The 57671-nt window shown below is 57.6% G+C and carries 50 protein-coding genes, 8 tRNA genes and 1 pseudogene (2 of these 59 cut by a window edge); 19 read left to right on the forward strand and 40 right to left on the reverse strand.

Going from position 1 to position 57671, the window contains the following annotated elements; genetic code table 11:
• The 3 genes in view from pcp to ODQ19_RS13420 are tightly spaced (at most 7 nt apart) and all read right to left on the reverse strand, a layout consistent with a single transcriptional unit that may run on beyond the window.
• Positions 1–199: the beginning of a pyroglutamyl-peptidase I gene (gene pcp / locus ODQ19_RS13410; RefSeq protein WP_330210282.1), read on the reverse strand. 431 nt of this gene lie to the left of the window's left edge; the window shows 199 of its 630 coding nt (coding positions 1–199); it begins with the start codon at positions 197–199; its stop codon lies beyond the left edge, outside the window.
• Between the two features lie 7 nt (positions 200–206).
• A complete protein-coding gene (locus ODQ19_RS13415) occupies positions 207–1157 on the reverse strand; it encodes a DUF979 domain-containing protein (protein ID WP_116666569.1) in 951 nt (316 codons plus the stop codon).
• A complete protein-coding gene (locus tag ODQ19_RS13420; protein WP_116666568.1) occupies positions 1154–1870 on the reverse strand; it encodes a DUF969 domain-containing protein in 717 nt (238 codons plus the stop codon). Before ODQ19_RS13420 ends, ODQ19_RS13415 begins: the two co-directional genes overlap by 4 nt.
• A 749-nt stretch (positions 1871–2619) precedes the next feature.
• Here ODQ19_RS13420 and ODQ19_RS13425 point away from each other — a divergent pair.
• The 6 genes and pseudogenes from ODQ19_RS13425 to ODQ19_RS13450 all read left to right on the forward strand — a co-directional run bounded on the left by ODQ19_RS13425 (position 2620) and on the right by ODQ19_RS13450 (position 6735).
• On the forward strand, positions 2620–3576 hold the full coding sequence (locus tag ODQ19_RS13425; protein WP_028236708.1) for a tyrosine-type recombinase/integrase: 957 nt from the start codon (positions 2620–2622) through the stop codon (positions 3574–3576).
• A gap of 44 nt (positions 3577–3620) precedes the next feature.
• Positions 3621–3861 (forward strand): annotated as a pseudogene (locus ODQ19_RS13430) (site-specific integrase); the annotation flags it as partial.
• 672 nt (positions 3862–4533) lie between these two features.
• The gene (locus ODQ19_RS13435; protein ID WP_330210283.1) at positions 4534–4722 is read left to right on the forward strand and encodes a hypothetical protein; all 189 of its coding nucleotides are present in this window, start codon (positions 4534–4536) and stop codon (positions 4720–4722) included.
• A 17-nt stretch (positions 4723–4739) separates the two neighbouring features.
• The gene (locus ODQ19_RS13440; RefSeq protein ID WP_330210284.1) at positions 4740–4994 is read left to right on the forward strand and encodes a hypothetical protein; all 255 of its coding nucleotides are present in this window, start codon (positions 4740–4742) and stop codon (positions 4992–4994) included.
• Complete coding sequence (locus ODQ19_RS13445) at positions 4994–5470, forward strand: hypothetical protein (protein ID WP_330210285.1); 477 nt, start codon at positions 4994–4996, stop codon at positions 5468–5470. The genes ODQ19_RS13440 and ODQ19_RS13445 overlap by 1 nt, the downstream gene beginning before the upstream one ends.
• 407 nt (positions 5471–5877) lie before the next feature.
• Positions 5878–6735, forward strand: coding sequence for a helix-turn-helix domain-containing protein (locus ODQ19_RS13450; protein ID WP_330210286.1), 858 nt, complete (start codon positions 5878–5880; stop codon positions 6733–6735).
• A 674-nt stretch (positions 6736–7409) separates the two neighbouring features.
• Here ODQ19_RS13450 and ODQ19_RS13455 read toward each other — a convergent pair.
• Positions 7410–7781, reverse strand: coding sequence for a hypothetical protein (locus tag ODQ19_RS13455; protein WP_330210287.1), 372 nt, complete (start codon positions 7779–7781; stop codon positions 7410–7412).
• 398 nt (positions 7782–8179) lie between these two features.
• Entirely contained in the window at positions 8180–8761 is a 582-nt protein-coding gene (locus ODQ19_RS13460; protein ID WP_330210288.1) for a hypothetical protein, read from the reverse strand.
• A 105-nt stretch (positions 8762–8866) separates the two neighbouring features.
• On the opposite strand from ODQ19_RS13460, the gene ODQ19_RS13465 reads away from it, so the two are divergent.
• The 7 genes from ODQ19_RS13465 (at position 8867) to ODQ19_RS13495 (ending at position 15108) form a co-directional block, all read left to right on the forward strand.
• Positions 8867–9088 (forward strand): helix-turn-helix domain-containing protein, encoded by a 222-nt coding sequence (locus ODQ19_RS13465; protein WP_330210289.1) that lies wholly within the window; start codon positions 8867–8869, stop codon positions 9086–9088.
• A 33-nt stretch (positions 9089–9121) separates the two neighbouring features.
• A complete protein-coding gene (locus ODQ19_RS13470; protein ID WP_330210290.1) occupies positions 9122–9325 on the forward strand; it encodes a hypothetical protein in 204 nt (67 codons plus the stop codon).
• 142 nt (positions 9326–9467) lie between these two features.
• Positions 9468–10127: a recombinase family protein gene (locus tag ODQ19_RS13475; protein ID WP_330210291.1), complete on the forward strand. Its 660-nt coding sequence runs from the start codon at positions 9468–9470 to the stop codon at positions 10125–10127.
• A gap of 258 nt (positions 10128–10385) precedes the next feature.
• Positions 10386–11138 carry a hypothetical protein gene (locus ODQ19_RS13480; RefSeq protein WP_330210292.1) on the forward strand — a complete coding sequence of 251 codons (753 nt, stop codon included), beginning with the start codon at positions 10386–10388 and terminating at the stop codon, positions 11136–11138.
• A 361-nt stretch (positions 11139–11499) separates the two neighbouring features.
• A complete protein-coding gene (locus ODQ19_RS13485) occupies positions 11500–12933 on the forward strand; it encodes a hypothetical protein (RefSeq protein WP_330210293.1) in 1434 nt (477 codons plus the stop codon).
• 412 nt (positions 12934–13345) lie between these two features.
• Entirely contained in the window at positions 13346–14185 is an 840-nt protein-coding gene (locus tag ODQ19_RS13490) for a hypothetical protein (RefSeq protein WP_330210294.1), read from the forward strand.
• On the forward strand, positions 14182–15108 hold the full coding sequence (locus ODQ19_RS13495) for a hypothetical protein (RefSeq protein WP_330210295.1): 927 nt from the start codon (positions 14182–14184) through the stop codon (positions 15106–15108). Before ODQ19_RS13490 ends, ODQ19_RS13495 begins: the two co-directional genes overlap by 4 nt.
• Before the next feature lie 659 nt (positions 15109–15767).
• On the opposite strand, the gene ODQ19_RS13500 is transcribed toward ODQ19_RS13495, so the two are convergent.
• Positions 15768–15844 (reverse strand) — tRNA-Val (locus ODQ19_RS13500).
• Positions 15845–16028: 184 nt separating this feature from the next.
• On the opposite strand from ODQ19_RS13500, the gene ODQ19_RS13505 reads away from it, so the two are divergent.
• Positions 16029–17312, forward strand: a complete 1284-nt coding sequence (locus ODQ19_RS13505) for an NAD(P)/FAD-dependent oxidoreductase (RefSeq protein WP_116666556.1) — start codon at positions 16029–16031, stop codon at positions 17310–17312.
• Positions 17313–17426: 114 nt separating this feature from the next.
• Here ODQ19_RS13505 and ODQ19_RS13510 read toward each other — a convergent pair whose 3' ends face one another.
• The 23 genes from ODQ19_RS13510 to leuC form a co-directional block, all read right to left on the reverse strand.
• Entirely contained in the window at positions 17427–18398 is a 972-nt protein-coding gene (locus tag ODQ19_RS13510) for an XdhC family protein (protein WP_330210296.1), read from the reverse strand.
• Between the two features lies 1 nt (position 18399).
• Positions 18400–19635, reverse strand: coding sequence for a c-type cytochrome (locus ODQ19_RS13515; RefSeq protein WP_330210297.1), 1236 nt, complete (start codon positions 19633–19635; stop codon positions 18400–18402).
• Between the two features lie 2 nt (positions 19636–19637).
• A complete protein-coding gene (locus tag ODQ19_RS13520) occupies positions 19638–20177 on the reverse strand; it encodes a (2Fe-2S)-binding protein (protein ID WP_032903798.1) in 540 nt (179 codons plus the stop codon).
• Positions 20170–23001: a xanthine dehydrogenase family protein molybdopterin-binding subunit gene (locus tag ODQ19_RS13525; RefSeq protein WP_330210298.1), complete on the reverse strand. Its 2832-nt coding sequence runs from the start codon at positions 22999–23001 to the stop codon at positions 20170–20172. The genes ODQ19_RS13520 and ODQ19_RS13525 overlap by 8 nt, the downstream gene beginning before the upstream one ends.
• 387 nt (positions 23002–23388) lie before the next feature.
• Positions 23389–23465 (reverse strand) — tRNA-Asp (locus ODQ19_RS13530).
• A 106-nt stretch (positions 23466–23571) separates the two neighbouring features.
• A tRNA-Asp gene (locus ODQ19_RS13535) sits at positions 23572–23648 on the reverse strand.
• Positions 23649–23703: 55 nt separating this feature from the next.
• Positions 23704–23779 (reverse strand) — tRNA-Val (locus ODQ19_RS13540).
• A gap of 107 nt (positions 23780–23886) precedes the next feature.
• Complete coding sequence (locus tag ODQ19_RS13545) at positions 23887–24651, reverse strand: SDR family oxidoreductase (protein ID WP_003192533.1); 765 nt, start codon at positions 24649–24651, stop codon at positions 23887–23889.
• Positions 24652–24662: 11 nt separating this feature from the next.
• On the reverse strand, positions 24663–25874 hold the full coding sequence (locus ODQ19_RS13550; protein WP_057977625.1) for an O-succinylhomoserine sulfhydrylase: 1212 nt from the start codon (positions 25872–25874) through the stop codon (positions 24663–24665).
• A gap of 65 nt (positions 25875–25939) precedes the next feature.
• Positions 25940–27445, reverse strand: coding sequence for an amidophosphoribosyltransferase (gene purF, locus ODQ19_RS13555; protein WP_003192537.1), 1506 nt, complete (start codon positions 27443–27445; stop codon positions 25940–25942).
• A gap of 41 nt (positions 27446–27486) precedes the next feature.
• Positions 27487–28044 carry a CvpA family protein gene (locus tag ODQ19_RS13560; protein WP_005789751.1) on the reverse strand — a complete coding sequence of 186 codons (558 nt, stop codon included), beginning with the start codon at positions 28042–28044 and terminating at the stop codon, positions 27487–27489.
• 242 nt (positions 28045–28286) lie between these two features.
• Positions 28287–28955 carry an SPOR domain-containing protein gene (locus ODQ19_RS13565; RefSeq protein ID WP_116666549.1) on the reverse strand — a complete coding sequence of 223 codons (669 nt, stop codon included), beginning with the start codon at positions 28953–28955 and terminating at the stop codon, positions 28287–28289.
• Complete coding sequence (gene folC, locus ODQ19_RS13570) at positions 28939–30246, reverse strand: bifunctional tetrahydrofolate synthase/dihydrofolate synthase (RefSeq protein ID WP_330210299.1); 1308 nt, start codon at positions 30244–30246, stop codon at positions 28939–28941. Before folC ends, ODQ19_RS13565 begins: the two co-directional genes overlap by 17 nt.
• Positions 30243–31163, reverse strand: coding sequence for an acetyl-CoA carboxylase, carboxyltransferase subunit beta (accD, locus tag ODQ19_RS13575; protein WP_003192545.1), 921 nt, complete (start codon positions 31161–31163; stop codon positions 30243–30245). The genes folC and accD overlap by 4 nt, the downstream gene beginning before the upstream one ends.
• A gap of 245 nt (positions 31164–31408) precedes the next feature.
• The gene (locus ODQ19_RS13580; protein ID WP_330210300.1) at positions 31409–32041 is read right to left on the reverse strand and encodes a phosphoribosylanthranilate isomerase; all 633 of its coding nucleotides are present in this window, start codon (positions 32039–32041) and stop codon (positions 31409–31411) included.
• A gap of 63 nt (positions 32042–32104) precedes the next feature.
• Positions 32105–32929 (reverse strand): tRNA pseudouridine(38-40) synthase TruA, encoded by an 825-nt coding sequence (gene truA / locus ODQ19_RS13585; protein WP_003192549.1) that lies wholly within the window; start codon positions 32927–32929, stop codon positions 32105–32107.
• Between the two features lie 243 nt (positions 32930–33172).
• Complete coding sequence (locus ODQ19_RS13590; protein ID WP_330210301.1) at positions 33173–35686, reverse strand: FimV/HubP family polar landmark protein; 2514 nt, start codon at positions 35684–35686, stop codon at positions 33173–33175.
• A gap of 161 nt (positions 35687–35847) precedes the next feature.
• Positions 35848–36858 carry an aspartate-semialdehyde dehydrogenase gene (locus ODQ19_RS13595; RefSeq protein WP_330210302.1) on the reverse strand — a complete coding sequence of 337 codons (1011 nt, stop codon included), beginning with the start codon at positions 36856–36858 and terminating at the stop codon, positions 35848–35850.
• Positions 36859–37107: 249 nt separating this feature from the next.
• Positions 37108–38220 carry an aspartate-semialdehyde dehydrogenase gene (gene asd / locus ODQ19_RS13600; protein ID WP_003192554.1) on the reverse strand — a complete coding sequence of 371 codons (1113 nt, stop codon included), beginning with the start codon at positions 38218–38220 and terminating at the stop codon, positions 37108–37110.
• Positions 38221–38284: 64 nt separating this feature from the next.
• A complete protein-coding gene (gene leuB / locus ODQ19_RS13605; protein WP_003192555.1) occupies positions 38285–39367 on the reverse strand; it encodes a 3-isopropylmalate dehydrogenase in 1083 nt (360 codons plus the stop codon).
• A gap of 53 nt (positions 39368–39420) precedes the next feature.
• Positions 39421–40185, reverse strand: a complete 765-nt coding sequence (locus ODQ19_RS13610) for a class I SAM-dependent methyltransferase (RefSeq protein WP_330210303.1) — start codon at positions 40183–40185, stop codon at positions 39421–39423.
• A gap of 146 nt (positions 40186–40331) precedes the next feature.
• The gene (leuD, locus tag ODQ19_RS13615) at positions 40332–40976 is read right to left on the reverse strand and encodes a 3-isopropylmalate dehydratase small subunit (RefSeq protein ID WP_014719160.1); all 645 of its coding nucleotides are present in this window, start codon (positions 40974–40976) and stop codon (positions 40332–40334) included.
• 10 nt (positions 40977–40986) lie between these two features.
• On the reverse strand, positions 40987–42405 hold the full coding sequence (leuC, locus tag ODQ19_RS13620; RefSeq protein WP_330210304.1) for a 3-isopropylmalate dehydratase large subunit: 1419 nt from the start codon (positions 42403–42405) through the stop codon (positions 40987–40989).
• A gap of 140 nt (positions 42406–42545) precedes the next feature.
• Between leuC and ODQ19_RS13625 the strand changes: the two genes are divergently transcribed.
• Positions 42546–43436 carry a LysR family transcriptional regulator gene (locus ODQ19_RS13625; RefSeq protein ID WP_116666541.1) on the forward strand — a complete coding sequence of 297 codons (891 nt, stop codon included), beginning with the start codon at positions 42546–42548 and terminating at the stop codon, positions 43434–43436.
• Positions 43437–43502: 66 nt separating this feature from the next.
• The gene (locus ODQ19_RS13630; protein WP_330210305.1) at positions 43503–46802 is read left to right on the forward strand and encodes an EAL domain-containing protein; all 3300 of its coding nucleotides are present in this window, start codon (positions 43503–43505) and stop codon (positions 46800–46802) included.
• Here ODQ19_RS13630 and ODQ19_RS13635 read toward each other — a convergent pair.
• The 10 genes from ODQ19_RS13635 to uvrB form a co-directional block, all read right to left on the reverse strand.
• Positions 46762–47721 (reverse strand): tRNA dihydrouridine synthase, encoded by a 960-nt coding sequence (locus tag ODQ19_RS13635; protein ID WP_003192567.1) that lies wholly within the window; start codon positions 47719–47721, stop codon positions 46762–46764. The two genes, ODQ19_RS13630 and ODQ19_RS13635, sit on opposite strands and share 41 nt — an antisense overlap.
• Positions 47722–47776: 55 nt before the next feature.
• Positions 47777–48211, reverse strand: coding sequence for an acyl-CoA thioesterase (locus ODQ19_RS13640; RefSeq protein ID WP_020300953.1), 435 nt, complete (start codon positions 48209–48211; stop codon positions 47777–47779).
• A 38-nt stretch (positions 48212–48249) separates the two neighbouring features.
• The gene (locus ODQ19_RS13645) at positions 48250–49083 is read right to left on the reverse strand and encodes an alpha/beta hydrolase (RefSeq protein ID WP_330210306.1); all 834 of its coding nucleotides are present in this window, start codon (positions 49081–49083) and stop codon (positions 48250–48252) included.
• Between the two features lie 15 nt (positions 49084–49098).
• Entirely contained in the window at positions 49099–49638 is a 540-nt protein-coding gene (locus ODQ19_RS13650) for a TetR/AcrR family transcriptional regulator (protein WP_330210307.1), read from the reverse strand.
• A gap of 183 nt (positions 49639–49821) precedes the next feature.
• Positions 49822–49897 (reverse strand) — tRNA-Glu (locus tag ODQ19_RS13655).
• An 80-nt stretch (positions 49898–49977) separates the two neighbouring features.
• Positions 49978–50053, reverse strand: a tRNA-Ala gene (locus ODQ19_RS13660).
• A gap of 50 nt (positions 50054–50103) precedes the next feature.
• Positions 50104–50179, reverse strand: a tRNA-Glu gene (locus ODQ19_RS13665).
• A 79-nt stretch (positions 50180–50258) separates the two neighbouring features.
• Positions 50259–50334: transfer RNA gene (locus ODQ19_RS13670), tRNA-Ala, on the reverse strand.
• A 147-nt stretch (positions 50335–50481) separates the two neighbouring features.
• Positions 50482–51963 (reverse strand): glutamate--tRNA ligase, encoded by a 1482-nt coding sequence (gene gltX / locus ODQ19_RS13675; RefSeq protein ID WP_198707908.1) that lies wholly within the window; start codon positions 51961–51963, stop codon positions 50482–50484.
• 186 nt (positions 51964–52149) lie between these two features.
• Entirely contained in the window at positions 52150–54165 is a 2016-nt protein-coding gene (uvrB, locus tag ODQ19_RS13680; protein WP_005789781.1) for an excinuclease ABC subunit UvrB, read from the reverse strand.
• 343 nt (positions 54166–54508) lie between these two features.
• Here uvrB and ODQ19_RS13685 point away from each other — a divergent pair, with 343 nt between their 5' ends.
• Entirely contained in the window at positions 54509–55705 is a 1197-nt protein-coding gene (locus ODQ19_RS13685; protein WP_116666536.1) for an amino acid aminotransferase, read from the forward strand.
• Between the two features lie 101 nt (positions 55706–55806).
• Positions 55807–56016: a hypothetical protein gene (locus tag ODQ19_RS13690; protein ID WP_005789784.1), complete on the forward strand. Its 210-nt coding sequence runs from the start codon at positions 55807–55809 to the stop codon at positions 56014–56016.
• Positions 56017–56095: 79 nt separating this feature from the next.
• Here the strand turns inward: ODQ19_RS13690 and ptrR are convergent, their stop codons facing one another.
• Positions 56096–56989, reverse strand: a complete 894-nt coding sequence (ptrR, locus tag ODQ19_RS13695; protein WP_330210350.1) for a putrescine utilization regulator PtrR — start codon at positions 56987–56989, stop codon at positions 56096–56098.
• A gap of 103 nt (positions 56990–57092) precedes the next feature.
• Here ptrR and ODQ19_RS13700 point away from each other — a divergent pair, with 103 nt between their 5' ends.
• Positions 57093–57671 carry the beginning of an aldehyde dehydrogenase family protein gene (locus tag ODQ19_RS13700; RefSeq protein ID WP_330210308.1) on the forward strand. Its footprint extends 816 nt past the window's final position, so 579 of the gene's 1395 nt are visible here — the first part of the coding sequence; the start codon lies at positions 57093–57095; its stop codon lies off the right edge, out of view.

Below are 57671 nucleotides of genomic sequence, written 5' to 3' on the forward strand. Positions count from 1 at the left end.
TGACCATTGCCGGCCGCAGTTCGTTGATCAACTGCAGCAAGGTTTCGGCAGCAGTGGCAAATGCGCAGGGCAAGCAACGCGCAACCATCTGCACCCCCTCGCACAACTGCACACCGTCCAACTGGCGCACGGCCTCCCAAGAGGGGTTCACCGCCGCCTTATCAAAGGGCTCGAAGCCCGTCAGCAGTACGCTTTGCATAGTTGCCTCACATCAACAGGTAAAGCAGCACGATATTGACCACCAGCATCATCAGCGCCGTGGGTATCTGGGCCTTGATCACCGCGTTTTTGTCCGGCAGTTCCAGTAGCGCCGCCGGTACGATATTGAAGTTGGCCGCCATCGGCGTCATCAACGTACCGCAATAGCCGGAGAACATACCAATCGCCGCCATCACCGCAGGGTTGCCGCCGTAAATCCCCACCAGCACCGGCACGCCGACGCCACCGGTCATGACCGGAAAGGCCGCAAAACCATTGCCCATGATCACGGTAAACAAGGCCATGCCCAACACATAGACCATCACCGCCACCAACTTGTAGTCCAGGTTGATGTAAGTGGTAGTGACATGGGCGACCGCCGTCCCCACCCCAGCTTCATTGAACAACAGCCCGAGCATCGCCAGCATTTGCGGGAGCACCATGGCCCAACCCAGGGCTTCGGTCAGGCGACGGGATTCGCGTAACGCCTGTACCGGCGTATCACGGGTCAGCCAGCAGGCCAGGCCAAGGGCGATCAGGCAACCGATGCCCAGGGAGACAAAGGTGGTGTTCTTCGGGTCCAGCAGCGGTACGCCGCCGATTTCGGTGTGTTTGAGCAACACCGAACCAATCACCGTGGTCAGCGGAATCGCCAACGCCGGGATGAACAATTTGTGGCCCAGGCGCCCGGCACTGGCGCGGGACGCCTTGTCATGCAATTCGGCATGCTGGCCACGACCAACGCCCCCCAAGCCTGCAATCAATGCCATCACCACCACACCCCCTCCGATGACCACCGAAGGCAGGCGCTCACCTATAAGGAACGGCACCGCAAACAATAACCAGAACAGCGCACTGGACCAGCGCTTGGGGTGGGAACGGTCGAACAGGATCATGCCGGCGGTGATCAGCAACAGCACACCCGCCAGCCAGTACAGGTATTGAATGGAAATAATCATTGAGCAGCCTCCACCGGGGTGGTGGCCGAGCTCATTTCGCGGGTTAAGCGCCGATCGAAACGATGCAGCCGGATAGCGTGAATGATGAAGGCACAGATCGCCGTCGGGATGCCCCACACCGCAATGTGCAGCGGCTCCACATCAATCCCCGAGCCGAGTAGGAAAGTGTGCATCAACGCAATCGCACCAAAGGCCACGAAGATGTCCTCACCAAAAAACAACCCGACATTGTCGGTGGCAGCGCACATGGCCAGTACCTTGTGGCGCAGCTTGTCAGGCAGCTTGCCATAGCGTTTTTCCGCCGCGCCCTCGGCCATCGGCGCCAGCAGCGGCCGCACCATCTGCGGATGCCCACCCAGGCTGGTCAACCCCATGGCAGCCGTGGACTCACGCACAAACAGATAAATGATCAGCAAGCGCCCGACCGTGGCGCGTTCGAAGCGTGCGATCCAGTTCTGCGCATGCAGGCGCAGGCCATGACGCTCCAACAGGCCAATCACCGCCAGCGGCAATAACAGAATCAGTTGCAAGGCACGGGTCTGAAGGAAGCCATCGCCCATGGTGGCGAGAATTTTTTCCAGCGGGAACTGGGCGGCAAGCCCCGTGGCGACGGCGGCCGCGGTGACCACCAACAGCGGATTGAAGCGCAATACAAAGCCAACCACGATGACAAGTACGCCGATCAACGGCCATAAGTTCACAACAGTTTGCATGGCGAGGAGGTCCTTTAGTGCGCGCTGCGGCGCCATTACAGCAGGATGTGGGCAAAGGGCTCACAGCTTGAAAGTGGCGTGCAGTCGGCTCGGTTTTTTTATTGTTGACCTGGCAGGTCGAGCGTCAGTGGCGGCAACTTTGCTGCCTTGGGCCGGGGGTGTCCAACAAGAAAAATTGTTGCTGCAAACCAATAATTTTTGTGGGGGGATGGCATCGGGCGGTACGGTGCCTGGAAGGAATCGAGCCCAGTATTTTTGGACAAGCCGTATGGATGAGCTTGCTATGGCGTCAGAAGTGAAAAATCCTGATCAGCACCTATACTCCACAATGCAGCTGTGTGTACTTGCAGTCCATTCACGGCGTCATGCCGACAATGAGGGGTTCCCGCTATGTATGCCGGACAAATGAGTAATATGGCGACCACGCTTGGCGAGATACGCTGCCAACTTTTCGCTCAGGTGATCTGCCTTCTGGCGGTGGCGACGCTGTTCGCCTGATCGAACACTCCAGCCCTGAAAGGACGCCGCCCGGCGCCTTGACTTTCTTTTGCCCAAATTTCAGGCAACAAAAAAGGGCCCACCTTTCGGTGAGCCCTTCTAGACCGCCCAGCAGAGCGGATTTTGTTTGGTAGGCGCGATTGGACTCGAACCAACGACCCCCACCATGTCAAGGTCTGCTAGGAGCAAGCTCCCAGCCCTGCTGCTCTTGGATTTCACAGAACGCCCATTCACATTATGAGGCGTCAAAAATGGCCAATATTCGCTTACTTCCGTCCGGCAACTGGAACGCTCAGGTACGGGTAAAGGGTAAATCTGCGCAGTCAAAAACCTTCACTACCAAAGCCGAAGCTCAGTCATGGGCCAATCAGCTTGAAGCCGTGACGATGGATCACAAGCACCACACCATCTACACGCTGGGCATGACCTATTGCGAAACCATGCTCAAGGGGAAAGGTAGCTACGACCACGCGCTGAAAATCGTCGAACACCTAGGTAGGCACTTCACTCAGCCCATTCACGAAATCACGCCGCAAATGATCAACGACTTCAAGATCATGCGATTGAGGAAGGTCAAGCCTTCCACGTGCAGAACTCAGCTCGCATTCATGTCGCGGTTCTACCGGTTTGCCAAACGCGGCCTGCTGATCGACATTCATAATCCTGTGAGTGATATCGCACTTCCAAAGCCAGACCGGTCTTCGGACAAGGTGATCAGGGCAAGTGAGCTTGAGCGTTTGCTGGAAAAGCTCTCTCCCACCATGAAACTCATCGTAGAACTAGCATACGAAACTGCGATGCGACGCTCTGAAATCCTGAAGCTAACGAAAGACTGCCTGCACCTCAGTGATCGCATTGCAGATGTGATCGACGGGAAGAACGGCACACGGTCTGTCCCCCTCACCCGTCGCGCTGTTGAAATTCTCCACCTCGCCCAACTTTGGGCCACTGTGGGACGTCACCCGAACGGTCAAGTGTTCACCGTCACACCGCACGCCGTAACTCAGGCTGTGCGCTTAGCACGCGTAAAGGCAGGTTTAGATAGTAGCGTCAGGCTGCATCAACTCAGGCACACCAGAATCACGAACGTCGCGAAAAAGGGATTCAACAACGCTCAGATCATGATCGTATCTGGGCATAGAGATACACGATCCGTAGCGCGCTACTCCCACCTGAATGTCAGGGACGTACTGCACCTGATCGACTGATCAAACCGGGCGGGCAGCCATGATGAATTGGGGTTGGCTGCCTCTCCCCATCCAAATGGTTCGGCAAGTACAAGACGAAATGGGGATCACCACCCCAAGAAAACCTTCCACAGTTTCGTCACACACTGATCGACGACCTGCGTGACGCGGGCATAGGACTCCCTGATCAAGCGTATCGCTGGGCACGAAGACTCTGCCGTCACCTTCGGTGTATACGGTAGCCGCACGGCTATTAAAGCGATGTTCGAAGCAATCAAAAACCTCAACTTCGACCTAGCAAAATAGCTGAAGAAAAAGTTGACAAACCCGTCCAACATATTGACAAAAGTGCGCTTACTAGTATATAATATTCACATATAAGGAGAAACTATTACCACTCCTAGCGACTTGCTTTTCTTCTACCGTCAGTGACGTGTTAGTTACCTTCTCCCTTAATTATTAGGCCACTCCTTCAGCGGGTGGCCTTTTTATTGCGCAACGCTCAACACACACTCCAACTTTTTATTACCAACTCTAAACGGAGCGATTTTTTATGCCTATAGAAAAACAATGCATTGTCTGTAACAAATCACTAGCCGGTAAACGTAGTCACGCGGTCACTTGCTCATCTACCTGTCGCGGAATTCGCTATAGGGCAAACAAAACACGATTGTTGTCTCTGAAGCTAGCATTCCGCGCCACTCACTTTGAAGCAATCAAAGACGCTGCTGAGGCATCTGGCGTATCTATTAACAAGTACGTGCATGGCCGTCTAACTAAAGACTTGGAGCTTTCACAATGAAGGTATTCCTCAATGAACAAGCTGTTTTCCAACTGGAAGCGCTAATGCGTCGAGCTGGGCATAAGAATCATCAGCACTGTCTACAGGTTTTGATCAGTACCGCCACCAATAACCTTAGACGTGCAGACGAGAAGAAAGCTGCACGTACATGATAAAACCAACCCAAAGGATAAATAATGAATACTTATACTGGTAAAGTTTTTACCACACCAATGCTTAAACGTCACTTAGCAGTCAAGCAAATTCAGCACTACCAGCATCTCCAACAGTCGGCATTATCAACTAGTGACAAGCAAGAGTTCAGACGTACTACTAACATTATTGACAAGCTTTCGACAGAGTATGGCGCTTCATTACTTCATTAAGCCCGAGCGCAATCCAAATGAGTACCAGCTTACATCACGTCCACAGGGGACTTGTAAGGGCATTTGAACGGCAGCGTGCAAAAGGAAAGGCACAGCAACAAACCACACAATTTGTACAGAAGGCCGACGACAGTAATGATGCAATCATCACGAACCATGTAAAAACCAGTGATGTATTCAGCACCAGTACAGAGCTCAGCGATAAGCAATACAGGACCGCAATCATCGAAGCAGCGGTAACTCACATCAGACAGAAAAAGGAAAAACTATAATGACCACTAAAGTATCCATCAAAGGCTCCGCTCCGAAGTTTGACGAGCAAGTTTTGAAGCAACGTCAAGCAGCACGACATATTGTTTATGATCAAACTGATGAGTGCACTGCTCTCGTCCGTGGTGAGATCCCGGTTCAATTCCTGACCAATATAATTGATCATCATGTTAAGGGTTACACGCTAAGCATGAAGTATCCACCTTCTTTTGGCTCTGGTAGTTACTGGTGTCGTATGGAGAAGCCTGACACCATAAAGATTGGTGAACGCCAAGCGCTTGATGCCCAAGTGAAGCTTGAGTACATCGCTTGGCTTGAAAGCGAGCATGATAGGTATAAAAAAATGCTCACTGAGCAACTGCTTCAAATAGCAGAGGCTAAAGAGAAAAAGAAAGAAGACGACAAGCGAGCTAAGTTTCTTTCAGAGATTGAAAAAGAAGTACTCGAAACATTTGGTGATTTGGGTATCCCTGAGTAACCCAGCAACACACGCTACAAGCGACAGCAGCCAGAAGCTCCCACAAAGGCTTTACAGAGCGTTCCCAATGCAACCCTACCCAATGTGGCCCCGACAGCTAACCATGCTGTTCGGGGCTTTTTGCTTGCTGGGATTTACCATAGCGGTTTCACCACACACCCATTGACGTCCCCATGTAAAAAAATGTTTTAGAAAAGTCCGCCTTGTCAAGTTTTAATTGACGAGCGGCATGGGTGCCTGTATAATAGCTCGCTCAAAACAGACCCGATCAAAACCTCATGGTGATCATTAGTCGATTCCGACCTAGTGCATCATGCGGAGTTTTTACGTCTCTGATTTACCCACACCATCTGGCACCTACCGAGAGGGATTGCCTATGAGATGAACTGAAAAAAGGAGAGTCACCCATGTCGCACCCGCTCGCCATTAATTCGCCTACCACCAGTAAGCACCTCACCCTTTCCCAGTTGCTATCAGCAGCAGGGTTGGAAGCATTGAATGCACGTATTTCAGCAAATGCTGATGCATTGATTGCAAGCAAGATAAAAGAGAACAATTACAATCGAGAACCAAAAGGGGCTAGTGGCTCCAAGCCAAATGTCGTGATGAATCCATTCGTTGGTCATATGTGGTCTGTTAATGACGACAATGGTGGTCAAGCATATCCTGAGTTTGCTATGGACATCATTGAAGGTGTTTGTCGTCTTGATTGGCATGGCCGCCCTATTGGTGTTGGCGGCATTTCCAAACCATTGAGTGTAAAGAAGCTCATCAATATTCTTGAGTGGTTTCCTGAGATTACTAACGAAAAGATTGAAGATTTCCTCAATCTTAAAGAACGACATGCACGACGTTATGTGAAAGCTGCTGAACTCGTCATTCCTCATATGATGAAATGTCGCCCTGCGCACCTTAGAATGGTGATGGATGATGTACCTGCATCCCCTGAGTCATGTGTAGGGAATGTGATGGATGATGTATGTGTGCCAACTGCGGAGGAACTGGCTAAGCTACACCATGATCTGCGCACCCTGACCCAATTCAAGAGTGCGGAAGAGTACGACCGAAATCACAAAGATGAGCTGTCAGGTGCTCGTGTCACCAACGTGATTGCATTCCCAGTTCGCAAGCAGCACCCCAAGAAGCACGAAGTAATGGGTATGCGGGCACAGGGGCTATCTCTATCGGAGATCGAACGATTGACAGGCGTACCACGGAAGACCGTCCGCAGGTGGCAAGCCGAAGCATTGGAATTGGCAGCTTAGCAGGGGTGGGTCATAATACGGCCGCATGTATAATAGAGTGAAGCGAAGCGAAACGATGCTTCTTTCTTCTTTGGAGATTGTCCAAAGTATAGGTCCATTAAAGATTTCATTTAAGGGGAACACCCCTTAAGTATTTTTTAGAGAAAATAAAGAGAAGTGAGGGAGAAGATCCCTCAAATCAAAGAACATGATCTTAGAGAACAAACTGTTCTGTCGTAACGACAGGAGGCACCTGTTCTGTATTCACAGAAGAAAGATCAATAGCGGTGGACTTCGTTATTCCACCTATTGAAGAGCACTTCACTTCGTTCAGCTTGCGAACATATCTTTATATCGATATTTATTAAACGCTAGAGAGCCAATCCTGATTATCAATCAGATGCCTGCATCTCCTGTGTGAGACACACAGAGCAATTAGATATCTTGTGCATCGCACAGAAAGAAGATCAAGAGCGGGAGGGGTTTATCACCCTTTTCTCCCTAAGAGCATTCACTCCTTCGTCGCTCACTGCTGACACGTTCTGTATTGAAGAGTTAAAACTCTATAAGCCATTCCTGATTGTCAATCAAGGATGTTTGCAATCTTCTGTGTGTACACAGAACAATTAGATGTTGCTGTGCATCGCACAGAAGACGACACTACGGATTCCTATCCTTTAAACAAGTCTGAATAGCTAGGCATCAAGGTCTAATTTACTACCACAATGCTTGCACTTAATAGCCTCCGCTCTTACCGGCTCAGCACAAAACTGGCACTTTTTCATACCACCATAACTTCCAGTATCAGCAGCCATTTGCTCTTTGTTCTTAGCCATTATCGCCCAGAAAAAACCAACAACCGGGCAGAGGAAAGCAACAAACCACATTGCAATAGGCTTAGCATCCATGTTATTTCCTAGAGAATAGGAAGCTATCATCATCAGCGGTACCGCAGGGGCAACCATAGAGAAGAAGAGAAGTAAACCTGAGCGTCCTTTTTTATTTGCAATAAACGAGATAAGAACGCAAAGAATGATAAATACAACAAGCCAGTGTATAGGTTCCATTTCATTTTCCTAAATTAAAAAAATCTGTGTGACTCGTAACACTTTGTTTGACCGAACTAAGAATCCCTAGCTTTGCTGAGAACTTATTTTCGCTTTGTAATAGTGGACTGCCAGAATTTTGTTTACCTGTGTAGGGTTCTAGGGAGCGTCCCGCGCATCACTATCTGCGATTGATCCATGCCTGCCTCAAGTACGCAGATACTGGGCAACGGTGAATAACGTGATCATCCAAGGCTTTATCAGGTGCTTTATCAGGGGTAATAACTGAGCCAATACACCGACATCCTTGAGACAGAGCGGCTGTGCACCTGATTGTACGCAGCCTTTAGCCACTCCTTACTAAGCAGCGGTCATGCTCTCTACGAAATCGTAGAATTTAAACAACTCAGCACAGGCTTTCAAAGTTTTGATGCATTTTCGCTTACTTTCCCATGCTCATCTCTCAAAGCTTCTACAGCGACAGATTTATTTATTACTGATATGGAGCTAGTATCAATATTATCGCTATACTTTCTCAAGATAATTTGTACTTTCTTACCTTCCCAATATGATTTTTCATTCTGGAACGTGGCACCAACCTTCGTCTTCACCATCTCCGTCTTTTGACTTTGTGGATGCCCATATTTTTGGGTGAGCAAAGCGACCACCGCATCGTAATCATCTATCTTCGTGTTGAGTACAATTTCTCGGATCAAGGAGTCATGCGTCAACACGCCAGCTGTATAGCCATGCAACCCTAGAGAAGGCACGGCAAATAGAGGGTAGTAACTTTGAAATGGACGTTGATAACAGATTTCGGCAGGAACACTGTAGTCCGCTGGGCACTGCTTCATCTGATAAATAAGTTTCTCATCAAACTTAATGCCTAAAAATGTGGTGGGCTCTTGAACCCATGGCGTAGGTTCAGCATTTTTCTTAGCCCCATACGCCGAAGTTGCCAAACAAAGAATTGCCAATGCCGTTGATAGCTTCGCGCTCATTACAAACATCCCTTTGCAAGCCTTCATAAACCGTCCTCATGTATCACTTGGTGTGTCATCATTTGGTGTGTTCACGATTAGAGCACAGACGCCCATCATTCGGGAATGCAGACAAACCAAAATCTCAGAAAGACCTTCGGGCAACGCGTTCGTGAGCTACGCAGCAGTCAGGGCTTCAGCCAAGAAGCATTTGCTGATAGGTGCGGCTTTGTACGAACGTACATGTCGCGCATCGAGACAGGTACAGCGAACCCCAGCCTTGAGGCCACCAAAGTGCTTGCAGACGGTCTGGGTCTCTCCCTATCGGAGCTGTTACAAGGACTCTGAAGCTCAATCACACATGGTTTACGGATGACAGCCATGCAAGACAACATAGCCACAGCAGACGTACTAACCCTTTTGTGGGAAGGCCAGCTCGCTCTAGCTGCGAGTATCGAGGAACTCGCCCTATGGGTAAGGACAAATGGTTCGCCTGATACGCATGAAAATGTGATCGATGCCCTCAGCACCCTCGATAGAAATGCCGCAGCCATTACCAAAGGCATCCTCAAGCTGAGGCGATAGCTTCTATCAAAGATCTCTAGCACTCCGATAGTCAGCAGACCGTCCGTCGCATCCAGCACTTATCTATCAATAATCTATTTTAGATAGACAAATGATATTTTATCATTGACCTATTAACTCAATAGACCAAAGGATAGTCAGCATGAATGCTCACCTGTATCTCAGAGCATCAACCAAAGACCAAGATGCCAATCGTGCAAAAGTCGCCCTTGAGTTGTTCGCTGCCGAGAACGGATTGAGCATCGCTGGCATCTATGCGGAGAACATCAGCGGAACGAAGCTTAATCGTCCTCAACTGCTTGCTCTGCTCGATAGAGCCGAGAGTGGAGACGTGCTATTGGTTGAATCTGTAGACCGCCTCAGTCGGCTCTCACAAGCTGATTGGGACATGCTTAAGGGCACAATCAAAGCGAAGGGGTTGCGCCTTGTTGTAGCTGACTTACCTACCAGTCACATGTTGGTTGAAGAGAAGGGAATCACTGGGCAAATCATGGATGTGATCAACAACATGCTGATCGATCTTATGGCGACCATGGCACGGCTGGATCAAGACAAGCGCGTGGAACGAATCAAGCAAGGGCTTGAAAACAAGAAAGCGGCTGATCCCGACTGGAAACCATCAGGTAAAGGCAGAAACGTAGCGTTATGGAAAAAGGTAACGACGCTGATAACGAAACACCCGACTATGCATACAGAGGATATTGCCAAGCTGGCCGAGTGTGGTGTCGCCACTGTGTACAGAATTAAGCGCGAGCTTACGATGGCCCAGCAAGCACAGACAGGTAGTAACTCATTGTATTGAATAGTATTTTTTCGCTAGCAGGAGCCGACAGTGGAGCACTGTGCTGTATCGGATTTGGCTAAACATTGAGCAACCGTCCTCGTGGGAAGGTTCATACGGTTAAACTGAAGTGACCGATATCTGCTTTAAGAGGATATCGCACCAAACCTCACAGATTCTCACCAACCGCCCCCCTCTGCCGAACACCGATACTCAACTTTACTTCTGGAGAGTGCGGGCGCCTTGCTATCATGCGAGCTCAGACTGATGAGGTGCGAAATGGGTGACACGGACACACCAGACTTCAACAAAGCTAGAGGATTTCTAATCGGTTATTCCGTTGTGGTGATTCTACTTTGGTTTTTCGGAGCAGATCTCAGCCAATTTAAGCTGATGGGCAATGAAATATCTCTACGACAAAACATCCAGCACGTCTGGATTGTTATCGCCGTGATTAACATCTATCTCTGGTTTAGATTTTTTCAGCGATTACCAAAAGGCGGATTGCGGTTTGATGAAAACATGCATAATACGTTGGATAACGCTCTGATTAACGTATGCCGCACCATACATAAAGGTCGAGCGTTCAAGCGCGTTGCTGCTGAAGCAGCTGAAGAAAACGACGGTAAGCTGATCAGTATGCGAATGAGCGGCACGCTTTCCTATCGAGATGACTTAAGAGAATTGGGTGGAAGAGAGTTTGGCCCTACCGGACCATGGGATTATTCATATCCTCACCGCGCTAAGGTGTGGTTCAGCTTGACAAAAATTTATGAGAGAGGTCGCGAGCGTGTCACCTCCCACGGTGGCCGAGGCTATGAAGCTATTCCGAGCAAGATGCTGTATATGGCGGTTGTTACATATGTATTTGTGAAAGGTGCTATTGGACTGTCTTGGTTTACCGATAATATTTGGCCACTCGCACTTGGCTGTTTTAGTATCGGTGTAGCTCTGCACAAATGGTGGCAAATAAATCATGCCGCTCATATATTATATAAAAACGCCTTTAATCAGATGCTAATTTTCATATGACTTCGTGACGGATTGGCAAGTCTATATATTACTCAAGACCGGCAAAAAAGATAGCTGCGGCAATATTGCACCTTCAGATGCACTCCAGAGAGGCACCATAGCGCTCCAATAGGAACCACGCCTCCAACTCCAAAAGCTATGTATCCGCACCCAATATCGAGTTTACCTTTCATAATAACTCCAATTTTTCGTATCCCCCCAAGGAGCAGCAAAGGTGGAGAGATCGAAGCGAAACAGAATGACACTGATCAAAAAACCAACACCTTTCTGGCTCAGAAACGATTCATCACAAGATCATAGTAGATTTTTTGTCGCGCTCAGGATATATCGAGGATGAAATAATAATCAACAGGAGGTTGCAATGGCCAAGATCACCAGCTTAGAAACTATATCTAGCGAGTTCGGCATCAATCCAAAGGAGCTTGAAAAGTTAGACATCATCGACACCCAGCTTACCGTAGATACAAATTTATTCATTGACCCTTTACTCCTACCAGAGAGCAAACACGAAGAAATAAATACGGGGGCCGCTACAGCATATGAACAAAGATTCGAATTTATAATCAAGCTACTTGCTGCGTCTAAAGAAAAAGGCGATATCACTTGGCGAAAAGCAGAAAAACTTTTCAACTTTTCTGAAGTTAGTTGGACTTGCCTCGGTTATAGCGCATCTGTAAGAGGATCTGGATTTGGACCTGAACTCACCTCTAGTACTCTAGAAACCGCAGCTCAGATAGTAGCCTTAGGAATTACCGATATCGATTTTTTCATGGGACTGTCACTATTCGAAGAAGGGATTGGCCCTGACAGAATAAGCGACATGACTACCAACATAATACTTTCCAACCTAATAGACTTCACCATAAGACAAAACGATCAGTTAAAACTCCCAACAAAGCAATTCAAAATCAAAGATGAAATATTCTGCCTTCCTGAAAACCCTCACTCCAAAGATCCTTTGATATTCGTGCCTAGAGATATTGTTAGAGACTTACCAATAGCCAGTGACTGGAGTGATATTTCTCGCATCGCGAGAGAAAACGAAGAGTATCGTGAAAAGGTTAGTAGTGGCGTTGGCAAAGTCTGGGCCACCATGTCGAAAAAAAGAAAACAGGCACTCAGGGATAGCGCACTTCAAAGCAAAGAAGCATTCGAGCAAATACTGGACTTACTCAAAGACATTCCCAAAACACCTTATAACTTTGAAGGAGACCGCAATGGAGAGGCATTCTGGACACGCCTGAAAAACATTGCTGAGCATTATCCGCTAACTATAAGCGAAACAACCAAAAACATAACCAATATAGAGGAGGCAAAGAAGCTGGTCGACACAATCATCTTACAATTTCAAGATCTCATTGAGAACAAAGGAATTTGGAAAGAGCTTTGGTCTGACGAGAAGAAACCTCGCCGTGAAAAAGCCGCACAGCGGTTATTTTTTGTTATCGCTTACTCATACTGTCAAGCTAATAATTTAGATGTAACACCAGAAGCAGATACCGGAAATGGTCCTGTCGACTTTAAATTCTCGTTCGGCTTCAACACTAGAGTCGTAGTAGAAATCAAACTCTCTACAAATGACTTGGTGAGTGGTTATACAAAACAGCTCGAAATTTATAAAAAGGCCGAAGATACCAAATCAGGCATATACCTAGTCATTGACGTTGGAAACATTGGACAAAAATACAATGAAGTACAACGCATGAGACGTGAGGCAATTGATGTAGGCAAAAAAACGTCAACTATATATTTAGTGGATGGCAACAGAAGAGAGTCTGCGAGCAAGCGTAAATAGACAGCCATCACTAATAGTTATGCCAGTAAGCCTGAGATTCCCAATTTTAGTTTTACTGGCGACCATCGCCCTCCTCAAGAAAAAATTACTGGCGAAAACCCCCAGCAATACTATGCTACTAATTGCGCGCGGATAATACGCATTCTTATTGTGATTACTCATATCCATTTCTATTTTACTGGCGCTACTTTTGTTATATGTAAACGATTATCCTCCCAGCGAAGGATGGTCTGGCTGACCTTTACGAAACCCTAACGACTCAGCGCTTTCTACAAGAGGTGATGAATTGTAAGGCGAGTCGGGGCAATGGTGAAAATCGCCCTAAATAGCGATTTCGGATGGAAAAAAGCATCAAAATGATAGCACAAGGACACCGCCACCAGCTAGGATAGGTCTAGCAACGACGACACGCATGGATCAGGGTGAACAAATGCTAAACACGGATAAAGAGCTCTCAGCCCCCCAAACCCGGGGCTCGGTAAGTGAGACATATTTTAGGTCTGTTATAGAAAAAGTGACTGAACTACCACCAATACTACCTTTAGTTCATACATGTGACTGTTATACACTCCGAGAAATAATTAGCTCAAAGAAAATAAAGCCCACTCTCTGCCCAGTTTTCAAAGAGGAATTAGTATATTATTTCTATGGACGACCTTCATATCGTATAAGTGACAAAGGGTTAACATTTAACAATTCAAGCGTATACCCTGCATGCCTCATCATTCAACCTGAGGAAGTAAAGAGCATCACCAGAATATTTCCATTTGACAGCGGGGCATACGCGGCAGGGCTCTACAGTAACCATCTGCATAAAAACTCCAAGCAAGAAGACTACCTCCTAGGCTCAAACTATCCACTCGTTCAAAAGTTTGTTAAATTCTTCTACGACAACAATCAAAATTATTTTGACGGAAAACCGACACTTGAGACAAGCTCACTTCAGCCGTGCGCATATGAGCTGCAGAGCATTTACTCGCTTATAAATGTTACACACGGAGAAACCTTTGATAATCGCTGCTACACTATAGAATTACAATCTAGCGTTTCTATTGATGTAAATAGTAGCGCCCTTAAAGCCATCGTTATTCCTGACTCCATTGCAAACGATAGTGAGTTGGTGGCTTATTTATACGAAAATGATATAGAAGCAATAACATATTCGACATCCCGAGTGGCTCCAAGTCATCTGACGCCTTTAGTAATATCCAAGGTAAGAGAATTCTACATCGACCAAGGTGTAATTCAATGAGCACTACTTTCATTTTGCTTGGCTTCTCCACGCCAGCCGATAGCGGACCGTCCTTCTCAACGCCAGTTTTCAAAAGAAACCAGACTCTATACCTTCAAGTCATTAGCGAAGACGAATACATTAGCGATTTTGAAGAAATCAAAAACATCAACTTTGACACATTTGAAAACCTTAATAACAAAGAATATAAAGTAGGTGATAAGGCTGTATATGCTATAAAGGACTTTAGAAAACGACTAATCCAGCGTAGCAAGCACGAAATGGATGAATACCTGAGGGCCAACATCAGAGCAATTGTCGCCTACCCTTATTTTTATAAATCCGCCTGTGAATTTAGTAACTTAAAATTAGACCTACCAGAGTTTTTAGGATGTAAAAACAATAAGGACTTCCTTCTTTGGCAGGTTCTATCTAACACCGCAAAAGAATTCACTCTTCCTATCGCCACTAAAAACCGCTTGAGCCTTGCTCACAAGAAAAATATCCATAATTCTTCTCCTCCCGAGCCCTCTGCAAACCAGAGCGCTTTGGTACGAAAAAGCAAACACGACGATTTCCAAGAAAATTATTTTGAGCGCTTCATTTCGTTCGCTCAAAATAAACATCAAAGATTGGCAAAAGAAAAAACCGTATTAGAATCTCTCGTTCTTAGTGAATACTTCTCCCATATGTTACCTGAAGCGGCTGAGAACCTAGAAAACGTGAGAGCCTCATTGGTAAAAATTCTTGAATATTCCAAGCAGGATTCAAGCTCCTCACCCTTGCAGAAAATAAAGATAATGCAAATAAATAAAAAACCAAAATACGCCAAAAATTACAAACTTATTCCTCGACATGTGATTGACGAAAATACAGACGGCTTATCCTTAATAATCTACGTAACGGCAGCCATTAGTCACTTCCAAATAAAACAAGAGTCGTAAATAGAATAAAACAACCTTAACTAATCGCATACGCTAGAGATGACCGTTGCGTTGATTCTTCAAGCACTGAGTACATCTCTAGCAAAATACACATCTCTATAATTTCCGTAACTTTGACATGAAAAACTACACCAGAACGAGACCACCTTTAAGACCTATCGATTTTAGGAACTATCTACTTGCAGGAGCTTAAGAATAGCGCCCAAAAACATCATTACAGGTACGCACTCCCAAGCACTATTGCAAAGCTTTCGCCGCGAAACTCAGGACGCTAGGCCACCTCTCACCGGAGCATACGCAGCTGGTCGTAAGCCATTGTCAATACGTAGATAGCTTTGTACAGGATCTACCTTCGGGCGAATCATCTATGAGGGGACAAATGATCCAGAAACTCTCACGTAAGCTGCCAATATCTTGAAATTTGCGCTAGACGCAGCACAGCAATTATTTAAGAACTATGCAAAAAATTCCTCGCCCCTTTCTTCCACACCATCATTCCAAACAAAATCCCATACGATTACGAGCTGCTATCGGCATTCACATTGCTCAGTGTGAATGAACAGGATATTTTGTGAACGTTCTGCTTGAATCCAAGGCAACAAAAAAGGGCCCACCTTTCGGTGGGCCCTTCCAGACCGCCCAGCAGAGCGGATTTTGTTTGGTAGGCGCGATTGGACTCGAACCAACGACCCCCACCATGTCAAGGTGGTGCTCTAACCAACTGAGCTACGTGCCTGCTGTGAGGCGGCATTCTACGGAATTCCGAAGGGGTGTCAACATCTTTTTTGCAGCTAACCCTATGAATATGCGAATTTTTTATTTGCGACGGGTACACCTGTGATTTTCGGGTGGCTGGCAGGCAATTTTCAACTCAGGTAGGATCGGCGCACTCGTAAAAAATATAAAACAGAGGTTCCAGGATGGCGAACACCCCCTACCCCCAGTCGTATTACGCCGCTTCTGCGAATGCAGTTCCGCCCCGTCCTGTGTTGCAAGGTGAAGTCGAGACCGATGTGTGTGTGATCGGGGCTGGCTATACCGGGCTTTCCAGTGCGCTGTTTTTGCTGGAGAACGGCTTTCGCGTCACGGTGCTGGAAGCCGCCAAGGTGGGTTTTGGTGCCTCGGGTCGTAACGGTGGGCAGATCGTCAACAGTTACAGCCGCGATATCGACGTGATCGAGCGCAGCGTTGGGCCCCAGCAGGCGCAGTTGTTGGGGCAGATGGCGTTTGAAGGTGGCAGGATCATCCGTGAGCGCGTGGCCAAGTATCAGATCCAGTGTGACTTGAAGGACGGAGGCGTGTTCGCCGCCCTCAACAGCAAGCACATGGGCCACTTGGAATCGCAGAAGCGGCTGTGGGAGCGCTACGGCCATACGCAACTGGAGTTGCTGGACGAGCGCCGCATCCGCGAAGTGGTGGCCTGTGACAACTATGTGGGGGGGTTGCTGGACATGAGCGGTGGCCATATCCACCCGCTCAACCTGGCGCTCGGTGAAGCCGCGGCCGTGGAATCCCTGGGCGGCACGATCTATGAGCAATCGGCAGCGGTGCGCATTGAGCGCGGTGCCAATCCGGTGGTACACACCGCCGAGGGCAGGGTCAGGGCCAAATTCATTATCGTCGCGGGGAACGCTTACCTGGGCAATCTGGTGCCGGAGCTGGCGGCCAAGTCGATGCCGTGTGGCACCCAAGTGATCACCACGGCGCCACTGGGCGATGAAGTAGCCAAGACTTTATTGCCACAAGATTACTGTGTCGAGGACTGCAACTACCTGCTCGACTACTACCGCCTCACCAGCGACAAGCGCCTGATCTTCGGCGGCGGCGTGGTGTATGGCGCGCGGGACCCGGCCAATATCGAAGCGATCATCCGGCCGAAAATGCTCAAGGCATTTCCGCAACTGAAGAACGTGAAGATCGACTACGCCTGGACCGGCAATTTCCTGCTGACCCTGTCGCGCTTGCCACAGGTCGGCCGCCTTGGCGACAACATCTATTACTCCCAGGGCTGTAGCGGCCATGGCGTGACGTACACGCACTTGGCAGGCAAAGTACTGGCGGAGGCCTTGCGAGGTCAGGCTGAGCGTTTTGATGCGTTTGCGGGCTTGCCGCATTACCCGTTCCCGGGTGGGCAAATGTTGCGCACGCCGTTTGCGGCACTGGGGGCTTGGTACTACGGGCTGCGAGATAAATTCGGGATGTAGACACTGTAGGAGCGAGCTTGCTCGCGAAAAACTTCAACGATAACGCGCTTGTTCTGAATGAACGCGGCGGCGGTGAGTTTTTCGCGAGCAAGCTCGCTCCTACAGGGCTGCGCTTCAGAGCTGGTCGCGAGCAATCCCGCTACGAATCCGCACGATATCAGCCAATACCGCCAACGCAATTTCCGACGGCGTCCTGCTCCCCAGGTTAAGCCCGATGGGCGCGTGTATCCGCGCCAGTTCAGGCTCCCCCAACCCACCGATGCGACGCAGTCGCTCAAGGCGCTTCTGCGAGGTCTGCAACGACCCCATCACGCCAATGTAGAACGCGTCGGTACGCACCGCTTCCATCATCGCCAGATCGTCGATACGCGGGTCATGCGTCAGCGCAACCACCGCCGTATCACGGTGACAGCCGCCGTCGGCAATAAACACCGACGGCAACTGGCGACGAATCTCCACGCCATTGAGCACCACGCCTTCGAGCACTTCATCGCGTGGGTCGCAGAGAATCACTTCGAACCCAAGGCCGACTGCAAACTCGGCACACGCCTGCGCCACGCTGGAGTACCCGGCCAGCAACAGACGCTGAGCCGCACCGACGCGAATGCGCACTCGCTCACTGTCACGCTCGATGCGAGCCCCCTGTTCGCGATCAACGAACAGGCTGCGCGCCCCGCTGGCCAGGCCCACCTGGCGAATCAAGCGGCGCTGCCCGAGCAGCGCCGACTCCATTTCACGCAGGTGCGCTTGCACCTCGCAGTCAGGCTCGAACGCCTCAACCAATACATCGAGAATGCCGCCACAGGGCAGGCTGACCCGCGATCGCGGATCGTCCCCTGCGCCGTAGCGCACCACGTTGACCGCATCGAGAAACGCACCTTCGGCGACGCGTTCGAGAAAGTCTTCCTCGACGCAACCACCCGACAACGACCCAATCCACTGCCCAGCGGCGTTCACCGCCAGCAGCGAACCCGGCGCACGCGGAGCCGAGCCGTAGGTGGCCAGCACCGTACAGAGCCAGATGCGCTGCCCCGCCACCGACCACGCCAGCGCCCGTCGTATCACCTGCAGATCCAGATGCTGCATGTCAGTGCGCCCTGTGCTCGATGGACGGCGCCTCAGCCTGCAGCTTCTGCACGTCGCTCACCACCAGCTCCGCCGATTGCCCGCCCCAGCCTTGGCGCAGGTAATTGATCAGGTCGGTGAGTTGCGCCGGGCTGAGTTTTCCAGCGAAGCCCGGCATCGGTTGCATGTGCTCGAACCCGGAGAACTTCTGCTCACCGATCCCGTCCTCGATCACCCGCACCAGGTTGCGCGGGTCTTCCAGACGCAGCGTGGTGTTGCCGCGCATCGCCACCGCGATGTGCGGCTTGCCTTCACCACCGGCGGCATGGCAACCGGCACAGACGTTCAGGTATTCCTGGCGGCCGCGCTGAGCGCTCGGGCCGAGCTGGTCCACCGGCACTTCGACCAACGCCTTGGCTGCCGGCGGTTTATCGCCGAGCAGGAAGGTCGCCATCGCAGCCAGGTCCGCATCGCTCAGGCCCTGGGTGCTGTTGTGGAACACCGGGAACATCTCGTTGAACATCGTGCCTTGGGCGCTCATGCCGTGCTTGAGGAACGTGGCCAGGTCCTGCTCATTCCAACCGCGCGCGGCCAGGTCCGTGGCGAGCAGGCTGGGCGCCAGATAGCCATTGAGGATGCCGCCGGTCAGGCGCTTGTCCAGTTCCATCGCACCGGGCAGACCACGTGGTGTGTGACATTCGCCGCAGTGGCCGAGCACTTCGACCATGTACTGGCCGCGCGTCCAGGCTTCGCTCTTGCCTTGGGCCGGTTCAAGTTTCAGCGCTTTGCCGTACAGCACGTTCCAGCCCATCAGACCTAGGCGCACGTTGAACGGAAAGCTCAGGCTCGTCACCGGCGCTGCGCGCTCGATCGGCTCGATGGTTTTGAGGTACGCATGAATCGCGTCCGAGTCTTCACGCGGCATCAGGTGGTACGAGGTGTAGGGCATCGCCGGGTACAAGTACGCACCGTCGCGACGCTTGCCTTCAGTCAACGCGGCGAAGAACTCGTCATCGTTGTACAAGCCAATGCCGTGCTCTTTGCTTGGCGTGATATTGGTGCCGTAGATGGTGCCGAACGGCGAGAGAATCGGCAGGCCGCCCGCAAACGGCGCGCCGCCCGGTGCAGTGTGGCACGCCATGCAGTCAGCGGCGCGGGCAAGGTATTCGCCGCGCCTGGCTTGATCATCAGCGTGGGCAAACAATACCGGCGCGGCCAGGCCGACCGCCAAGGCCAGGCGGGTCAGAAAAAGCTTCATGCTTAACCCTCCTTGACCAGGCCGAGATCGGTCAGCACGTTGCGGGTGGCGTTGTAATAACGCACGTACCCGGTACAACGGCAGACGTGATGACCGAGACTGTCCTCGATGACTTGTTCCAGCTTGCTGTGCACGGTCGGCTGGCGCTGCAGTTTCTCCACCAACACGGTGGCCGCATTGACGAAGCCCGGCGCGCAATAGCTGCACTGAAAGGCGAACTCGTCCACGAAGCGCTGCTGGATCGGGTTCAGCTCGGTAACCTGGCCCGACTCATCGCGCTTGGCGTGGCCTTCGATGGTGCGCACTTGCTTGCCTTCGAAGTAATGCGCACCGGTGATGCAGGTGCGCACTTCTTCGCTGGTACCGTCCGGGTTGTCGACGATCACCACGCAGGCGTGGCAAATGCCCTGGCCACAGCCCAGCCGCGAGCCGGTGAGGTTCTTGTACTCGTGCAGGTAGTCGATCATCGGCAGGTCATCAGGGATGTCCACCGGGCCGACGGATTGACCATTGAGGGTCAGTTGAAGCGGACGGTTAGCCATTGAGGGCCTCCTTGATGCGGGCAGCCGTGATTGGCAGGTCGCGAACACGTTTACCGATGGCGTGTGCCACCGCATTACCAATGGCCCCGACAATCGGGATCATCACCACTTCAGCGATACCTTTGGACGGGTCGCTTGGCGACAGCGCCGGCAGAATCTCTGAGGTCTGTTTCCACACGGCAACGTGACGCGCCATCGGCAGACGGTAGCGGTTGAAGTTCCAGTCGCCCTCCCCCGGCCCGCCTTCGTACAACGGCATTTCTTCCATCAAGGCGTGGCCGATGCCCATGGCCACACCGCCTTCGAGCTGGCCCTTGACCAACTCTTCAACCAGCACACGCCCGCACTCGACCCACGAGTGATGATTGAGCACTTCGACCTGCGCTGAACCCTTGTTGACCTTCAACTCGACCAACGTGGCGACGGGGCTGTAGTACGTCACCGCAGCGTTATTCAACTGGGTGGCGGGATAGCTGACGTTCTGGCGATCGAGCAGGTGGAAACCGGCAGCGCTCATCAGCGCCTGCTTGGTTTTCGGTGCGCCGTCGCCGTATTTCACCGCCAGACCGTCGAGCGGCAGGCGCTCGCGCACGCCGTCGATGCTGTACTCAGCCTCGGCCCAGCTCCAGCGGTTAAACCCGTGGACCGTGGCAGCGGTGACCAGGCCGCGCTCGTGAGCACGCTTGGCCAGCTCTTCAAAGCTCAACGGCTGCATGCCGTTGGCGGTGAGTTTGCCGTCCACCCAATGCGCGTCTTCGCGGCGCACCACATAGGGGTTGGCCTGACCGCCGAACGGGCCCTGGCGCCAGATCTCCAGCGCCGCTGGCCACAGGCCGTGGTTGAACAGCACACGCGCCGCTTCACGGGTGGCGTGGCTGAAGTAGTACGCCGAGTTGGTCGCGGACGACGCCGAAGCGAGCTTGCCCACCCAACGCGGGTTGCGCAGCAGGTTGTCCTGCTCGGACTGGCTCATGGTGTAAGGGTTGCCGCTGGTGATCAGTTGCATTTCCTTCCACTCTGTTTCGCCTGTCTTCACTTCGTGTGCCGGGCTGCCAAGGAAATCGGCAACGACCAGCGATTGCGAGGTAGACATACCGGTACCGATTTCGATCCCGATGTGGCGCAGGCTGATGCGACCCTCAGCGTTGAATTCAACACTGGCCATCGGCGCTTCGGAACCGGTGCCGAAGTCTTTCTGGCAGATGGCGAAACCAACGCCATACCAGTTATCCGGGTCCGCAGCTTCGCGTTGTTGCTTGATCGCGTCGCGGTTTTTCCACACGTCGTGCACGGCGGCCTTATCGAGAATTTCGTGCAGCCGCAACGCACCGGCAGGGATCGCACCCTGGGTGTTTTTCATGCCCGAACGCAATGCGTTCTTGCGCCGCAGCTCAATGGCATCTACACCGAGGCGACCGGCGATTTCGTCGACCATCATTTCGGTCGCCGCCATGCTTTGCAGGGTGCCGTAGCCACGCATCGAACCGGCTTCAACGCCACGGGAATGGTATGCGGTGACTTGCAGGTCGTTCTGCGGCATGTAGTAGATCGACTGCGCCGCCGTGGCGCCGACCGCAGCGACCGATGGGCTGTAGTTGACCCGACCACCGCCGTCGACGCTCATGTCAGCGAGGAAGATTTTGAAGCTGTGGTCGTTTTTGTCGACCGCCAACTGATAGCGAATATCGAACGGGTGACGCTTGATGCCGCTCTGGAATTGCTCGTAACGATCATTGGCCAGACGCACCGGCACACCGGCGCCATACAACGCAGCGAGGGCGGCGTAGTAGACGAAAATGTTGTGGTCTTTGGAACCGTACCCCACGGTGTAACCGGGGTGCATGTTCAGGTGGGCCAGGCCGAAGCGCGACGGCGAGATCATCTTGGCGGTCTCGGTCGCCACTTCCAATGGGCACTGGGTGGCCACCACGAAGTGCAGGGTCTTGGTAGCAGGATCGTACCAACCGTTGCCGTTGTCCGGCTCCATGGCGGCCGGTTCGATCGAGGGGGTTTTGTAGCGCTCGTCAAACACTAGCCAGTTGTCCGGTGGTGTGTTGATCTGGCTCTTCATGCGCTCGGCGTAGAACAGCCCGCGCTCGGTCAGGTTGCCGTGCAGGTTCGGCTGGGAATTCCACACTGGGCGACGGTTTTTCAGCATCGGGAACAGGATCGAATCCTTGAGGCTGGCGAACTCGTCTTCGTCGGCCGAGGTCGGGCCACCCACGCGCACGTAGCGAAAGCTGCCGTAGGGGTCGCCTTCGTAATACGGCACTTTGGCGCCGTAACGAATCGCCTTGTCATTGAACTTGAGCTTGTTCTTGGCCTGACGGAAACGCTCGAAGTCGTTCCAGATCAGGATCGCCACCGGGTGACCGATGAACATCGGCACTTTGCCCTCGGGCAGCAACGGGTCCGGCGCATGTTCTTCCGGGAAGACGATACCGTCCTTGTCCAGGTCGGCAGCGGTGACAATACGGTCCGGCTGCAGCTCGGCGCCAAGCCACGACAGGTCGTAGCCCGCGTAGATGTGGTCGGCCTTGATGGTTTTGAGCAACATGGCGTGACCCTGCTGCTGGGGCCAACCAGGCATGTCCTTGGAACGGATGTCGCGGGCGAACACCTTGCTGCCGCAGACTTTCGACAAGGCATCGTTACGCTGGCGCGCCTTGCCGTTATGACCGAGCCACTTTTCAGATGGCACGGTCACGCTGTTTTCCATCAAGGCAGCCAGCGCCTGGGTGCTAAGTGGCGTAAGCGTGACACTCACACCCGCCACCAGCCCGCCCTGGAGGAACGAGCGCCGGGTTATTTCACGGTTGGACATGGATCATCCTCTGAGCGGTTATAAATCCGCCCTTATGGTTAAGTACACCGAATCTGGAGATTTGCAGAAGCCTTTCTCGACGAATCAAAAGGCCATGATGACAGTGCAAAGTTGACCGAAGGGTTAACTTTAAAGGTTTCTGCGCCTGCGGCAAATAACCACATTGAAATTTTTTGACACAAGAACGCAAAACGGCCGACAGAATCGAAATGATCTGTCGGCCGTTTGCCGATAACGAGCGCTGGTGGTAGCGAAGAAGATGAGGCTTTTTTCAAACCCCAGACACAAAAAACCCCGGTCTTTCGACCAGGGTCTTTGCTATCGGATCAAGGTGAGCCAGTGGCTTTCCTTGTGCTTCAAGGCGTTCAGTGGGCCTTGAGGCAGATATGGCGCAGCGGACGGGACTCGAACCCGCGACCCCCGGCGTGACAGGCCGGTATTCTAACCGACTGAACTACCGCTGCGTATCGCTTGGCTGATTGAGCATGAACCCTCAACCACCTTTTAAACATCTGACCGATCAGCCTTGGCTGTTCAATCTCAAGCCCGACACATCGAACCTGGAAAATATGGCGCAGCGGACGGGACTCGAACCCGCGACCCCCGGCGTGACAGGCCGGTATTCTAACCGACTGAACTACCGCTGCGCGTCGGTGCAACCTTTAACGTTGCGTCTTGCCCTGAAGCAAAACTCTCAAGAAGTGGTGGGTGATGACGGGATCGAACCGCCGACCCTCTGCTTGTAAGGCAGATGCTCTCCCAGCTGAGCTAATCACCCTTTGCTTCGTTGAGGCCGCGAAATTTACGCAGGTAGCGGACCTAAGTCAATAGCCTGCTTGAAGTTTTTCTGAAAAAGACAAAATGACTTCAAGACGGCTACCCGCCCTACTCGCTGTAAATCATCTTCTTGCTCATGCCACCGTCCACCACAAACTCTTGCCCGGTGACGAACCCGGCCTGGCGTGACAGCAACCAGGCCACCATCGCCGCCACGTCCTCCACCGTACCGACCCTGCCCGCCGGATGCTGGGCATGATCGGCATCGGTGAGCGGTTCTGCACGCCGCGCAGCCGGGTCACGTGCGTCGATCCAGCCAGGGCTGACCGCATTGACCCGCACTTCCGGCCCCAGGCTCATAGCCAAGGCGTGGGTCAGGGCCAACAATCCACCTTTGCTGGCCGCATAGGCTTCGGTGTCAGGCTCCGATTGACGCGCCCGAGTCGAGGCCAGGTTGACGATAGCGCCGCCATGGGCACGCAGGTAAGGCGCGCAGTGCTTGGCCAACAGCATCGGCCCGCTGAGGTTGACCGCCAGCACGCGATTCCAGTACGCCAGATCGAGGCTTTCCAGGGTGATATTGCGCGGGTCGGCCACCGCCGCGTTGCACACCAACGCATCCAGGCGCCCGAACTGCCCCAGCACCTCGGCGACACCCTGGGCCACTTGCTTCTCGTCGGCCACGTCCATGGTGATAAACCAGGCATTATCGCCCAGCACCTTGGACACCTTGGCACCGCGCTCGCGGTCCAGGTCGGTCAACACCACCTGCCAGCCTTCACTGATCAGCCACGCGGCAATCCCGAGGCCAATGCCCCGCGCCGCGCCCGTCACCAGCGCCACGCGCCCGTTACTGGCCGCTGCGGCCTCCATGGACCACTCGATCACAAGGCCGCCAGCCCGCGGGCCAGGTCTGCCTGCAAGTCAGCAACGTCTTCCAGGCCCACCGCAATGCGGATCAGGCTGTCACGGATGCCGGCCGCTTCACGCTCCTGCGGCGCCAGGCGCCCGTGGGAGGTGGTGCTCGGGTGCGTGATGGTGGTCTTGCTGTCACCCAGGTTGGCGGTAATGGAGATCAAGCGCGTCGCGTCGATGAAGCGCCAGGCGCCGTCTTTGCCGCCCTTCACCTCGAAACTCACCACCGCACCAAAACCACGCTGCTGGCGCTGGGCCAAGGCGTGTTGCGGGTGGCTCTTGAGGCCGGCGTAATGCACCTTCTCGATACCGTCCTGCTGCTCCAGCCACTCGGCCAGGGCCTGAGCGTTGGCGCAATGGGCTTTCATACGCAGGCTGAGGGTTTCCAGGCCTTTGAGGAAGATCCAGGCGTTGAACGGGCTCAGCGTCGGGCCGGCAGTGCGCAGGAAGCCCACCACTTCCTTCATCTGCTCGCTGCGACCAGCCACCACGCCGCCCATGCAACGGCCCTGGCCGTCGATGAACTTGGTTGCCGAGTGCACCACGATGTCCGCACCCAGCTTCAGCGGTTGCTGCAAGGCCGGGGTGCAGAAGCAGTTGTCCACCACCAGCATCGCGCCCTTGGCATGCGCGACTTCGGACAGCGCAGCAATGTCCACCAGCTCAGCGAGCGGGTTGGACGGCGACTCGACGAACAACAGCTTGGTATTGGCCTTGATGGCCGCCTCCCAACCGGACAGGTCCGCCAGGGGCACGTAGTCCACCTCAACACCGAAACGCTTGAAGTACTTCTCGAACAGGCTGATGGTCGAGCCGAACACGCTGCGCGATACCAGCACATGGTCGCCGGCGCTGCACAGGCTCATCACCACGGCCAGGATGGCCGCCATGCCGGTGGCAGTCGCTACGGCCTGCTCGGCACCTTCCAGGGCCGCAATGCGCTCTTCGAACGCACGCACGGTCGGGTTGGTGTAGCGCGAATACACGTTGCCCGGCACTTCGCCAGCAAACCGCGCAGCGGCGTCGGCGGCAGTACGGAACACGTAGCTGGAGGTGAAGAACATCGGGTCGCCGTGCTCACCTTCCGGGGTACGGTGCTGGCCGGCGCGCACAGCCAGGGTATCGAAAGCTACGCCATCGAGGTCGCTGTCCAACCGACCGGCATCCCATTCCTGACTCATGCTGCGACTCCTTATTCAATTCTTTATTTAAGATACAAAACCGGCCCCTCAGGGCCGGTGTTTACTCAGTTGTTATACAGATCGATGATCGCGCTGACTGCCTGGGTCTTGATCTTCGACGAGTCGTTGCGCGCCTGCTCGATCTTGTTCAGGTAGGCCTCGTCGACATCGCCGGTCACGTACTTGCCGTCGAACACGGCGCAGTCGAACTGCTCGATCTTGATCTTGCCACCGCCAACCGCTTCGATCAGGTCCGGCAGGTCCTGGTAGATCAGCCAGTCGGCGCCGATCAGGTCGGCCACATCCTGGGTAGAACGATTATGAGCGATCAGCTCATGGGCGCTCGGCATGTCGATACCGTACACGTTCGGGTAACGCACCGCGGGCGCCGCAGAGCAGAAGTACACGTTCTTCGCCCCGGCCTCACGAGCCATCTGGATGATCTGCTTGCAGGTGGTGCCGCGTACGATGGAGTCATCCACCAGCATCACGTTCTTGCCGCGGAACTCCAGCTCGATGGCGTTGAGCTTCTGGCGTACCGACTTCTTGCGCGCAGCCTGGCCGGGCATGATGAAAGTACGGCCGATGTAGCGGTTCTTCACGAAGCCTTCGCGGAACTTGACGCCCAGATGGTTGGCCAGCTCCAGCGCAGCGGTACGGCTGGTGTCCGGGATCGGGATGACCACGTCGATATCGTGCTCGGGACGCTCGCGCAGGATCTTCTCGGCCAGCTTCTCGCCCATGCGTAGGCGCGCCTTGTAGACCGAGACACCGTCGATGATCGAATCCGGACGCGCCAGATAGACGTGTTCGAAGATGCACGGGGTGAGTTTCGGGGCTACGGCGCACTGGCGGGTGTGCAGCTTGCCGTCTTCGGTGATGTAGACAGCCTCGCCCGGCGCCAGGTCGCGGATCAGGGTGAAGCCCAGCACGTCCAGGGAAACGCTTTCGGAGGCGATCATGTACTCGACGCCTTCGTCGGTGTGACGCTGGCCGAATACGATCGGGCGAATGCCGTGGGGGTCGCGGAAACCGACGATGCCGTAACCGGTGATCATCGCCACCACCGCATAACCACCGACGCAACGGTTATGCACGTCGATCACGGCGGCGAACACGTCTTCTTCGGTCGGCTGCAGCTTGCCGCGCTGGGCCAGCTCGTGGGCGAACACGTTGAGCAGCACTTCCGAATCGGAGCTGGTGTTGACGTGGCGCAGGTCAGATTCGTAGATCTCCTTGGCCAGCTGTTCAACGTTGGTCAGGTTACCGTTGTGCGCCAAGGTAATGCCGTAAGGCGAGTTGACGTAGAACGGTTGAGCTTCGGCCGAGGTCGAGCTACCGGCAGTCGGGTAACGCACATGGCCAATGCCCATGTGCCCGACGAGGCGCTGCATGTGACGCTGATGGAACACGTCACGCACCAGGCCATTGTCCTTGCGCAGGAATAACCGGCCGTCGTGGCTGGTCACAATACCGGCAGCGTCCTGGCCGCGGTGCTGGAGGACGGTTAGCGCGTCATACAGCGCCTGATTGACGTTCGACTTACCGACGATACCGACGATGCCACACATGCGACGCAACCCCTACTTAATGAATCTTGACTGAACACAGCTTACTGAGGCGTTTGCGCCGGCAAGAGGTGTTCCTTGAACGGAAGATCAGCGGGTACGCTGATTCCGCTGGCCAGCCACTGACTGCTCCACCCCAATATGAGGTTCTTGGACCAGTCTGCAACCAATAGAAATTTTGGCACGAGTACCGACTCCTGCCACCACGAATCCTGCTGTACCGGCCCCAGGCTCAACAGCCCGACCGCCACGACCACCAGCAGCGCGCCACGCGCAGCCCCGAAGGCCATGCCGAGAAATCGATCGGTCCCGGACAGGCCGGTGACACGTATCAACTCGCCAATAAGATAATTGACCATTGCCCCCACCAACAGCGTGGCGATGAACATGATGGCGCAGCCCGCGATGACGCGAGCCGAAGGTGTCTCTATGTACCCGGCCAGGTAGACCGACAGTGAACCACCGAACATCCAGGCTACGACTCCTGCGATGATCCAGGTCAGCAACGACAGTGCTTCTTTTACGAAGCCGCGGCTCAGACTGATCAAAGCGGAGATGGCGACGATTGCAACGATCGCCCAATCAACCCAGGTAAATGGCACAGTGCAGCCTACGTACGGATAAGGCGGCGCATTTTAGCAGAGCGCTGGGCTATCGGTAAGCGGTGATTGCGGGTGCTTTGCAAATCAATAGATTGTGACGGGCCAATCGCATTTCAACCCCAGCACAAACCAATGTGGGAGCTGGCTTGCCTGCGATGAGGGCGGCACATTCGACATCGTTGTCGATTGAACCACCGCCATCGCAGGCAAGCCAGCTCCCACATTTAGAGCATGTTGCCCGTTCAGCCGCGCTCGGGCTGGAAACGCACCACAAACCCGTTGAGGTTCTGCTGACGGCCCAGCAAATCGCGCAGGCGATCTGCCTCGGCACGCTCGATCAGCGGCCCCACAAACACCCGGTTCTTGCCGTCGGCGCTGCGGATATAGGCGTTATACCCCTGGGCACGCAGCTTTTTCTGCAGGGCGTCGGCACTTTCGCGGTTGGCCAGGCTGGCCAACTGGATCGACCAACTGACCGGCAGGCCATTAGGGTCGATGCGACTCTGCCCCACATCCGGCTTACCCGGTGCCGCAGGCTGCGGCGCTACCGGCTTGGGCGCAGGCGCCGGTGCAGCCGGTTTGGCGGCGACAGCCGGGGCTGGCGTTGGCTTGACCACCGGCACACTTGGCTGCACCGGCATCGAAGGGGCCTGTGAAGGCGCCTGCTGTGTGGCGACCTCCTCCTCGACGGGCACAGGCTCTTCCGGCAACACCTGAGGCTCAGGCACAACCACTGGTTCGACTTGAACCTGCGGCACCACCGGCGCCTGGGGCGCAGCGGGAGCTTCAACCACCACCTGGCGCTGTTCGTCCTGGCGGGAAAACAGCATCGGCAGAAAGATTACCGCCAACGCCACCAGCACCAGGGCCCCGACCATTCGCTGCTTGTATGCGCTATCCAGTAATGCCATGTGCAGCTTCCTCCGTGGAGCGCCGGGCCAGCCATTCAAGCGCCTCGGCAACACAATAAAATGATCCGAACAACAGGATTTCGTCCTCGGCCGTCGCTACCGCGCACTGCGCCTCCAGGGCGGCAGTGACGCTTGCATACGACGTCACCGGCGCGCCAAGGTTCTGCAAGGCAGCTTCCAACTCAACCGCAGGACGGCTGCGCGGCGTATCCAGCGGCGCAACGGCCCAAGACTGGACGCTGGCCAGCAGTGGCGCAACCACGCCGTCCAGATCCTTGTCGACCAACAACCCGAACACCGCCAGGCGATTCCCCGCCAGCGGGGTACGCGCCAGACGCTGAGCCAGGTACTGCGCAGCATGGGGGTTATGGCCTACATCCAACATCAGGCTCAGGCGCTTGCCTTGCCAGTCGAAGGTTCGGCGATCCAGGCGCCCCACCACTTTCGTTGCCAGCAAGGTCGTGGCAATCTGCGCGGCATCCCACGGCAGGTCCAGCAGCAAATAGGCTTGCAGCGCGAGCGCGGCGTTTTCCATCGGCAGGTTCAGCAGCGGCAAATCAAGCAGCTCTACCCGTTGGCCACGCGCATCCTGCCCACGCCACTGCCAATGGGCAGCACCGATTTCAAGGTTGAATTCGCGTCCGCGCAGGTAGAACGGACAGTCCAGCTCGCGGGCCTTGTCGAGCAAAGGTTGCGGCGGGTCCAGGTCACCACACAGCGCCGGACGGCCCTGACGGAAGATCCCGGCCTTTTCAAAAGACACCGAGTCGCGGGTATTGCCCAGGTAATCGGCATGATCGACACCAATGCTGGTCACCAGGGCCAGGTCGGCATCCACCACGTTGACAGTATCCAGGCGCCCGCCGAGGCCGACTTCCAGCACGACCACATCCAGTTGCGCACGCTCGAACAGCCAGAACGCCGCCAGGGTGCCCATCTCGAAATAGGTCAGGGAAATGTCGCCACGCCCGGCCTCCAGGGCCGCGAAGGCTTCGCACAGTTGGGCATCAGTGGCTTCTACGCCATTGAGCTGCACCCGCTCGTTGTAGCGCAGCAGGTGCGGCGAGCTGTACACGCCGACTTGGAGGCCCTGGGCCTGCAACAGCGCGGCGACAAAGGCACAGGTGGAGCCCTTGCCGTTGGTGCCGGTTACCGTGATCACACGCGGTGCCGGCCGGCCCAACCCGAGGCGGGCCGCTACCTGTTGCGAGCGCTCCAGGCCCATGTCGATGGCGGACGGATGCAACTGCTCAAGGTAGGCGAGCCATTCGCCCAGGGTACGTTGGGTCATAGGTTTGCAGGCACCGGCGGCACGACGATCGGCTCAACCTTAGGCGCGATGTACACAGGCGTCGGCAGGCCCATCATTTGCGCGAGCAGGCTGCCCAGGCGCGGACGCAGTTCGCCACGCGGGATGATCAGGTCGATCGCACCGTGCTCCAGCAGGAACTCGCTGCGCTGGAAGCCTTCCGGCAGTTTTTCCCGCACGGTCTGCTCGATCACGCGTGGGCCGGCAAAACCGATCAGGGCTTTTGGCTCGCCAACGATCACATCGCCCAACATTGCCAGGCTGGCGGACACGCCGCCGTAGACCGGGTCGGTCAGCACGGAGATGAACGGGATGCCTTCTTCACGCAGACGCGCCAGTACCGCCGAGGTCTTGGCCATTTGCATCAGGGAAATCAGGGCTTCCTGCATACGCGCACCACCGGAGGCGGCGAAGCAGATCATCGGGCAACGGTTTTCCAGGGCATAGTTGGCAGCACGAACAAAGCGCTCACCGACGATGGCACCCATGGAACCGCCCATGAAGGAGAATTCGAAGGCCGAAACCACCACCGGCATGCCCAGCAGCTTGCCGCTGACCGAAATCAGCGCGTCTTTCTCGCCGGTCTGCTTCTGCGCGCCGACTAGGCGGTCCTTGTACTTCTTGCTGTCGCGGAACTTGAGACGGTCAACCGGCTCTAGGTCGGCACCCAGTTCATTACGGCCGTCGGCATCCAGGAAGATGTCGATACGGGCGCGTGCGCCAATACGCATGTGGTGGTTGCACTTGGGGCAAACGTCCAGGGTCTTTTCCAGCTCCGGGCGATACAGCACCGCGTCGCAGGATGGGCATTTGTGCCACAGACCTTCAGGAACCGAGCTTTTCTTCACCTCGGAACGCATGATCGAAGGGATCAGTTTGTCTACTAACCAGTTGCTCATGCTTTCTTTTCTCCAGTACCGGTGGCTTGAACACAGCCCCGCGTATGCCCTTGAGCTAAATTCATATGTGGCGATGACACAGGCGGGACGGGGTCAGACGTTGGACCTGCCATTTCCCGCCCGTATCCTCAGCCTTCCAGACAACCTGCCAGCGCAGGGTTGCCACTTCGTTTCCGGGCCACCCACAGGCGGCGCCGGGCTGTTTTACACAGTGGTAGTTATGGACGGCGGCAGACTGCCAGCCGTCACATCCCACCCCTGCTGTTGCGCACGGCCTGCATGAACGCGCGAATCTTGCTCGGGTCCTTGATCCCCTTGCCCTGCTCCACCCCGCCGCTGACGTCCACGGCATACGGCCGGACCTGCTCGATGGCCGCCTGGACATTTCCAGGGGTGAGCCCACCCGCAAGAATAACCGGCTTGCGCAAACCCTCGGGAATCAGCGACCAGTCGAACGCTTCGCCTGTGCCACCGGGTACGCCTTCGACGTAGGTGTCCAACAGAATCCCGCGAGCGCCGGTATAAGCGGCGCAGGCTGCGGCGATATCGTCCCCGGCCTTGACCCGCAATGCCTTGATGTACGGGCGCTGATAGCTTTCGCATTCCTCTGGCGACTCGTCGCCGTGAAACTGCAGCATATCCAGCGGCACCGCATCCAGGGTTTCGTTGAGCTCGCAGCGGCTGGCATTGACGAACAACCCTACGGTGGTCACGAAGGGCGGCAACGCGGCGATAATCGCCCGCGCCTGCAGCACATTCACCGCCCGCGGGCTCTTGGCATAAAACACCAGGCCAATGGCATCCGCCCCCGCTTCGACTGCCGCCAGCGCGTCTTCTATGCGGGTAATCCCGCAAATCTTGCTGCGAACGGCTGACATGTCGTAGGAACCTCAGGGTTGGGCCGAGAAAGTCCCGGATGGTAACAAAAGCTTTTCCGGGCGTCAGCCGCCAAGTTCGCTGAAACCTGTGAGGAAGTGCGGCCCGATAAAGCGCTCCGGCAATTCAAACTCGTCGCGGTACTCCACATCCACCAGATACAGGCCGAACGGATGCGCCGTGACCCCGCCCGTGCGGCGAATGCGGCTTTCCAGCACTTCCTTGGCCCACTCCACCGGGCGCTCACCGGTGCCGATGGTCATCAGCACGCCCGCGATATTGCGCACCATGTGATGCAGAAAGGCCCCGGCCCGGATATCCAGCACAATCATCTTGCCGTGCCGTGTCACCCGTAGGTGGTGGACCTCCTTGATCGGTGACTTGGCCTGGCACTGCCCGGCACGGAAGGCGCTGAAGTCATGCACCCCGACCAAATGCTGCGCGGCTTCGGCCATGCGCTCGGCATCCAGTGGGCGGTGGTTCCAGGTAATCTCTTCATTGAGGTGCGCCGGGCGGATCTGATCGTTGTAGATCACGTAGCGATAACGCCGGGCGATGGCCTTGAAACGGGCGTGAAAATGCGCCGGCATGACCTTGGCCCAGCTGACGCTGACGTCATGGGGCAAATTGATATTAGCCCCCATCACCCACGCCTTCATCGAACGCTCGGCCTGGGTGTCGAAGTGCACCACTTGGCCACACGCGTGTACGCCGGCATCGGTACGCCCGGCACACATCAGCGACACCGGCGAGTTGGCGACTTTGGACAGTGCATTCTCCAGGGTTTCCTGCACCGTCAGCACCCCGGAGGCCTGACGCTGCCAGCCGCGATAGCGCGAGCCTTTGTATTCCACGCCCAGGGCGATGCGGTAAAAGCCTGCGGCCGCCATTTCGGCAGCCGCGTTATCTATATTTGCCAAGAACTGTGAGCCTGATGAGTTGCGCAAAGGCGGGCATTATAGGGCGTCAGGGTGCATGAGAGGGGGCTTTTAATCTGGGGTTTTTGTGGCGAGGGAGCTTGCTCCCGTTCGATAGCGCAGCTGGAGCCGGCTTTTCAGGGGCGCTACGCACCCCAGCGGGAGCAAGCTCCCTCGCCACAACAAGCCCGCTCCCACGTTTTTCCGCGTCGGCCGTTAGATTCTGCCGAGCATTTCCTTGGCTTCGCTACGCTGACCTTCGTCGCCTTCGGTCAGCACTTCGGACAAGATGTCACGCGCGCCGTCCGCATCGCCCATGTCGATGTAGGCCTGGGCCAAGTCGAGCTTGGTGGCCACTTCATCAGTGCCGGAGAGGAAATCGAACTCCGGCTCATCCTCAGCACTCAGCGCAGCATCTTCAGCCGTGAAGGAAGGCTCGATCGGCGGATGCTCCAGGCTCTGGGACAAGCGATCCAGTTCGGCATTGACGTCGTCCAGCTCTGACGCGAAGGCATCGGGCTTGGCCGCAGGATTGCTCGGCTCCTCCGCCAGCGACAGGTCAAAATCTTCCGGCAGGTCGAATTCGTCCAGCGCGGCCGGCGTCAGGGTCGGCGGCTCCACCGCAGGTACATCCTTGATCTGCCCTTCAAGGCCCGACAGGAAGTCGTCATCGGATTGCGACGTCGGCGGGTCCAGTTGCAGGTCCAGGTCAAAGTCCGACAGGTCCTGCGCATCGGCCTTGGGCTCAGTCTGCTGTTGCAGCAACGCTTCAAAGGTTTGCTGGTCTTGCGCGATCTCGGCCGGCGAGGCAGCTTCCAGGTCATCCAGGCTCAGGTCGAAATCGGTGTCGAAGGTATCTGCCTGCGGGGCTGGGGTCGGCTTGTCGTCGAGCAGGTCCTTGACGTACTGCGCATCCAGGGCTGCGGCGGCCACTGCGGCACTGACACCCGCGGCCAACACGGCCATGGCCGGGAAACGCGCCTTGAGCTGCTCGACCTGGGCATGGTTCTCACCGTTGGCCACCAACTGGCGCTCCTGGGTGACGAACCCGTCCTTGTTGTTCTGCAGGCCATAGACTTCCATCAGCTTCAAACGCAGGTCGCTGCGCTTGGGCTCGTGCTTGATGGCTTGTTCAAGCACATCCGCCGCCTGGTTCAGGTGGCCACGGTCAATATGGGATTGGGCCTGGGCCAGGGCGTCGCTGGCGTTTTCCTGAGCCACGGCAACCGCCAACGGCGCCAGCACGGAGGCGACCGTCGGTGCTACAACCGGCTCAGCCACCGGTGCGGGTACTGGCGCCGTTGCGGTGTCGAGCTTGACGCTCGGCGGCGGCACCTCAAGGCCCTCGAAGCTGTCAGGCGGCAGGTCTTGATCGATATTGGAAACGAACTCGGGCTCTTCAGCCAACGCCCGTGCCATGCGCAGATGTTTTTCTTCTTCGCGGCGAGCATTGCGATGGCGTGCCCACAGCAGCAAAAGCAGCAACACTACCAGCAGGGCCGCACCGCCAAGAATGCCGAGCACAATCGGGTTGGTCAGCAGGTCGTTGAACTTGCCTTCGGTGCTGGCCGGCGCAGCAGCCGGCTTGACCGGTTCAGGCGCTGGCGCTGGTGTTGCAACAGGGGCCGCAGGCTCGGCTGCGGGTTCACCCGGCAACTGCGCAGGCATCGCCGCTGTCTGTGGCTCACCCGTTTGCGCTTGCAAACGAGCCAATTGGTCATTCTTCAGCTGGATCAGCTTCTGCAGCTTGTCCAACTGGCTTTGCAAGTCGGCGGCACGGCTTTTCAGTTCTTCGTTGTCGCGCCGCGTGGTGTCTAGTTCTTCCTGAGTCATCGCCAGCTTGTCGCTAAGGGCCCGGCTGTCACCGACGGTGCCCTTTCCACCTTTTTTGGCCGCTTGCGCCGATACCAGGCTCAAGTTGTCCTTGGCCTGGGTGCTCGACGGCGCATTGCCGGCCTGGGTGCGCTTGGTCGCGTCCAACTGCGGCTTGCCGGCCGCTTGGCTCTGAGGGCCACGGCGGCCCTGGCGCCAGGCGGCATTCTGCGCGCTCACTTCGGCAATCGCTTGCGGCTGGGCCAAGGCTGTACTTTGCGTAGCGTCCGGCAGGCGCAGGACCTGGCCGGTTTTCAGGCGGTTGATATTGCCGTCAAGAAAGGCATCCGGGTTAAGCGCCTGGATGGCCAGCATCGTTTGCTGGACCGAGGCGCCATTGCGGTTCTTTGCGGCAATTTCCCACAAGGTGTCGCGGGACGTGGTGGTGTGCTGGGCAGATGTACTGGCGGCAGGCGCAGTACTGGCTGGCGCGCTCGCCGCCGGCGCCGGCGAGTCGAACTTGGCCGGGTCGAGCAGTACGCTGTAGTCACGCATCAAACGGCCATTGGGCCATTGCACCTGCATGAGGAAGCGCACATAGGAATCGGGCAGCGGCTTGCTGGAGGTCACGCGCACCACGCTGCGACCTTCGGGGTTGATCACCGGCGTGAACGTCAGGTCATCGAGAAACGCCTGGCGGTCGACTCCCGCATCCACGAAGGCCTGGGCCGACGCCAGGCTGGGGGTGATCTCGGACGCCGTGAGGCCGCCCACATCGCGCAATTCGATTTCCACCGACAGCGGCTGGTTCAACTTCGACTTGAGGGTCATCTCCCCAAGTTGCAGCGCCTGCGCCATACCGGAGGACAGCGCCGAGGCGGCCGCTATTGCTAACACCAGTTTGCGAACTTGAACCATAGCCTCATCCTTTGTTTGAACGCTTCCCGCCCTGCGAGAAGGTTGGTAACCGCTGCCATTAGGCATGGCGAGCCGATAGGTCACCGACGCGCTTGTGTTTCACTTGGGACCAAGCATAGCGCCTGGCTAGAATCAATCTACAAATTGCCGCCAAGTATCTTTTACACAAGGCCTTTTATCAACAACTGCGCCAGCTCCACGGCGTTCAGGGCTGAGCCTTTGCGTACGTTATCTGACGTCAGCCAAAGATTTAGTTCCGCTGGGTCGTCGATACCTGCGCGAACTCGCCCGACGTACACCACGTCCTGGCCGACGGCATCGCCTACGGCCGTGGGGTAATCGCCCTCCTCGACCAGCTCGATTCCCGGCGCAGCGTCGAGGGCGCGGTTCACCGCGGCCAGGTCGACCGGCGCGGCCAGTTGCAGCGACACAGTCAGGCTATCGCCGAAAAACACCGGGGCTTGAACGCAGGTGGCGGAAATCTTTAGTAAAGGTGTTTCCAGCACCGCACGCAGTTCGTGTACGAGGCGCTTCTCCAGGGCGGTATGACCTTGGACGTCTGGCGTGCCGACTTGCGCCAGCAGGTTGAACGCCACTTGCCGATCGAAGAACGCTGGCTCCAAGGGACGCACGTTCAACAGTTCGGCAGTCTGGCGCGCCAACTCGCTGACGGCCTCGCGGCCCTGGGCAGAGATGGCCAGGTTGGCGCTGACGCTCACGCGCTGGATGTCCACCACACCGCGCAACGGTGCCAGCACTACCGCGAGGTAGGTGGCACAGGGGCTCGGGCTGCCGAGTTGGAAAGGCTTTTTCAACGCGCCCAGCACATGGGCGTTGGCCTGCGGTACCACTTGCGGCGCCTGCTCGGCGGGCAATGCGCCGGACAAGTCAATCACCGCGCAGCCAGCGGCGGTGGCACGCGGGGCGAAACTCAGGGTCACCGCCGGGCCTGCGGCGAAGAACGCCAACTGCACCTTGCTGAAATCAAACGTGTCGACCTCTTTGACCCGCACGTTCTTGCCCCGAAACGGCACCGAAGCCCCCGCCGAGTTGCTGCCCGCCAGCAGGTACAAGGTGCCCACCGGGAACTCCAGCTCTTCGAGAATCTGCACCAGGGTTTCGCCAACGGTACCGGTGGCGCCGATCACGGCGATTTCAAAGGTCTGGGTCATGGGGTTGCCTCGGGCATTACGGGGGAGCGGCACTTTACCGGGTGGTAGAGGGTGAGGCAATTACAGCCCCCCTGATCGTTCCCACGCTCTGCGCGGGAACGCCTCCTGTGACGCTCCGCATCACGCCTCTAAAGCAGACGCAGAGCGTCCAGAGCTGCATTCCCACGCAGAGCGTGGGAATGATCACAAAGGCAACAAAAAACCCGCGCCTGTCACCAGAACGCGGGTTTCTCTGATTGCCTCAAGCGATCAACGCTCCAGCAAAATCCGCAACATGCGACGCAACGGCTCAGCCGCGCCCCACAGCAGTTGGTCGCCGACAGTGAACGCGCCGAGGAACTGGCTGCCCATGTTCAGCTTGCGCAGACGGCCCACCGGTACATTCAGGGTGCCGGTGACCTTGGTCGGGCTCAGCTCCTGCATGCTGATATCACGGTTGTTCGGCACCAGCTTGACCCAAGGGTTGTGCTGGCTGATCAGCCCTTCGATATCGGCGATCGGCACGTCTTTGTTCAGCTTGATGGTCAGCGCCTGGCTGTGGCAACGCATGGCGCCGATGCGTACGCAGATGCCGTCCACCGGGATCGGGTTCTTGAAGCGACCCAGGATCTTGTTGGTTTCGGCCTGGGCCTTCCACTCTTCGCGACTCTGGCCGTTAGGCAGTTCCTTGTCGATCCACGGGATCAAGCTACCGGCCAATGGCACGCCGAAGTTCTCGGTCGGGTAAGCATCGCTGCGCATGGCCTCGGCCACACGGCGGTCGATATCGAGGATCGCACTGGCCGGGTCAGCCAGTTGATCGGCGACAGCGGCGTGGGTCGCGCCCATCTGCTTGATCAGTTCACGCATGTTCTGCGCGCCGGCGCCGGAGGCCGCCTGATAGGTCATGGCGCTCATCCACTCCACCAGACCCGCTTCGAACAGACCGCCCAGGCCCATCAGCATCAGGCTGACGGTGCAGTTGCCGCCCACGTAGTTCTTGGTGCCGGCGTCCAGTTGCTGGTCGATGACCTTGCGGTTGACCGGGTCGAGGATGATCACCGCGTCGTCCTGCATGCGCAGACTCGAGGCGGCGTCGATCCAGTAACCCTGCCAGCCGGCTTCACGCAGCTTGGGGAAGACTTCGCTGGTGTAGTCGCCACCCTGGCAGGTCAGGATCACGTCGAGGCTCTTCAACTCTTCAATGCTGTAGGCATCCTTGAGCGGGGCAATATCCTTGCCCACGGACGGCCCTTGGCCACCTACGTTCGAAGTGGTGAAAAACACCGGCTCAATAAGATCGAAATCCTGCTCTTCCAGCATCCGCTGCATGAGCACGGAACCGACCATACCGCGCCAACCGATCAGACCTACACGTTTCATCGCAACTACACCTTGTTAAAAAGTGGGCCGCCTTGCAGCAACAACTGCAAGCGGGCCCGAGAGATTACAGATTCCGCAGCGCGGCGACTACTGCGTCGCCCATTTCTTGCGTCCCGACCTTGGTGCAACCCTGGGACCAGATATCGCCGGTGCGCAAGCCCTGATCCAGCACCAGGCTGACGGCCTTCTCGATGGCGTCTGCGGCATCGCCCAGGTTGAAGCTGTAACGCAGCATCATCGACACCGACAAAATCGTCGCCAACGGGTTGGCAATGCCCTGCCCCGCGATGTCTGGCGCCGAACCGTGGCACGGCTCGTACATACCTTTATTGTTGGTGTCCAGGGACGCCGACGGCAGCATGCCGATGGAACCGGTGAGCATCGACGCCTGGTCGGACAGGATATCGCCGAACAGGTTGTCGGTGACGATCACGTCGAACTGCTTGGGTGCACGCACCAGCTGCATGGCGGCGTTGTCGACGTACATGTGGCTCAGTTCGACGTCCGGGTAATCCTTGGCGACTTCTTCGACGATTTCACGCCACAGTTGGCTGGAGGCCAGTACGTTGGCTTTATCCACCGAGCAGACTTTTTTGCCGCGCACGCGCGCCATGTCGAAACCGACACGGGCGATACGGCGGATTTCGCTCTCGCTGTATGGCAGCGTGTCATAGGCCTGACGCTCGCCATTTTCCAACTCGCGCACGCCCCGTGGCGAGCCGAAGTAGATACCGCCGGTCAGCTCGCGCACGATGAGGATATCCAGGCCCGCCACCACTTCCGGCTTGAGGCTCGACGCGTCAGCCAGTTGCGGGTAGAGGATGGCCGGGCGCAGGTTGCCGAACAGGCCCAGTTGCGCACGGATTTTCAACAGGCCGCGCTCAGGGCGGATGTCACGCTCGATCTTGTCCCATTTCGGCCCGCCCACGGCGCCGAGCAGCACGGCATCGGCAGCCCGGGCGCGGTCGAGGGTCTCGTCGGCCAGGGGCACGCCGTGTTTATCGATGGCGGCGCCGCCGATCACATCGTGGCTCAGCTCGAAGCCCAGGCTGTACTTGCTGTTGGCAAGCTCAAGGACCTTGACCGCTTCGGCCATGATTTCCGGACCAATACCGTCGCCAGGGAGAATCAGAATCTGCTTGCTCATGCTTTCCTCATTTCATCGGGCGACCCGCCCACAGGCAGGTCGGGAACCATCAATCAGCGTTCGGCGAAGACCACCAGCACATCGGTGCTGAAGGTGCCGTCGGCTTGAATTTCGTAATAGTCGCGTACTTCCTGGCCCATCGCCTTTTGCAGCTCCAGGATTGCCGCACGCAGTACCTCTGGCGTGCGCATGCGCTCGACCCAAGAGGTGTATTCCAGGCGCAAGCGTTGGCGGCTGCTGTTGCGCACGTGCAGGCCGGCCTCACTCAACTGGCGCATCCACTCGGCGCCGGAGTAATCACGCACGTGGCTGGTGTCGCGCAGCACTTCGACGGTTTGCAGGTAAGTGTCCAACAGGGGGCTGCCCGGTGACAAGACATCCACAAATGCCGCCACGCCGCCCGGCTTGAGCACCCGGCGCACTTCACGCAGGGCCAGGCCGAGGTCGCTCCAGTGATGGGCCGAATAGCGGCTGAACACGAAGTCGAACTCACCCTCGGCGAAGGGCAAGCGCTCTGCGGCGCCGTGCACGGTGCGGATGTTGGCCAGGTTGCGGTCTTTGGCGGCGGCAGCCACCACGTCAAGCATCTGCTGGGAGAGGTCGTAGGCCACCACTTCTTTGACCAGAGGCGCCACATGGAAGCTGACATGACCGGCACCGCAGCCCAGGTCCAGCAGGCGTGCAGCGCCCTGCCCGGCCAGCTCGGCCTGTAGCACAGCGAATTCGGTGCCCTGGGCGTGTACGGCGCTGCTCAGGTAGGCCGAGGCTTGCTCGCCGAATTGTTTTTGCACGACTTGGGAGTGGGCGGTGGTGGTCATGATGTTGTCCTTGAGACTTGTGCTGTTTGTACTGACGCCTTCGCGAGCAAGCCCGCTCCCACATTCGACCGAGTTTCTTCAGTTGAAATGCAATCAAATGTGGGGGCGGGCTTGCTCGCGAAGAGGCCAGACCTGCTTACATCAAATCAGGCATCGCGAAACAACCAGGGCTGGCTCGCCCGGTGCCGGGTTTCAAACGCAGCAATCGCATCGCCGTCCTGCAAGGTCAGGCCGATGTCGTCCAGGCCGTTGATCAGGCAGTGCTTACGGAAGGCATCCACTTCAAAGTGGTACACCTTGCCATCCGGGCGGGTCACGGTTTGCGCGGCCAGGTCGACCGTCAACTGGTAGCCGACGTTGGCCTCCACTTGCTGGAACAACTCGTCCACTTCCGCGTCGCTCAAGATGATCGGCAACAAGCCGTTCTTGAAGCTGTTGTTGAAGAAGATATCGGCGTAGCTCGGCGCGATGATGCTGCGAAAGCCGTACTCTTCCAGTGCCCACGGAGCGTGCTCGCGGCTGGAGCCGCAACCGAAGTTCTCCCGGGCCAGCAACACGCTGGCGCCTTGGTAACGCTCGGCGTTGAGCACAAAGTCCTTGTTCAGGGGGCGCTTGGAGTTGTCCTGATAGGCGTAGCCCACGTCCAGGTAGCGCCACTCATCGAACAGGTTAGGGCCGAAACCGGTGCGCTTGATCGACTTCAAGAACTGCTTTGGGATGATCTGGTCGGTGTCCACATTGGCACGGTCCAACGGCGCTACAAGGCCTGTGTGCTGGGTAAAAGCTCTCATCGGATTTTCCTCAGATCAATTCGCGAACGTCGATGAAACGACCGTTGACGGCAGCGGCGGCGGCCATGGCCGGGCTCACCAGGTGGGTACGCCCACCCGCGCCTTGGCGCCCTTCGAAGTTACGGTTGGAGGTCGAGGCACAATGCTCGCCCGACTCCAGGCGGTCCGGGTTCATCGCCAGGCACATCGAGCAGCCCGGCTCACGCCACTCAAAACCGGCTTCGAGGAAAATCTTGTCCAGGCCTTCGGCTTCCGCCTGGGCTTTAACCAGCCCGGAACCTGGCACCACAATGGCTTGCTTGATGGTCGAGGCCACCTTGCGGCCCTTGGCGATCACCGCTGCGGCGCGCAGGTCTTCGATCCGCGAGTTGGTGCAGGAACCGATAAACACACGGTCCAACTGGATGTCGGTGATCGCCTGATTGGCGGTCAACCCCATGTATTTCAAGGCGCGTTCGATGGAGCCGCGCTTGACCAGGTCGGCTTCTTTGGCCGGGTCCGGCACGTTCTGGTCGACGGCCAAAACCATTTCGGGCGAAGTGCCCCAGCTGACTTGTGGCTTGATCTGCGCAGCATCGAGTTCAACCACAGTGTCGAACACCGCATCGGCGTCGGAGACCAGGTCTTTCCAGGCTTCGACGGCGGCGTCCCAATCGACGCCTTGCGGCGCGAAGGGGCGACCTTTGACGTATTCGACGGTTTTTTCGTCCGCCGCCACCATGCCCACGCGGGCACCGGCTTCGATGGACATGTTGCAGATGGTCATGCGGCCTTCAATGGACAGGTCACGGATTGCACTGCCGGCGAACTCGATGGCATGGCCGTTGCCGCCCGCGGTGCCGATCTTGCCGATCACGGCCAGTACAATGTCCTTGGCGGTCACGCCAAACGGCAATTGGCCTTCGACGCGTACCAGCATGTTCTTCATTTTCTTGGCCACCAGGCACTGGGTGGCAAACACGTGCTCCACCTCGGAAGTACCGATGCCATGGGCCAGGGCGCCGAACGCGCCGTGGGTGGAGGTATGGGAGTCACCGCAGACCACGGTCATGCCCGGCAAGGTTGCGCCCTGCTCCGGGCCGATGACGTGGACGATGCCTTGGCGCACGTCGTTCATCTTGAATTCGGTGATGCCGTATTCGTCGCAATAGTCGTCAAGGGTCTGCACCTGCAACCGCGAAACCTGGTCGGCAATGGCTTCGATGCCACCTTTGCGCTCAGGAGTGGTCGGCACGTTGTGGTCCGGCGTGGCGATGATGGAGTCGACGCGCCAAGGCCTGCGCCCGGCCAGTCGCAGGCCTTCGAACGCTTGGGGCGAGGTCACTTCATGGATGATGTGACGGTCGATGTAGATCAGCGACGATCCATCATCGCGACGTTTCACTTCATGGGAATCCCAAAGCTTGTCGTAAAGCGTTTTGCCGGCCATCAGTCGGTCCTCATCAGCGGTGCTTCTATACGCCGGGCTTTTCAATAACCCTTTGGCTTGTGAGGCTGATGGTATGGCGCTACATTAAATAACTCAAATTCATATTTTTTATGCTTTGGATTACCAACTGGAATAGCACCATGGACCTGGCCAACCTCAACGCCTTTATCGCCATCGCCGAGATCGGCAGCTTCTCCGGCGCCGGCGAACGCCTGCACCTGACGCAGCCGGCCATCAGCAAGCGCATCGCCGGCCTGGAACAACAATTGAAGGTACGGCTGTTTGACCGCCTGGGCCGCGAAGTAGGCTTGACCGAGGCCGGGCGGGCCTTGCTGCCACGCGCTTATCAAATCCTCAACGTGCTGGATGACACCCGCCGCGCCCTGACCAACCTCACCGGCGAAGTCAGCGGGCGCCTCACTCTGGCCACCAGCCACCATATCGGCCTGCACCGCCTGCCACCGATTCTGCGCACCTTCACCCGGCAATACCCGAATGTGGCGCTGGATATTCAGTTTCTGGATTCAGAAGTAGCCTACGAAGAAATCCTCCATGGCCGTGCGGAAGTCGCAGTGATCACCCTGGCGCCAGAGCCCCACAACCTGGTACGTGCTACCCGCGTGTGGGACGACCCGCTGGATTTTGTGGTGGCGCCCGAACACAGCCTGATCAGCAACGGCTCCGTCAGCCTGGCCGATATCGCCGGGCATCCGGCCGTGTTTCCCGGCGGCAATACCTTTACCCACCATATTGTCAGCCGCCTGTTCGAGGCCCAGGGCCTCACGCCCAATATCGCAATGAGTACTAACTACCTGGAAACCATCAAGATGATGGTCTCCATCGGCCTGGCCTGGAGCGTGTTGCCGCGCACCATGCTCGACGATCAGGTGGCGAGCATCGCTTTGCCGGGCATACAGCTCAGTCGCCAGCTAGGCTATATCGTGCACACCGAAAGGACGCTGTCGAACGCTGCGCGGGCTTTCATGAGCCTGTTGGATGCACAGGTCGATCTGCCAGGGTTACCGGCATGACACCGTGCGGGCCAGGGGTTTAGGTCAAACCGCGCGGTTTTCTCAATGAGCCAAGGCCCTTTGATAATGCGCAACCCTGTTGACCCGGTACCCCCCCTGCCCCGCATCTACGCCCTGGACCCTCAAGCGGCGGAACAAAGCTGGGACAGCGCCCCGCAACTGCTGGCGGCCCTCAATGCCGCGCGGCTGGGTGCCTGGTGCTGGGAAATCGATACGGGAAGAATCAGCTGGTCTCGGGGCACCCAGGCGCTATTCGGCTTCGACCCGCGCCAGCCTCTGCCCAAGGACCTCGATTACCTCGACCTGCTCGCCCCGCAAGACAGTGCGCGGGTGGTGCGCGGTTTTCATGCGGTGCTCGCCGGAGAGCCCTTCGACCGCGCCATGCACCACCGCATCCAATGGCCCGATGGCAGCCTGCACTGGCTGGAAATCAGCGGCAACCTGGCCCCCGACAAAGCCGGACGGCGACGCATGATCGGGGTGATCCGCGAGATCACCCACCAACGCGACCGTGAACACGCCCTCAGTCATTCGGAAAAGCGCTTCGCCACACTCTTCCACCTGTGCCCGAACATGGTGCTGCTGACGCGCCAGGCCGACGGCTTGATCAGCGAAGCCAACCAGTATTTCGAGATGCTGTTCGGCTGGCCGGTGGCCGATGCCATCGGCCGCACCACCCTGGAACTAGGCCTGTGGCGCCACCCGGAACAGCGCTCGCTGCTGGTCAAGGCCACCCAGCGCAAAGGCGAACCCATCACCATGGAAGTGCAGTTCTGCGCCAGCAACGGCCAGATCCATGACGGCACCCTCAGCGCACAAAAGGTGGAACTGGACGGCGAGGCGTACCTGATCAGCACGTTCCTGGACACCACCGAACGTAAAAACGCCGAGCAAGCACTCAAGGACAGCCAGGAGCGCCTGGACCTGGCTCTGGACTCCGCGCAACTGGGCACCTGGGATTGGCACATCCCCAGCGGCATGCTCTACGGCTCGGCGCGTGCCGCCCAGTTGCACGGGCTGGAACCCGCGCCGTTCCATGAATCCTTCGATGCGTTTTTTGAGGGCATGTCCGATGAAGACCGCGAGGGCATGCGCCATGCGTACCGCAGCCTGCGCGAAGGCCCGGACGGCAACTATCAGTTGACCTACCGCGTGCAAATGGAAGACGGCAGCCCGCGTTACCTGGAGAGCCGCGCACGCCTGTATCGCGATGAGTCAGGCAAGCCCCTGCGCATGGCAGGCACCTTGCTGGATATCACCGACCAGGTCGAGCGCGAGCAACGGCTAACCGCCTCGGAGGAAAAGTTCGCCAGCCTGTTCCAGGCCAGCCCCGACCCGATCTGCGTCACGTGCCTGGACAGCGGCGCGTTCATCGAGATCAACCCGGCGTTTACCCAGACGTTTGGCTTTACAGCCGCCGAAGTACTCGACAAAAGCGCCGAACAAATCGGCCTGTGGGACGACTCCAGCAAGCGCCTGCAGCGCATCGAGCAGGTGATTCGCGAACAGGCCCTGAGCAATGTGGCTATCGTGGTGCATCACAAGGACGGCCAAAGCCTGACCTGCATGATTTCCAGCCGTTTGATCAAGGTCAGTGACCAGCCGTGCATCGTCACCACGCTGCGCGATATTACCCAGCAGCAACGCTCGGAAGCCGCACTCAAGGCCAGTGAAGAGAAGTTCGCCAAGGCGTTTCACTCCAGCCCCGACGCGATTTCTATCACCGAACGCGACACCGGCCGTTATGTGGAGGTCAACGACGGCTTTTGCCGCCTGACCGGTTACCGCACCGAAGAAGCCATCGGCTTGACCCTGTACCAGATCGGCATCTGGGCCGATGAAAACCAGCGCGCGGCATTATTGGCCGAGTTGCAGATCAAGGGCCGCATCCATCACTTGGAAATGCTCTGGCACAACAAGCGTGGCGAGGTGCTGGCGGTGGAGGTCTCGGTCGAGCCGATCACCCTGAATGAAACCCCCTGCCTGCTGCTGACCGCGCGGGATGTGAGCCTATTGAAGAACGCCCAGGCGCAGATCCGCCACCTGGCCTATCACGACCCGCTGACCAACCTGCCGAACCGCGCACTGCTGATGGACCGCCTGAGCCAGCAGATCGCCCTGCTCAAGCGCCACAACTTGCGCGGCGCCCTGCTGTTTCTGGACCTGGACCACTTCAAGCACATCAACGACTCCCTCGGCCACCCTGTTGGCGATACCGTGTTGAAAATCGTCACCGCGCGCCTGGAAGCCAGCGTGCGCACGGAAGACACCGTGGCGCGCTTGGGCGGCGATGAGTTTGTGGTATTGCTCAGCGGCCTGGAGGGCACCCGCCAGACGGTCAGCAGCCAGGTGCAAGCATTGGCCGATACCCTGCGCGAATTGCTCTCGGAACCCATGTTTCTCGACGGTCATCGGCTGCAGGTCACGCCTAGCATCGGCGTGGCGCTGATCCCCGACCACGGCACCACACCCGCCGATTTGCTCAAGCGCGCCGACATCGCCCTGTACCGCGCCAAGGACTCCGGGCGCAACACCACGCAGATGTTCCACAACAGCATGCAAAGAACCGCTAGCGAACGCCTGCGCATGGAGACTGACTTGCGCCTGGCCCTGTCACGCGGCGAATTCAGCGTGCATTACCAGCCCCAGGTGGACGCGCGCGGCAACCGGATAGTCGGCGCCGAGGCCCTGGTGCGCTGGCAGCATCCACAACTGGGCGCGCAGTCGCCGGCAGAATTTATCAAGGTATTGGAAGACAGCGGCCTGATCCTGGAGGTCGGCACCTGGATTCTCGATGAAGCCTGCGGCGCCTTTGCCCAGTTGATTGCCGACGGCCTGGTAGACCCGCTCAATTTCAGCCTGTGCGTGAACATCAGCCCGCGGCAGTTTCGCCAGAACGACTTTGTAGAACGGGTGGAGCACAGCCTCAAGCAACACGGCCTGCCGTTCAGCCTGCTGAAACTGGAAATCACCGAAGGCATCGTGATCCAGAACCTGGACGATACCGTGGTGAAGATGCGCCGCCTGAAAAAGCTCGGCGTGAGCTTTGCGATGGATGATTTCGGCACCGGCTACTCATCCCTGACCTACCTCAAGCGCTTGCCGGTGGACGCGCTGAAGATCGATCAGTCGTTCGTGCGCGATGCGACCCACGACCCCAATGATGCAGAAATCATCCGCGCCATTGTGGCCATGGCGCGCAGCCTGAACCTGGAAGTCATCGCCGAGGGGGTGGAAACCCTGGAGCAGCTGGCGTTTCTGCAAAAGCTCGGCTGCCATTTATTCCAGGGGTATTTGCACAGCCGACCGTTACCGATCGAGGGGTTCAGGCGGCTGCTGGATGCGGCATACCCAGCAGGCGGCTGACTTGGTTCAAGTCCGTTTCCCGGCGCAGGGCCGTGAACAACTCCACAGCTTGCGGGTAGTTGCGCGTGAGCATCGCCAGCCACTGCTTCAAGCGGCCGGGCGCCTGCTTTTCCGTCAGTTGCGCCACCGACTGGCGCCAGAATTCCTGAAGCATCGGCTGCATCTGCGCCCAGGTCATCTCGACCACCTCTTCGCCGGCCTTGGCCGCCACAATCTGCCGCGCCAGGTCGGGCCGCGCCACCAGGCCACGGCCCAGCATGATGTCTTCGGCGCCGCTGATTTCGCGGCAGCGCTTCCAGTCTTCGACGCTCCAGATATCGCCATTGGCAAACACCGGCACCTTGACCACGTCCTGCACCCGCGGGATCCACTCCCAATGGGCCGGCGGCTTGTAGCCATCGGCCTTGGTGCGCGCATGCACCACGATATGCGCAGCGCCGCCCTCGGCCAGGGCCGTGGCGCACACCAGCGCGCCATCCGGGCTATCGAAGCCCAGGCGCATCTTGGCGGTCACGGGAATATGCGCTGGTACAGCGCGGCGCACGTGCTCGACGATCTGGTTGAGCAGCTCCGGCTCCTTGAGCAGCACCGCGCCACCTCGGGATTTATTCACGGTCTTGGCCGGGCACCCGAAGTTCAGGTCGATCACCTCAGAGCCCAATTCACAGGCCAGGGCGGCATTTTCCGCCAGGCACACCGGGTCGGAACCGAGCAACTGCACCCGCAACGGCACACCCGCCGCCGTATGGGCACCGTGCAGCAGTTCAGGCGCGAGCTTGTGGAAGTAGGCAGGCGTGAGCAGGCGGTCGTTGACCCGGATGAACTCGGTCACGCACCAGTCGATACCGCCCACGTGGGTCAACACGTCCCGCAGGATGTTGTCGACCAACCCCTCCATGGGCGCCAAAGCAATTTGCATGGAAAACACTCAACAAAAATCGTGGCGCAGTTTACTGGGTTTCCTGCGGCAACCGTTAACCCCCTGTCAGGGCGGGGCCGTAACCTTCAATAAACTCGGCGGGCATGCGCTTGGGCTTGCCGCTGGACAACTCAATACAGACGAAGGTTGTTTGCGCACGCAACAGGGTCGCGCCGTCGCGGGGGCGTACCAGCTGGAAACGACGGGTCATTTTCAGGCGTTGGTCCCAATCGACGATCCAGGTGGCCAGTTGTAACTCATCGCCCTCATAGCCTGCCGCCAGGTAGTCGATCTCATGGCGCACCACGGCCATGGCGCGGTCAAGGCGGCGGTATTCGGTGAGGTCCAGGCCCAGGCGCTGGGAATGGCGCCAGGCACAACGCTCCAGCCATGAGACGTATACCGCATTATTGGCGTGCCCCAGGCCGTCGATGTCCTCAGCCGCAACCTGCAGATCGATGATGAACGGCGTTGCCAAATCCCAGCCCATGCCTTGCTCCAGTCGATTGATGTCGGCGGGGCAGTGTATCAGGCGCTCTGGCGCTCCTGTAGACGGCAGCCGGCCAATAGGGCGAGTACAGCGTCGATTACCTGAGGGTGGGCGAGCACTTTCTGGTGACCACCCTGCTCCAGGCGCAGCAGGCGGCTGTCGAACCAGGCTTCGTGAATAGCTTGAGCCGCCCTGACTGGAACGAAGGTATCGTCTTCGGCGTGGACGATCAGGCCGGGAATATTCAGTTGGTAGTGGGCCACGTCCAGATGCTTGAGCGGCATGCCCATGCTCAACTCCACCTCTTGGATAAAGGCTGAGCGCGCCCGTGGTGGCAAGCCGACCATGCGGGTGAACCCGCGCAGCACATCCAGAAAGCGCGACGGTGCGGCAATGCTGATCAGTGCCTGCGTACGCAACCCCAACTGCACCGCCAGCATCGCACTGGCGCCGCCCATGGAATGGCCGACCACCGCATACAGCGGCGGCAGCTCGGCCGCCGCCTCAAGCATCGCGCGGGCAAACAGCAGTACATGGGCTTCACGCCCTGGCGAGCGGCCGTGGGCGGGACCGTCCAGGGCTATCACCGAATAGCCGTTGTCGACCAACGCCGTGATCAAGCTGGCGAATTGAGTCGGCCGGCCTTCCCAGCCATGCATCAGCAGCACCGCCGGGCCATGCCCCCATCGCAACGCCGACAGGCCAAACCGCAGAGTGATGCGCTCCGACTGGGCCAACAGCGGCAACTCCCAGTCACGCGGCGGCAGATCGCGCGGGGTCATGAAGGTGCGACGCATCTTGCTGGCGACCGCATGCGGCGCAAGGCGCCCCACCGTGCCATTGAAACCACGAACCCAGGTCAATGCGCCCATCTTGCGCCCCCTTTTTCAGCGTACCGCCGACTTGGCCGCACGTATCACCCGATCCGATAACTCGCCGGGCCCGAGTGCCCGTGCCAGGGTCAGCCCCCCTATCATCAAGGCCATGTCCGCCAGGGCCTTGTCGATGTCTTCGGGGCTGCCGGCCAATTGCGCGGCCATCAGCTCGACGTGCTCGTTCAAGACCTCGCGAAAAGCGTCCGGCAAGCGCCCCATCTCCCCCACCGTCGCGGGCAACGGGCAGGCCTGGGTCGTGGAGTCGCGGTGCTTGCGCGACAGATAAAACGCTGCGACCAACGTGCGGCGCTCTTCGCCGGTCAGCTGTTCGTCCAAGTCATCGATGGAGGCGCGACGCTGCGCCAGCAACTGGCTGAACGCTTCCAGCATCAGCGCGTCCTTGCTTTCAAAATGCGCGTAGAAGCCGCCGACCGTCAGCCCCGCCGCCCCCATCACTTCGCCCACACTGGGCTCAGCCGGGCCACGCTGGATCAACGCCGCGCTGGCAGCCTGCAAAATACGTTCGCGGGTTTGCGCTTTTTTATCGCTCATCGAAGCCTCCGTCTCTCAAGGGTTGAATATTATTACCATAATAATATTTGGCAAGCGACAAGCACGACCGCCGGTCAGAACAGAAAAATGGGAATAAAGGAGGGAATTGGCCAAACGCCAGACAAACAAAAGGGCCATTCAATAATTGAATGACCCTTAAAAATCCCGCAGAGCGGGTAATCGTGGCGTCCCCTAGGGGACTCGAACCCCTGTTACCGCCGTGAAAGGGCGGTGTCCTAGGCCACTAGACGAAGGGGACACAAACCTTCTATACACTGATCAGCGCTGAGAACTGATCGATTCAAGGACGGTGTGGCCGGAACCTTGAACCTGTAAAATTGGTGGAGCTAAACGGGATCGAACCGTTGACCTCTTGCATGCCATGCAAGCGCTCTCCCAGCTGAGCTATAGCCCCGGATTTTTCGTCTCGCGACGCAGCAGACCTTTCGAGCTGCTTGTTGAAACTGGCGTCCCCTAGGGGACTCGAACCCCTGTTACCGCCGTGAAAGGGCGGTGTCCTAGGCCACTAGACGAAGGGGACAAAACCTTCTGTACATCTGATCAGAGCTGAGACCTGATCAATTCAAGGACGGTGTGGCCGGAACCTTGAACCTGTAAATTGGTGGAGCTAAACGGGATCGAACCGTTGACCTCTTGCATGCCATGCAAGCGCTCTCCCAGCTGAGCTATAGCCCCTCATCGGTGAGGACGGGGCGAATCTTAATGGCGGTTTGGAAACGTGTCAAATTTATTTTCAACAATTTCCAAAATTTTTTGCCGGGATAACAATCACTTACCGACGAAACCCCGGAAAACCGGGGTTTCATGCCCTAAGCGGCCTGCTTAAGCGATAGCGCCCAGCAGCTTTTCCCATTCTTTGTTTTCTTTCTTCGACACACCCCCAAGCAAATCAAGGGCTTGGCGCAGGCGGAAACGGGTCAGGTCCGGGCCGAGAATTTCCATCGCATCGAGCACCGACACCGAACTGGCCTGCCCGGTGATTGCGGCAAACATCAGCGGCATGGCATCGCGCAGTTTCAGCTCAAGGGATTCCACCACCGCCTGGATGGTCGCCGTGATTGCATCTTTCTCCCACTGACGCAGGCTTTCAAGCTTCCACAGGATCAACTGCATCAGCTGGCGAACCTGGTCACCGGAAAGCTTCTTGGACTCGAATAGCTTGGGGTCCGGATTCACGCCACCGGCAAAGAAGAAATTGGCCAAGGGTGCGACCTGGCTGAACGTCTCTACCCTGCCCTGCACCAACGGCGCGATCTTCATCATGTACTCGGGGTTCAACGCCCATTGCTGCACGCGGCTGGCAAACTCTTCCACGGGCAAGTCACGCAGCCACTGGCCGTTGAGCCACGACAGCTTCTCGATATCGAAGATCGGCCCGCCGAGGGAAACACGGGACAGGTCGAAGTTGTCGACCATTTCCTGCAACGAGAATTTCTCGCGCTCGTCCGGCATCGACCAGCCCATGCGACCCAGGTAGTTGAGCATCGCCTCAGGCATAAAGCCCATGCGCTCGTAGAACGTTACCGACGTTGGGTTCTTGCGCTTGGACAGCTTGCTCTTGTCCGGGTTACGCAGCAGCGGCATGTAGCACAGCTGCGGTTGCTCCCAGCCGAAGTATTCGTAGAGCAGGATCAGTTTCGGTGCCGATGGCAGCCACTCTTCGCCGCGCAACACATGGGTGATCCCCATCAGGTGGTCATCGACCACGTTGGCCAGGAAGTACGTCGGCAAGCCGTCGGTCTTCATCAGCACCTGCATGTCCATGCGGTCCCACGGGATCTCGACGTCACCGCGCAGCATATCCGGCACCACGCACACGCCTTCGCTTGGCACCTTCATACGGATGACATGAGGCTCACCGGCGGCCAGACGCGCGGCCACTTCTTCTTTGGACAGCAGCAGCGCACGGCCATCGTAGCGCGGGGTCTCGCCACGGGCCTGTTGCTCGGCGCGCATCTGGTCCAGCTCTTCGGCGGTGCAGAAGCACGGGAAGGCATGGCCCATATCGACCAGTTGCTGGGTGTACTGCTTGTAGATGTCGCTGCGCTCGCTCTGGCGATACGGGCCATGCGGGCCGCCCACGTCCGGGCCTTCGGCCCAGGTAATGCCCAACCAGCGCAGAGCATCGAAAATCTGCTGTTCCGACTCACGAGTGGAGCGCAGTTGGTCGGTATCTTCGATCCGCAGGATGAACTCACCGCCATGCTGCTTGGCAAAGCAGTAGTTGAACAGGGCGATGTAAGCAGTACCGACGTGGGGATCCCCAGTAGGCGATGGCGCAATGCGCGTGCGGACGGTGGTCATGGCAGGTCTCGAATGGGCGATATAACTGAAAATTGAAACAAGGGGCGAATGGTAACAGCCTGGGGGATATCTGGAAAACCGAGGCGCGGCCATCGCAGGCAAGCCAGCTCCCACATTTTGACCGCGTTCACAGATCAATGTGGGAGCCGGGCTTGCCCGCGATGGGGCCAGCCCAATCAACGCAAATCAAACAGCCAACAGCCGCTCGCGCAACTTGCCAATCTCATCGCGCGTCTGCGCCGCCGCTTCAAACTCCAGATCCCGCGCCAACTGGTACATCTTCTCTTCGAGTTGCCGAATCCGCTTGGTGATCTCACTCGGTGAGCGCAGTTCGTTCTCGTACTTGGCGCTCTCCTCGGCGGCCTTGGCCATGCCCTTGCGCTTCTTGCTGCGCGAGCCGGGCACGGTGGCGCCTTCCATGATGTCGGCAACGTCCTTGAACACACCTTTGGGGGTAATGCCGTGTTCCAGGTTGAACGCGATCTGCTTGTCGCGACGACGCTGGGTCTCGCCAATCGCCCGCTCCATGGAGCCGGTGATGCGGTCGGCATACAGGATCGCCCGTCCATTGAGGTTACGCGCCGCTCGGCCGATGGTCTGGATCAACGAGCGCTCGGAGCGCAGGAAGCCCTCCTTGTCCGCATCCAGGATCGCCACCAGCGACACTTCGGGCATGTCCAGGCCTTCGCGCAGCAGGTTGATCCCCACCAGCACATCGAAGGTGCCCAGCCGCAGGTCGCGGATGATCTCCACGCGTTCCACGGTGTCGATGTCCGAGTGCAGGTAACGCACGCGCACGCCGTGGTCGGCCAGGTAATCAGTCAAGTCTTCGGACATGCGCTTGGTCAGGGTGGTGACCAGCACCCGCTCTTCCAGGGCCACACGTTTGTTGATCTCCGAGAGCAGGTCGTCGACCTGGGTCAGCGCCGGGCGAATTTCGATTTCCGGGTCCACCAGGCCAGTGGGGCGCACCAATTGCTCGATGACGCGGCCCGCATGCTCGGCTTCATAGTTGCCGGGCGTAGCAGAAACGAAGATGGTCTGCGGGCTGATGGCTTCCCACTCGTCAAAGCGCATCGGCCGGTTGTCCAGCGCCGACGGCAGGCGGAAGCCGTATTCCACCAGGGTTTCCTTGCGCGAACGGTCGCCCTTATACATGGCGCCCACCTGCGGCACGCTGACGTGGGATTCGTCGATCACCAGCAAGGCGTCCGGCGGCAGGTAGTCATAGAGGGTCGGCGGCGGCGCGCCGGATTCGCGGCCCGATAGATAGCGCGAGTAGTTTTCGATGCCGTTGCAGTAGCCCAGCTCCAGGATCATCTCCAGGTCGAAGCGGGTGCGCTGCTCCAGGCGCTGGGCTTCCACCAGCTTGTTGTTGGAACGCAGGTATTCCAGGCGCTCGGCCAGCTCGACCTTGATGCCCTCGATCGCGCCCATCAGGGTTTCGCGCGGGGTCACGTAGTGGCTTTTCGGGTAGAAGGTAAAACGTGGCAGCTTGCGGATCACTTCACCGGTCAACGGGTCGAAGGCTGACAGGCTTTCGACCTCATCATCGAACAGTTCGATGCGGATCGCTTCCAGGTCGGATTCGGCCGGGTAGATGTCGATCACATCGCCGCGCACCCGGAAGGTGGCGCGGGCGAAGTCCATGTCGTTACGGGTGTACTGCAGGCTCGCCAGGCGGCGCAACAGTTCGCGCTGGTCGAGTTTGTCGCCACGGTCGACGTGCAGCACCATCTTCAGGTAGGTTTCGGGGCTGCCCAGACCGTAGATGCACGACACCGTGGTGACGATGATCGCGTCTTTGCGCTCCAGCAGTGCCTTGGTGGCCGACAGCCGCATCTGCTCGATATGGTCGTTGATCGATGCATCCTTCTCGATAAAGGTATCGGAGGACGGCACGTAGGCTTCGGGCTGGTAGTAGTCGTAGTAGGAAACGAAATACTCCACCGCGTTGTTGGGGAAGAACGCCTTGAACTCGCCATAGAGCTGCGCCGCCAGGGTCTTGTTCGGCGCCAGCACCAGGGTCGGGCGGTTGGTCTGGGCGATCACGTTGGCGATGCTGAAGGTCTTGCCGGAACCGGTCACCCCAAGCAGCGTCTGGTGCGCCAGGCCGGCTTCGATGCCTTCTACCATCTGACGAATGGCTTCCGGTTGATCGCCGGCGGGTTCAAAACGGGTAACGAGCTGGAAATCCGACATAACGTACCTCGTGAAGTCACCCCAGACTCGACACCGCCAGGGACGAAATAGCTCAGCGACCCGCGAATAATCATCGCAGGGTGCAGGAAAAAACCATGATAGCTGTAGAAGTGGTGTCGAATGTGACGGGTTTCAAGGCCGTCGTCCTACACGACCTTTCGCGCCAATGTTGCAATAAGACTAACGGTCAGCAAATAAACCGAAAAACATGGCCGAAAAGCCGTTTCCGTTGTCGCTCTCAGCCGTGATGGCCTCTATACTAGCTCCCCGTTTGTGCACCGCTCTAGTGCATTCGGCTGGAGCGCGACACGTCCCTCCTACCCCCCATAGAGCTGCCGCAAAAATGAGCCTGTTCTCCGCTGTCGAAATGGCACCACGCGATCCAATCCTGGGCCTCAACGAAGCATTCAACGCCGATACACGGACCACCAAGGTGAACCTTGGCGTGGGCGTTTACTGCAACGAGGAGGGGAAGATTCCACTCTTGCGTGCCGTTGCCGAAGCGGAAGCCATTCGCGTGGCGCAACATGCCGCCCGTGGCTACTTGCCAATCGACGGCATCGTGGCCTACGACCAGGCCGTGCAAAAGCTGCTGTTTGGCGCTGAGTCGCCGCTGTTGAGCGCCGGCCGCGTGATTACCGCCCAGGCCGTGGGCGGCACTGGCGCGCTGAAAATCGGTGCCGACTTCCTCAAGCAACTGCTGCCCAACGCCGTCGTTGCCATCAGCGACCCGAGCTGGGAAAACCATCAGGCGCTGTTTGAAAAAGCCGGTTTCCCGGTGCAGACCTACCGCTACTACGACGCCGCCACCCACGACGTGAACCGTGCCGGCCTGCTCGAAGACCTCAACGCCCTGCCGCCACAGTCCATCGTGGTGCTGCACGCCTGCTGCCATAACCCGACCGGCGTCGACCTCAGCCCGGCCGACTGGCAAAACGTGCTGGACGTGGTCAAGGCCAAGAACCTGGTGCCGTTCCTCGACATGGCCTACCAGGGCTTCGGCGATGGCATCCACGAAGACGCCGCCGCGGTGCGCTTGTTCGCGGAATCAGGCTTGACCTTCTTTGTGTCCAGCTCGTTCTCCAAGTCGTTCTCGCTGTATGGCGAACGCGTAGGCGCGCTGTCGATCGTCAGCGAGTCCAAGGAAGAAAGCGCGCGCATCCTGTCCCAGGTCAAGCGTGTGATCCGCACCAACTACTCCAACCCGCCCACCCACGGCGCAGCCATCGTTGCCGCAGTGTTGAACAACCCTGAGCTGCGCGCCCAGTGGGAAGCCGAACTGGCCGAAATGCGCCTGCGCATCCGCGGTATGCGCGAGCAGATGGTGGCCGAGCTAGCCAAGGCTGCGCCAGGTCATGACTTCAGCTTCGTCGGCCGCCAGCGTGGGATGTTCTCCTACTCCGGTTTGAGCGTTGAGCAAGTCACCCGCCTGCGCACTGAGTTCGGGATCTATGCGTTGGATACCGGTCGCATCTGCGTGGCGGCGCTGAACCAGTCGAACATTGGTGCGGTGACCAAGGCGATTGTCCAGGTGCTGTAAGCCGGCAAGCGTTATACGAAGGGGGAAGCCATTGGCTTCCCCCTTTTTATTGGCGAACACACTAGACTGAACACCGACTGCCCCCTTGCTGTGAGAGCTTTATGAGAAACGATGACCTGGACCTGCGCGCCGACCGCGATGAATTGCATGACTACGCCCCACGCGCACCGCAAGCCAAGCGCCAGAAGAGCCTGGTGCTGCAAGTTGCGCTGGGAGTATTCCTCGGTGGGTTGGCGTTATGGCTGGTACAACTGGGCGCGACGGCAATCATGGCCAAGCTGGCCATGGGCACCCTGCAATTCGGCGGCTGACCCCACCTCTCCTGTAGGAGCGAGCTTGCTCGCGAAAACCCCTAAGGCACCGCGTTCATCCAGAATGCCCGCGTTATCGTTAACGGTCTTCGCGAGCAAGCTCGCTCCTACAAAACCCGCGTTCTTCCAGCAATTTTACGAAGCTGTTCAAACTCTGCGACACCGTGCCCCGCCGCCAGATCAGCCAGGTATTCAAAATACGGAACGTGTCGGGCAGCGGCCACACACTCACCGCCGCACACCCCGGCATACTCTCAAGCATACTGCGCGGCATCAGCGCCAGCCCGGCCCCGGCGCTGACACAGGCCAACATGCCGTGGTACGACTCGATCTCGAAGATCCTGCCCGGCACCGCGCCATCCTGTGAGAACCAGCGTTCGAAGTGATGCCGGTACGAGCAGTTGGAGCGAAACGTATAGATGTTCTCGCCATTTACCTCCTGCCCCCGGGTGATCGGCGCGTGATGCAGTGGCGCAATCACCACCATCTCCTCCTCGAACACCGCCACACCCTCTAGCGTGGAATGCAGCACCGGCCCATCGACAAAGGCCGCCGTCAGCCGGCCCGACAGCACGCCTTCGATCATGGTGCCCGAGGGGCCCGTGCTCAGGTCCAGCTCGACCTTGGTGTATTGCTGGTTATACGCCGCCAGTAATGCCGGGATACGCACGGCCGCCGTGCTCTCCAGCGAGCCCAGAGCAAAGGCGCCTTGGGGCTCCTCCCCCGCCACTGTGGCGCGGGCTTCTTGCACCAGGTCGAGAATGCGCCGCGTATAGCCGAGGAAATTCCACCCGGCCGGCGACAGGCGCAGGCGGCTTTTCTCGCGGATAAACAACTCCACGCCCAGGTCCTGCTCCAGTTGTTTGATGCGCGTGGTGAGGTTCGATGGCACGCGATGAATCAACTGCGCGGCGGCGCTGATGCTGCCTTGCTCGGCAACGGCCTTGAAGATTTCCAGTTGCACCAGGTCCAAGTCATTCTCCATTCATGAACGTATTGCTTAATATTATTCAGTTTCAAGAAAACATACAGCCCCGTACGCTGGCCCCATTCCACTCATTCAGCCGGACGGTGCCATGAACAATGCTTTCTCCCACCAGACCCACGCCCTGTCGATCAACCCCGCCAACGGCGAAACAGTCCGCAGCTACCCCTATGAAAGCGCAGAACAGCTGAACGCCGCCCTCGCCCGCTCGACCGATGCCTTCAGAACCTGGCGCCGCACGCCCGTGAGCCAGCGCGCCGAATACCTGCTGGCCCTGGCTGCCGCCCTGCGTGAGCAAGCTGAAGACATGGCGCAAATGATCACCCTGGAAATGGGCAAACCCATCGCCCAGGCCCGCGCCGAAATCGAAAAGTGCGCGCAACTGAGCGAATGGTACGCCGCCCACGGCCCGGCCATGCTCGCCCCGGAACCCACCCTGGTGGACAACGGCAGCGCCCGGATCGAATACCGCCCACTGGGCCCGATCCTCGCGGTAATGCCGTGGAATTTCCCGGTATGGCAAGTGCTGCGCGGCGCGGTGCCGACCCTGCTTGCCGGCAACACCTACGTGCTCAAACACGCGCCAAACGTGATGGGCTGCGCGTACTTGATCCAGCAAGCGTTGCGCAAAGCCGGTTTTGCTGACGGTGTGTTCGAAGTGATCAACGTC

It is taken from the genome of Pseudomonas sp. AM4(2022), assembly GCF_036346515.1.
GTDB lineage: Bacteria > Pseudomonadota > Gammaproteobacteria > Pseudomonadales > Pseudomonadaceae > Aquipseudomonas > Aquipseudomonas paracarnis.

What these genes read in the sequence shown, in the direction of transcription:
- ODQ19_RS13630 (WP_330210305.1), top strand. Translation starts at nt 43,503, where the DNA reads ATGCGCAACCCTGTTGACCCGGTACCCCCCCTGCCCCGCATCTACGCC.
- truA (WP_003192549.1), bottom strand. Translation starts at nt 32,929, where the DNA reads ATGGCGGCCGCAGGCTTTTACCGCATCGCCCTGGGCGTGGAATACAAA.
- ODQ19_RS13480 (WP_330210292.1), top strand. Translation starts at nt 10,386, where the DNA reads ATGGGTGACACGGACACACCAGACTTCAACAAAGCTAGAGGATTTCTA.
- ODQ19_RS13645 (WP_330210306.1), bottom strand. Translation starts at nt 49,083, where the DNA reads ATGGGCGCATTGACCTGGGTTCGTGGTTTCAATGGCACGGTGGGGCGC.
- ODQ19_RS13450 (WP_330210286.1), top strand. Translation starts at nt 5,878, where the DNA reads ATGTCGCACCCGCTCGCCATTAATTCGCCTACCACCAGTAAGCACCTC.
- gltX (WP_198707908.1), bottom strand. Translation starts at nt 51,963, where the DNA reads ATGACCACCGTCCGCACGCGCATTGCGCCATCGCCTACTGGGGATCCC.
- folC (WP_330210299.1), bottom strand. Translation starts at nt 30,246, where the DNA reads ATGACCCAACGTACCCTGGGCGAATGGCTCGCCTACCTTGAGCAGTTG.
- ODQ19_RS13550 (WP_057977625.1), bottom strand. Translation starts at nt 25,874, where the DNA reads ATGAGTCAGGAATGGGATGCCGGTCGGTTGGACAGCGACCTCGATGGC.
- ODQ19_RS13495 (WP_330210295.1), top strand. Translation starts at nt 14,182, where the DNA reads ATGAGCACTACTTTCATTTTGCTTGGCTTCTCCACGCCAGCCGATAGC.
- ODQ19_RS13465 (WP_330210289.1), top strand. Translation starts at nt 8,867, where the DNA reads ATGCAGACAAACCAAAATCTCAGAAAGACCTTCGGGCAACGCGTTCGT.
- ODQ19_RS13625 (WP_116666541.1), top strand. Translation starts at nt 42,546, where the DNA reads ATGGACCTGGCCAACCTCAACGCCTTTATCGCCATCGCCGAGATCGGC.
- ODQ19_RS13470 (WP_330210290.1), top strand. Translation starts at nt 9,122, where the DNA reads ATGCAAGACAACATAGCCACAGCAGACGTACTAACCCTTTTGTGGGAA.
- ODQ19_RS13610 (WP_330210303.1), bottom strand. Translation starts at nt 40,185, where the DNA reads ATGACCACCACCGCCCACTCCCAAGTCGTGCAAAAACAATTCGGCGAG.
- ODQ19_RS13565 (WP_116666549.1), bottom strand. Translation starts at nt 28,955, where the DNA reads ATGGCATTACTGGATAGCGCATACAAGCAGCGAATGGTCGGGGCCCTG.
- ODQ19_RS13515 (WP_330210297.1), bottom strand. Translation starts at nt 19,635, where the DNA reads ATGAAGCTTTTTCTGACCCGCCTGGCCTTGGCGGTCGGCCTGGCCGCG.
- ODQ19_RS13690 (WP_005789784.1), top strand. Translation starts at nt 55,807, where the DNA reads ATGAGAAACGATGACCTGGACCTGCGCGCCGACCGCGATGAATTGCAT.
- ODQ19_RS13640 (WP_020300953.1), bottom strand. Translation starts at nt 48,211, where the DNA reads ATGGGCTGGGATTTGGCAACGCCGTTCATCATCGATCTGCAGGTTGCG.
- ODQ19_RS13685 (WP_116666536.1), top strand. Translation starts at nt 54,509, where the DNA reads ATGAGCCTGTTCTCCGCTGTCGAAATGGCACCACGCGATCCAATCCTG.
- ODQ19_RS13595 (WP_330210302.1), bottom strand. Translation starts at nt 36,858, where the DNA reads ATGACCCAGACCTTTGAAATCGCCGTGATCGGCGCCACCGGTACCGTT.
- leuC (WP_330210304.1), bottom strand. Translation starts at nt 42,405, where the DNA reads ATGGCCGGCAAAACGCTTTACGACAAGCTTTGGGATTCCCATGAAGTG.
- purF (WP_003192537.1), bottom strand. Translation starts at nt 27,445, where the DNA reads ATGTGTGGCATCGTCGGTATCGTCGGTAAGTCGAACGTCAATCAGGCG.
- ODQ19_RS13420 (WP_116666568.1), bottom strand. Translation starts at nt 1,870, where the DNA reads ATGCAAACTGTTGTGAACTTATGGCCGTTGATCGGCGTACTTGTCATC.
- ODQ19_RS13435 (WP_330210283.1), top strand. Translation starts at nt 4,534, where the DNA reads ATGAATACTTATACTGGTAAAGTTTTTACCACACCAATGCTTAAACGT.
- accD (WP_003192545.1), bottom strand. Translation starts at nt 31,163, where the DNA reads ATGAGCAACTGGTTAGTAGACAAACTGATCCCTTCGATCATGCGTTCC.
- ODQ19_RS13425 (WP_028236708.1), top strand. Translation starts at nt 2,620, where the DNA reads ATGGCCAATATTCGCTTACTTCCGTCCGGCAACTGGAACGCTCAGGTA.
- ODQ19_RS13635 (WP_003192567.1), bottom strand. Translation starts at nt 47,721, where the DNA reads ATGCAAATTGCTTTGGCGCCCATGGAGGGGTTGGTCGACAACATCCTG.
- leuD (WP_014719160.1), bottom strand. Translation starts at nt 40,976, where the DNA reads ATGAGAGCTTTTACCCAGCACACAGGCCTTGTAGCGCCGTTGGACCGT.
- ODQ19_RS13455 (WP_330210287.1), bottom strand. Translation starts at nt 7,781, where the DNA reads ATGGAACCTATACACTGGCTTGTTGTATTTATCATTCTTTGCGTTCTT.
- ODQ19_RS13440 (WP_330210284.1), top strand. Translation starts at nt 4,740, where the DNA reads ATGAGTACCAGCTTACATCACGTCCACAGGGGACTTGTAAGGGCATTT.
- ODQ19_RS13520 (WP_032903798.1), bottom strand. Translation starts at nt 20,177, where the DNA reads ATGGCTAACCGTCCGCTTCAACTGACCCTCAATGGTCAATCCGTCGGC.
- ODQ19_RS13475 (WP_330210291.1), top strand. Translation starts at nt 9,468, where the DNA reads ATGAATGCTCACCTGTATCTCAGAGCATCAACCAAAGACCAAGATGCC.
- ODQ19_RS13590 (WP_330210301.1), bottom strand. Translation starts at nt 35,686, where the DNA reads ATGGTTCAAGTTCGCAAACTGGTGTTAGCAATAGCGGCCGCCTCGGCG.
- ODQ19_RS13490 (WP_330210294.1), top strand. Translation starts at nt 13,346, where the DNA reads ATGGATCAGGGTGAACAAATGCTAAACACGGATAAAGAGCTCTCAGCC.
- ODQ19_RS13485 (WP_330210293.1), top strand. Translation starts at nt 11,500, where the DNA reads ATGGCCAAGATCACCAGCTTAGAAACTATATCTAGCGAGTTCGGCATC.
- ODQ19_RS13415 (WP_116666569.1), bottom strand. Translation starts at nt 1,157, where the DNA reads ATGATTATTTCCATTCAATACCTGTACTGGCTGGCGGGTGTGCTGTTG.
- ODQ19_RS13460 (WP_330210288.1), bottom strand. Translation starts at nt 8,761, where the DNA reads ATGAGCGCGAAGCTATCAACGGCATTGGCAATTCTTTGTTTGGCAACT.
- ODQ19_RS13545 (WP_003192533.1), bottom strand. Translation starts at nt 24,651, where the DNA reads ATGGAGGCCGCAGCGGCCAGTAACGGGCGCGTGGCGCTGGTGACGGGC.
- ODQ19_RS13580 (WP_330210300.1), bottom strand. Translation starts at nt 32,041, where the DNA reads ATGTCAGCCGTTCGCAGCAAGATTTGCGGGATTACCCGCATAGAAGAC.
- ODQ19_RS13525 (WP_330210298.1), bottom strand. Translation starts at nt 23,001, where the DNA reads ATGTCCAACCGTGAAATAACCCGGCGCTCGTTCCTCCAGGGCGGGCTG.
- leuB (WP_003192555.1), bottom strand. Translation starts at nt 39,367, where the DNA reads ATGAGCAAGCAGATTCTGATTCTCCCTGGCGACGGTATTGGTCCGGAA.
- asd (WP_003192554.1), bottom strand. Translation starts at nt 38,220, where the DNA reads ATGAAACGTGTAGGTCTGATCGGTTGGCGCGGTATGGTCGGTTCCGTG.
- ODQ19_RS13650 (WP_330210307.1), bottom strand. Translation starts at nt 49,638, where the DNA reads ATGAGCGATAAAAAAGCGCAAACCCGCGAACGTATTTTGCAGGCTGCC.
- ODQ19_RS13505 (WP_116666556.1), top strand. Translation starts at nt 16,029, where the DNA reads ATGGCGAACACCCCCTACCCCCAGTCGTATTACGCCGCTTCTGCGAAT.
- ODQ19_RS13445 (WP_330210285.1), top strand. Translation starts at nt 4,994, where the DNA reads ATGACCACTAAAGTATCCATCAAAGGCTCCGCTCCGAAGTTTGACGAG.
- uvrB (WP_005789781.1), bottom strand. Translation starts at nt 54,165, where the DNA reads ATGTCGGATTTCCAGCTCGTTACCCGTTTTGAACCCGCCGGCGATCAA.
- ODQ19_RS13510 (WP_330210296.1), bottom strand. Translation starts at nt 18,398, where the DNA reads ATGCAGCATCTGGATCTGCAGGTGATACGACGGGCGCTGGCGTGGTCG.